55 protein-coding genes (1 of these 55 cut by a window edge) are annotated in these 56,485 nt (G+C 63.9%); 13 read left to right on the forward strand and 42 right to left on the reverse strand.

Translation table 11 applies throughout. From position 1 onward, the window contains the following. Positions 1 to 340 precede the first annotated feature (340 nt). Both tyrS and J7E82_RS11835 read right to left on the reverse strand, forming a co-directional pair. Positions 341 to 1,654 (reverse strand): tyrosine--tRNA ligase, encoded by a 1,314-nt coding sequence (gene tyrS, locus J7E82_RS11830; protein WP_214862808.1) that lies wholly within the window; start codon positions 1,652 to 1,654, stop codon positions 341 to 343. A gap of 71 nt (positions 1,655 to 1,725) precedes the next feature. Beyond that, entirely contained in the window at positions 1,726 to 3,954 is a 2,229-nt protein-coding gene (locus tag J7E82_RS11835) for an AAA family ATPase (protein ID WP_214862809.1), read from the reverse strand. A gap of 159 nt (positions 3,955 to 4,113) precedes the next feature. Between J7E82_RS11835 and J7E82_RS11840 the strand changes: the two genes are divergently transcribed. Next, positions 4,114 to 4,749 carry a GNAT family N-acetyltransferase gene (locus tag J7E82_RS11840; RefSeq protein WP_214862810.1) on the forward strand — a complete coding sequence of 212 codons (636 nt, stop codon included), beginning with the start codon at positions 4,114 to 4,116 and terminating at the stop codon, positions 4,747 to 4,749. 67 nt (positions 4,750 to 4,816) lie between these two features. Here the strand turns inward: J7E82_RS11840 and J7E82_RS11845 are convergent, their stop codons facing one another. Beyond that, positions 4,817 to 5,440 (reverse strand): DNA-3-methyladenine glycosylase, encoded by a 624-nt coding sequence (locus tag J7E82_RS11845; protein ID WP_214862811.1) that lies wholly within the window; start codon positions 5,438 to 5,440, stop codon positions 4,817 to 4,819. A gap of 105 nt (positions 5,441 to 5,545) precedes the next feature. Between J7E82_RS11845 and J7E82_RS11850 the strand changes: the two genes are divergently transcribed. After that, positions 5,546 to 7,132 (forward strand): DNA-3-methyladenine glycosylase 2 family protein, encoded by a 1,587-nt coding sequence (locus J7E82_RS11850; RefSeq protein ID WP_214862812.1) that lies wholly within the window; start codon positions 5,546 to 5,548, stop codon positions 7,130 to 7,132. A gap of 12 nt (positions 7,133 to 7,144) precedes the next feature. On the opposite strand, the gene J7E82_RS11855 is transcribed toward J7E82_RS11850, so the two are convergent. The 9 genes from J7E82_RS11855 to argC form a co-directional block, all read right to left on the reverse strand. After that, complete coding sequence (locus tag J7E82_RS11855; protein ID WP_214862813.1) at positions 7,145 to 7,882, reverse strand: maleylpyruvate isomerase family mycothiol-dependent enzyme; 738 nt, start codon at positions 7,880 to 7,882, stop codon at positions 7,145 to 7,147. 74 nt (positions 7,883 to 7,956) lie between these two features. After that, on the reverse strand, positions 7,957 to 9,381 hold the full coding sequence (argH, locus tag J7E82_RS11860) for an argininosuccinate lyase (protein ID WP_214862814.1): 1,425 nt from the start codon (positions 9,379 to 9,381) through the stop codon (positions 7,957 to 7,959). A gap of 5 nt (positions 9,382 to 9,386) precedes the next feature. Further along, complete coding sequence (locus tag J7E82_RS11865) at positions 9,387 to 10,592, reverse strand: argininosuccinate synthase (RefSeq protein WP_214862815.1); 1,206 nt, start codon at positions 10,590 to 10,592, stop codon at positions 9,387 to 9,389. 96 nt (positions 10,593 to 10,688) lie between these two features. Continuing rightward, on the reverse strand, positions 10,689 to 11,225 hold the full coding sequence (locus J7E82_RS11870) for an arginine repressor (RefSeq protein WP_214862816.1): 537 nt from the start codon (positions 11,223 to 11,225) through the stop codon (positions 10,689 to 10,691). A gap of 2 nt (positions 11,226 to 11,227) precedes the next feature. Continuing rightward, a complete protein-coding gene (gene argF / locus J7E82_RS11875; protein WP_214862817.1) occupies positions 11,228 to 12,223 on the reverse strand; it encodes an ornithine carbamoyltransferase in 996 nt (331 codons plus the stop codon). Continuing rightward, positions 12,220 to 13,509 (reverse strand): acetylornithine transaminase, encoded by a 1,290-nt coding sequence (locus J7E82_RS11880; RefSeq protein WP_214862818.1) that lies wholly within the window; start codon positions 13,507 to 13,509, stop codon positions 12,220 to 12,222. Before J7E82_RS11880 ends, argF begins: the two co-directional genes overlap by 4 nt. Then, the gene (gene argB, locus J7E82_RS11885) at positions 13,506 to 14,474 is read right to left on the reverse strand and encodes an acetylglutamate kinase (protein ID WP_214862819.1); all 969 of its coding nucleotides are present in this window, start codon (positions 14,472 to 14,474) and stop codon (positions 13,506 to 13,508) included. Before argB ends, J7E82_RS11880 begins: the two co-directional genes overlap by 4 nt. Positions 14,475 to 14,504: 30 nt before the next feature. After that, positions 14,505 to 15,671 carry a bifunctional glutamate N-acetyltransferase/amino-acid acetyltransferase ArgJ gene (gene argJ / locus J7E82_RS11890; RefSeq protein WP_214862820.1) on the reverse strand — a complete coding sequence of 389 codons (1,167 nt, stop codon included), beginning with the start codon at positions 15,669 to 15,671 and terminating at the stop codon, positions 14,505 to 14,507. Continuing rightward, positions 15,668 to 16,699: an N-acetyl-gamma-glutamyl-phosphate reductase gene (gene argC / locus J7E82_RS11895; RefSeq protein ID WP_214862821.1), complete on the reverse strand. Its 1,032-nt coding sequence runs from the start codon at positions 16,697 to 16,699 to the stop codon at positions 15,668 to 15,670. The genes argJ and argC overlap by 4 nt, the downstream gene beginning before the upstream one ends. 213 nt (positions 16,700 to 16,912) lie before the next feature. Here argC and J7E82_RS11900 point away from each other — a divergent pair, with 213 nt between their 5' ends. Next, positions 16,913 to 18,001, forward strand: coding sequence for an acyl-CoA desaturase (locus J7E82_RS11900; protein WP_214862822.1), 1,089 nt, complete (start codon positions 16,913 to 16,915; stop codon positions 17,999 to 18,001). A gap of 87 nt (positions 18,002 to 18,088) precedes the next feature. Beyond that, the gene (locus J7E82_RS11905; RefSeq protein ID WP_214862823.1) at positions 18,089 to 19,054 is read left to right on the forward strand and encodes a quinone oxidoreductase; all 966 of its coding nucleotides are present in this window, start codon (positions 18,089 to 18,091) and stop codon (positions 19,052 to 19,054) included. A 71-nt stretch (positions 19,055 to 19,125) separates the two neighbouring features. Here the strand turns inward: J7E82_RS11905 and pheT are convergent, their stop codons facing one another. Then, positions 19,126 to 21,675 carry a phenylalanine--tRNA ligase subunit beta gene (pheT, locus tag J7E82_RS11910; RefSeq protein ID WP_214862824.1) on the reverse strand — a complete coding sequence of 850 codons (2,550 nt, stop codon included), beginning with the start codon at positions 21,673 to 21,675 and terminating at the stop codon, positions 19,126 to 19,128. Positions 21,676 to 21,677: 2 nt separating this feature from the next. Continuing rightward, positions 21,678 to 22,739, reverse strand: a complete 1,062-nt coding sequence (gene pheS, locus J7E82_RS11915) for a phenylalanine--tRNA ligase subunit alpha (protein ID WP_214862825.1) — start codon at positions 22,737 to 22,739, stop codon at positions 21,678 to 21,680. A gap of 154 nt (positions 22,740 to 22,893) precedes the next feature. On the opposite strand from pheS, the gene J7E82_RS11920 reads away from it, so the two are divergent. After that, positions 22,894 to 23,313 carry a DUF4157 domain-containing protein gene (locus tag J7E82_RS11920; RefSeq protein ID WP_214862827.1) on the forward strand — a complete coding sequence of 140 codons (420 nt, stop codon included), beginning with the start codon at positions 22,894 to 22,896 and terminating at the stop codon, positions 23,311 to 23,313. 2 nt (positions 23,314 to 23,315) lie between these two features. Continuing rightward, a complete protein-coding gene (locus J7E82_RS11925) occupies positions 23,316 to 23,951 on the forward strand; it encodes an SIMPL domain-containing protein (protein WP_214862836.1) in 636 nt (211 codons plus the stop codon). A gap of 24 nt (positions 23,952 to 23,975) precedes the next feature. On the opposite strand, the gene pcp is transcribed toward J7E82_RS11925, so the two are convergent. Then, a complete protein-coding gene (gene pcp, locus J7E82_RS11930; protein WP_214862843.1) occupies positions 23,976 to 24,638 on the reverse strand; it encodes a pyroglutamyl-peptidase I in 663 nt (220 codons plus the stop codon). Positions 24,639 to 24,726: 88 nt separating this feature from the next. On the opposite strand from pcp, the gene J7E82_RS11935 reads away from it, so the two are divergent. Continuing rightward, positions 24,727 to 25,833, forward strand: a complete 1,107-nt coding sequence (locus tag J7E82_RS11935; RefSeq protein WP_214862845.1) for an Rv2578c family radical SAM protein — start codon at positions 24,727 to 24,729, stop codon at positions 25,831 to 25,833. A gap of 45 nt (positions 25,834 to 25,878) precedes the next feature. Here the strand turns inward: J7E82_RS11935 and J7E82_RS11940 are convergent, their stop codons facing one another. Continuing rightward, positions 25,879 to 26,346: a (deoxy)nucleoside triphosphate pyrophosphohydrolase gene (locus J7E82_RS11940; protein WP_214862847.1), complete on the reverse strand. Its 468-nt coding sequence runs from the start codon at positions 26,344 to 26,346 to the stop codon at positions 25,879 to 25,881. Between the two features lie 204 nt (positions 26,347 to 26,550). Here J7E82_RS11940 and J7E82_RS11945 point away from each other — a divergent pair, with 204 nt between their 5' ends. Continuing rightward, complete coding sequence (locus J7E82_RS11945) at positions 26,551 to 27,765, forward strand: MFS transporter (protein WP_214862849.1); 1,215 nt, start codon at positions 26,551 to 26,553, stop codon at positions 27,763 to 27,765. 33 nt (positions 27,766 to 27,798) lie between these two features. Here the strand turns inward: J7E82_RS11945 and J7E82_RS11950 are convergent, their stop codons facing one another. Further along, entirely contained in the window at positions 27,799 to 28,716 is a 918-nt protein-coding gene (locus tag J7E82_RS11950) for a cation diffusion facilitator family transporter (protein WP_214862851.1), read from the reverse strand. Between the two features lie 225 nt (positions 28,717 to 28,941). On the opposite strand from J7E82_RS11950, the gene J7E82_RS11955 reads away from it, so the two are divergent. Next, positions 28,942 to 29,208, forward strand: a complete 267-nt coding sequence (locus tag J7E82_RS11955) for a GlsB/YeaQ/YmgE family stress response membrane protein (RefSeq protein ID WP_214862853.1) — start codon at positions 28,942 to 28,944, stop codon at positions 29,206 to 29,208. Positions 29,209 to 29,344: 136 nt separating this feature from the next. Here J7E82_RS11955 and J7E82_RS11960 read toward each other — a convergent pair whose 3' ends face one another. From J7E82_RS11960 to infC, 4 genes are all read right to left on the reverse strand, one after another. After that, entirely contained in the window at positions 29,345 to 30,253 is a 909-nt protein-coding gene (locus J7E82_RS11960; protein ID WP_214862855.1) for an RNA methyltransferase, read from the reverse strand. 66 nt (positions 30,254 to 30,319) lie between these two features. After that, on the reverse strand, positions 30,320 to 30,820 hold the full coding sequence (rplT, locus tag J7E82_RS11965; protein ID WP_214862857.1) for a 50S ribosomal protein L20: 501 nt from the start codon (positions 30,818 to 30,820) through the stop codon (positions 30,320 to 30,322). Between the two features lie 117 nt (positions 30,821 to 30,937). Beyond that, the gene (gene rpmI, locus J7E82_RS11970) at positions 30,938 to 31,132 is read right to left on the reverse strand and encodes a 50S ribosomal protein L35 (protein ID WP_214862859.1); all 195 of its coding nucleotides are present in this window, start codon (positions 31,130 to 31,132) and stop codon (positions 30,938 to 30,940) included. A gap of 117 nt (positions 31,133 to 31,249) precedes the next feature. Next, positions 31,250 to 32,278 carry a translation initiation factor IF-3 gene (gene infC, locus J7E82_RS11975; protein ID WP_251041800.1) on the reverse strand — a complete coding sequence of 343 codons (1,029 nt, stop codon included), beginning with the start codon at positions 32,276 to 32,278 and terminating at the stop codon, positions 31,250 to 31,252. Positions 32,279 to 32,689: 411 nt separating this feature from the next. On the opposite strand from infC, the gene J7E82_RS11980 reads away from it, so the two are divergent. Beyond that, positions 32,690 to 33,067, forward strand: coding sequence for a DUF1844 domain-containing protein (locus tag J7E82_RS11980; protein WP_214862861.1), 378 nt, complete (start codon positions 32,690 to 32,692; stop codon positions 33,065 to 33,067). Positions 33,068 to 33,126: 59 nt separating this feature from the next. Here J7E82_RS11980 and J7E82_RS11985 read toward each other — a convergent pair whose 3' ends face one another. From J7E82_RS11985 to J7E82_RS12020, 8 genes are all read right to left on the reverse strand, one after another. Continuing rightward, positions 33,127 to 34,461, reverse strand: coding sequence for an MFS transporter (locus J7E82_RS11985; protein ID WP_214862863.1), 1,335 nt, complete (start codon positions 34,459 to 34,461; stop codon positions 33,127 to 33,129). A 56-nt stretch (positions 34,462 to 34,517) separates the two neighbouring features. After that, positions 34,518 to 35,411 (reverse strand): SseB family protein, encoded by an 894-nt coding sequence (locus tag J7E82_RS11990; RefSeq protein WP_214862865.1) that lies wholly within the window; start codon positions 35,409 to 35,411, stop codon positions 34,518 to 34,520. Between the two features lie 13 nt (positions 35,412 to 35,424). After that, positions 35,425 to 36,171, reverse strand: a complete 747-nt coding sequence (priA, locus tag J7E82_RS11995; protein WP_214862867.1) for a bifunctional 1-(5-phosphoribosyl)-5-((5-phosphoribosylamino)methylideneamino)imidazole-4-carboxamide isomerase/phosphoribosylanthranilate isomerase PriA — start codon at positions 36,169 to 36,171, stop codon at positions 35,425 to 35,427. A 33-nt stretch (positions 36,172 to 36,204) separates the two neighbouring features. Beyond that, a complete protein-coding gene (locus tag J7E82_RS12000) occupies positions 36,205 to 36,363 on the reverse strand; it encodes a hypothetical protein (protein ID WP_214862869.1) in 159 nt (52 codons plus the stop codon). Continuing rightward, entirely contained in the window at positions 36,364 to 37,110 is a 747-nt protein-coding gene (gene hisH / locus J7E82_RS12005) for an imidazole glycerol phosphate synthase subunit HisH (protein ID WP_214862871.1), read from the reverse strand. It lies immediately after the preceding gene. Beyond that, entirely contained in the window at positions 37,107 to 37,733 is a 627-nt protein-coding gene (gene hisB, locus J7E82_RS12010) for an imidazoleglycerol-phosphate dehydratase HisB (RefSeq protein ID WP_214862873.1), read from the reverse strand. The genes hisH and hisB overlap by 4 nt, the downstream gene beginning before the upstream one ends. A 46-nt stretch (positions 37,734 to 37,779) precedes the next feature. After that, positions 37,780 to 38,898, reverse strand: coding sequence for a histidinol-phosphate transaminase (locus tag J7E82_RS12015; RefSeq protein ID WP_214862875.1), 1,119 nt, complete (start codon positions 38,896 to 38,898; stop codon positions 37,780 to 37,782). A gap of 68 nt (positions 38,899 to 38,966) precedes the next feature. Beyond that, on the reverse strand, positions 38,967 to 39,323 hold the full coding sequence (locus J7E82_RS12020) for a LysM peptidoglycan-binding domain-containing protein (protein ID WP_251041802.1): 357 nt from the start codon (positions 39,321 to 39,323) through the stop codon (positions 38,967 to 38,969). Positions 39,324 to 39,600: 277 nt separating this feature from the next. Here J7E82_RS12020 and lexA point away from each other — a divergent pair, with 277 nt between their 5' ends. Further along, positions 39,601 to 40,350, forward strand: coding sequence for a transcriptional repressor LexA (gene lexA / locus J7E82_RS12025; protein WP_214862885.1), 750 nt, complete (start codon positions 39,601 to 39,603; stop codon positions 40,348 to 40,350). Positions 40,351 to 40,395: 45 nt separating this feature from the next. Here the strand turns inward: lexA and J7E82_RS12030 are convergent, their stop codons facing one another. Then, a complete protein-coding gene (locus J7E82_RS12030; protein ID WP_214862887.1) occupies positions 40,396 to 42,474 on the reverse strand; it encodes an ATP-dependent DNA helicase in 2,079 nt (692 codons plus the stop codon). Next, entirely contained in the window at positions 42,467 to 44,056 is a 1,590-nt protein-coding gene (gene hflX, locus J7E82_RS12035) for a GTPase HflX (protein WP_214862895.1), read from the reverse strand. Before hflX ends, J7E82_RS12030 begins: the two co-directional genes overlap by 8 nt. Before the next feature lie 440 nt (positions 44,057 to 44,496). Here hflX and J7E82_RS12040 point away from each other — a divergent pair, with 440 nt between their 5' ends. Beyond that, positions 44,497 to 45,111 carry a class I SAM-dependent methyltransferase gene (locus J7E82_RS12040; protein WP_214862897.1) on the forward strand — a complete coding sequence of 205 codons (615 nt, stop codon included), beginning with the start codon at positions 44,497 to 44,499 and terminating at the stop codon, positions 45,109 to 45,111. Here J7E82_RS12040 and dapF read toward each other — a convergent pair. The 6 genes from dapF to J7E82_RS12070 all read right to left on the reverse strand — a co-directional run bounded on the left by dapF (position 45,092) and on the right by J7E82_RS12070 (position 50,809). Further along, the gene (gene dapF, locus J7E82_RS12045; RefSeq protein ID WP_214862905.1) at positions 45,092 to 46,060 is read right to left on the reverse strand and encodes a diaminopimelate epimerase; all 969 of its coding nucleotides are present in this window, start codon (positions 46,058 to 46,060) and stop codon (positions 45,092 to 45,094) included. The genes J7E82_RS12040 and dapF overlap by 20 nt on opposite strands. An 82-nt stretch (positions 46,061 to 46,142) precedes the next feature. Further along, entirely contained in the window at positions 46,143 to 47,057 is a 915-nt protein-coding gene (miaA, locus tag J7E82_RS12050; protein ID WP_308113787.1) for a tRNA (adenosine(37)-N6)-dimethylallyltransferase MiaA, read from the reverse strand. Between the two features lie 3 nt (positions 47,058 to 47,060). Beyond that, positions 47,061 to 48,620 (reverse strand): tRNA (N6-isopentenyl adenosine(37)-C2)-methylthiotransferase MiaB, encoded by a 1,560-nt coding sequence (miaB, locus tag J7E82_RS12055; RefSeq protein ID WP_214862907.1) that lies wholly within the window; start codon positions 48,618 to 48,620, stop codon positions 47,061 to 47,063. Beyond that, entirely contained in the window at positions 48,617 to 49,081 is a 465-nt protein-coding gene (locus J7E82_RS12060; protein ID WP_308113792.1) for a regulatory protein RecX, read from the reverse strand. Before J7E82_RS12060 ends, miaB begins: the two co-directional genes overlap by 4 nt. 154 nt (positions 49,082 to 49,235) lie before the next feature. Beyond that, entirely contained in the window at positions 49,236 to 50,285 is a 1,050-nt protein-coding gene (gene recA / locus J7E82_RS12065) for a recombinase RecA (RefSeq protein WP_214862911.1), read from the reverse strand. 290 nt (positions 50,286 to 50,575) lie between these two features. After that, on the reverse strand, positions 50,576 to 50,809 hold the full coding sequence (locus J7E82_RS12070; RefSeq protein WP_214862913.1) for a DUF3046 domain-containing protein: 234 nt from the start codon (positions 50,807 to 50,809) through the stop codon (positions 50,576 to 50,578). A gap of 41 nt (positions 50,810 to 50,850) precedes the next feature. Here J7E82_RS12070 and J7E82_RS12075 point away from each other — a divergent pair, with 41 nt between their 5' ends. Continuing rightward, on the forward strand, positions 50,851 to 51,387 hold the full coding sequence (locus tag J7E82_RS12075; protein ID WP_251041803.1) for a MarR family winged helix-turn-helix transcriptional regulator: 537 nt from the start codon (positions 50,851 to 50,853) through the stop codon (positions 51,385 to 51,387). 127 nt (positions 51,388 to 51,514) lie between these two features. On the opposite strand, the gene J7E82_RS12080 is transcribed toward J7E82_RS12075, so the two are convergent. The 5 genes from J7E82_RS12080 to J7E82_RS12100 form a co-directional block, all read right to left on the reverse strand. Next, the gene (locus J7E82_RS12080) at positions 51,515 to 51,967 is read right to left on the reverse strand and encodes a helix-turn-helix domain-containing protein (RefSeq protein WP_214862917.1); all 453 of its coding nucleotides are present in this window, start codon (positions 51,965 to 51,967) and stop codon (positions 51,515 to 51,517) included. 136 nt (positions 51,968 to 52,103) lie between these two features. Continuing rightward, positions 52,104 to 52,601: a CinA family protein gene (locus J7E82_RS12085; RefSeq protein ID WP_214862919.1), complete on the reverse strand. Its 498-nt coding sequence runs from the start codon at positions 52,599 to 52,601 to the stop codon at positions 52,104 to 52,106. After that, positions 52,598 to 53,191: a CDP-diacylglycerol--glycerol-3-phosphate 3-phosphatidyltransferase gene (gene pgsA, locus J7E82_RS12090; RefSeq protein WP_214862921.1), complete on the reverse strand. Its 594-nt coding sequence runs from the start codon at positions 53,189 to 53,191 to the stop codon at positions 52,598 to 52,600. Before pgsA ends, J7E82_RS12085 begins: the two co-directional genes overlap by 4 nt. Before the next feature lie 9 nt (positions 53,192 to 53,200). Beyond that, complete coding sequence (locus tag J7E82_RS12095; protein ID WP_214862923.1) at positions 53,201 to 56,104, reverse strand: DNA translocase FtsK; 2,904 nt, start codon at positions 56,102 to 56,104, stop codon at positions 53,201 to 53,203. Between the two features lie 151 nt (positions 56,105 to 56,255). Then, positions 56,256 to 56,485 carry the 3' end of a ribonuclease J gene (locus J7E82_RS12100; protein WP_214862925.1) on the reverse strand. The gene runs 1,462 nt beyond the window's last position, so 230 of the gene's 1,692 nt are visible here — the last part of the coding sequence; the start codon falls outside the window, past its right edge — the gene reads right to left on this strand; the stop codon is at positions 56,256 to 56,258.

The following is a 56,485-nucleotide window of genomic DNA, read 5'->3' on the forward strand; positions in this document are numbered from 1 at the left end:
ATTGAGTTCTCAAACAACAGAAGCAATTCGAATACTTACTGAATAAATTGCTTATTCAGCATTTCTTCGCTGCGGTGTTTCAAGCTTATTTCATTCATTTTCACTTTGCAAATCCGGTAAATTCTTCCGAAATTCACAATTGAACCGAATTACTCCAACAAGGCGACAAATAATCCGGATTTCCCGAACTTTTCGTCCTGGCCGGAGTTTCTCGTTTGAAGGGGTTCGTTGCCACTCAGCGGCGGCAACCCAAGAAACACTACACGCTCCCCGATGACCGCGCAAGTCGGTCCTCGGGAAGCGTGTGAAGTGGAGTGTTGGCACCCGGTCAGGGCCTTCGTCAGGACGAAGAAACCTCAACGGTGGCCAGGTGCTTCTTGCCGCGCCGGAGCAGCAGGTACCTGCCATGCAGCAGCTGTGCATGGTCAATTACAACCTCCGGATCCGAGACCTTTACGTTGTTTACGTAAGCCCCACCCTCCCCGATGATGCGTCGGGCAGCAGACTTGCTTTCGGAAAGTCCGGAAGCCACAAGCAGATCTACGATGCCAAGTCCATCCGCGCCTACCTTGGCCGTGGGTAGTTCGGCCGTTGCCGCAGCCAGCGTTCGTTCATCCAGGACTGTGAGATCTCCGTTGCCGAAGACGGCGGCAGATGCCGCAATCACCTTTTCCGTGGCTTCGGTACCATGCACCAGGGCGGTAACTTCGTAGGCGAGCCGGCGCTGGGCTTCCCTGGCGAAGGGACGCTCAGCCACGGACTTGGCGATGTCCTCGATTTCTGCACGGGTAAGGAACGTGAAGACCTTCAGGCGGTCAACGACGTCGGCGTCTGTTGTGTTAAGCCAGAACTGGTAGAACGTGTACGGGCTGCACATCGCTGCGTCCAGCCAGATGGCGTTGCCCTCGCTCTTGCCGAACTTGGTGCCGTCGGAATTGGTGATAAGCGGGGTTCCCAAGGCGTGCACGGACTTGCCCTCGACCTTGCGGATCAGCTCAGTGCCACTAGTGAGGTTGCCCCACTGGTCGGATCCCCCGGTCTGGAGCACGCAGTCGTAAACGCGGTAGAGCTCGAGGTAGTCCATGCCCTGGAGGATCTGGTAGCTGAACTCCGTGTAACTGATGCCTTCGTCGGAATTCAGGCGGGAGGCCACGGCGTCTTTGCGCATCATGGTTCCCACGCGGAAATGCTTACCGATTTCGCGCAGGAAATCGATGGCGCTGAGCGGCGCCGTCCAATCAAGGTTATTGACCATCCGCGCGGCATTGTCGCCCTCGAAGCTGAGGAAGCGCATTACCTGTTCCTGCAGGTAGCCAACCCATTCGGCCACGGTGTCCTTGGTGTTCAAGGTGCGTTCCGCCGTCGGACGGGGATCACCGATCAGTCCGGTGGAGCCGCCGACCAGCCCAAGCGGCTTGTGGCCGGCGAGCTGCAGCCGGCGCATGAGGAGGAGTTGGACCAGGTTACCCAAGTGCAGGGAAGGAGCGGTGGGGTCAAAGCCACAGTAATACGTGATCGGGTCCCCGGCGAGCAGCTTTTCCAGTTCCGTTTCGTCGGTGGAAACATGGATCAGGCCGCGCCATTTGAGCTCCTGCCAGATATTGGCGAAGCCCGGGTCGTTGTGCTGGGACTCAAGGTTATTTACGTGTGACACGGCTTCTAAGTTAGCAGGATTGGCAGGCCCCCATGGCGGCGGACCTGCTGTCCGCCTCCCCGGGGCGTGGATCAGCGTTCAATGCCTGCCGGAACAGGACGTGAAGCGATGAGGCGCAGGCGTTGCGTTGGCCTGGTCATGGCCACGTAAAGGTCACCAACCTTGCCGTGTTCGTGGTTCAGCATTACAGCGGGTTCGAGCACCACGACGCCGTCGAATTCCAGCCCCTTGGCTTCCTGCGGACTGATCACCACGATGTCCTGCGAGTAACTTCCGGCGCCGCTGCCTACTCGGTGGCCATACATACCCCGCAGGGTCGAGGCCGCTTGGGGCAGCAGTTCGCCGTCGGCAATCACGGCCAGCAGTCCGCCGTCGATAGCTTCCAGTTCGTCAGGAACCACCTGCGCGAGCCGCTCGATGATGTCCTCGGCCTCCACCCGGTCGATGACCGGCGACCAGCGGCCCTCGCGGACAGCCTTCGGCGCGGAGACCACAAGGCCGGCACGATTGGCCATCCGGACTGCGGCCTCGGCGATCTGCGACGGCGTCCGATAGTTGACGGTAAGTTCCTCCAGCTGCCAGCGGTCCCCGAAGAGCGGGGACAGCGCACCCTGCCAGGAGTTGGCGCCAGCAGCCGAACTCGTTTGGGCGATGTCCCCCACGATCGTGAACGACTTCAGCGGGCAACGACGGACGAGAAGGCGCCACTGCATGGGCGAAAGCTCCTGGGCCTCATCCACCACGATGTGCCCGAACGCCCAGGTTCGGTCGCTCGTGGCGCGCTCAGCCGCAGTCAGCCGACCTTCCCGCTCCTGGTTCTGTTCGGCAAGCTCTTCCGCCGTCATCAGCACGTCCACGCCGGACGCCTCCATGTTGACCAGCGTCTGGCGGGCATTGGCAAGATCCCTGGCGCGGTCGTGCTCCTGCTGGGCCAGCCCGCGCCCCGCAGCTGCATCCAGCTCGCCAAGCAACTCTGCCGCCTCGTCCAGCAGCGGCACATCGGCCTCGGTCCATGGCGCATCGGCCGGGCGTGCGAGCAAGGCGCGCTGCTCGCGCGTGAGATGCGGGGTGCAGGCCTCAAGGATCGCGGGCTTGCTGAAGAGCTCCGATACGAGTTTCTCCGGCGTCATCGGCATCCAGCAGAGATTCAGCATGATTCGCACGTCACGCGAGGTCCGAACGTCCTCTGCCAGGTAGGAACGGTCGGCGTTGTTGCCGATGTTGGCTTCCTCGACGAGCTCGGTCAGTTGCTCCGTCAGCTCGCGGAGAAGGATCTTGACGAACGTGACGCGCGCCTCGTTGTGTGGCTTCCCGGTGCCTCGTGCCTTTTCGCGGGCGCGGCGGGCCTGGCGTTCCGTCAGCTTCAGCTTGCGGCCGTCCACTTCGAGGATGCGGTCGCCGCCAGGGGTCCGCTGCCGGTTGGCCACTGCATTGGCGACCACCTCGGCCATGTCCAGGCGGCCCTTCAGTGCCGCAACTGCCGGATCCTTTTCCGGCACGGCATGGATTCCGGGCATCAGGCGCCCGAGGCTGGCCATGACCACGCCGGTCTCGCCGAGCGAGGGCAGCACGCGTTCGATGTAGTGCATAAACGATGACGACGGGCCCACGAGCAGCACCCCGGCGGACTTCAGGCGGTCCCGATGGGTGTAGAGCAGGTAGGCGGCACGGTGAAGTGCGACGGCGGTTTTGCCGGTACCGGGACCACCCTGGACCACGAGTGCTCCAGAGATTGACGAGCGGATGATGCGATCCTGCTCGGACTGGATGGTGCCGACGATGTCCGACATCCGGCCGGTGCGCTTGGAGTTCAGGGCGGCGAGGAGGGCGCCCTCCCCCTGAAGTGACTCGCTGCCGGACAGCATTGAGGCGTCAAGGACGTCATCCTCAATGGCCTTGACCTCGCGGCCCTGCAGGATCAGGTGACGACGGCGGCGCACTCCCTGGCGGTCGAAAGCAGTGGCCTGGTAAAAGTGGCCAGCTTCCGGTGCCCGCCAGTCGACCATTAGCCTCTGCAGGTCTGCCGTGGAGAGACCGATGCGGCCGATGTATTGCGCTTCGCCTGAATCAAGGTCAAGCCGACCGAAGACCAGGCGGTCATCGACGGCGTCGAGCTGGGCCAGGCGATCCTCGTACAGTGCCGCAAAAGCGTCACGCTCCGACACATTCTGCATGGTGCCGACCGCGCCGGCACGCCGCACCTGGGCAAGCTGGGCGCGCTTTTCCTCGCGCAATTCGTCCAGGCGTGCGTAAAGTCCAGCAACGTATTCCCGTTCGTGGACCAAATCAGCGTCTTGCATCGAAACGTTCCCCTATCGCAAAAGACAGACCGTCCATTCTACAGCCATTTTGGTTAATCTGTACGAACCCCGGACGGGACTGGCTGTGTAACCCAATGTTCATGTCCGCCTCCCCAACTACCCATTTCCAGCGTCGCATCGTGGTGCTTCAATACTGCAATGCAGCACGATGTTGCCCTTTCAGCACATGGCATACGACTCATTCCCCTGTCCCCGCTTCACGCAGGGATACTCTTCGATTTCGTGGACTCCGGAATGTGGGCGGGGTTGGCAGCGAACCTGCCGCTCAGCGTTGAAGAGCTGGCTTCCCTCTTCGCCGCACGACTTGATGACGCATCAACTATTCCCTTTGCCGTGACGGACCATTTCACAGGCGCATTGCTCGGCACTTCATCGCTGTGCGACTTCGACCTGCGCCAGCAACGCGTCGAAATCGGCGGTACGTTCTATGGCCGCCAGTTCTGGGGCACCCACGTCAACCCGGCCAGCAAGCACTTGCTACTCTCCTATGCTTTCGACGTCCTCGCCGTGCACCGGGTGGCATTCCGCTGCGATGCCACGAATACCCGCAGCGCCGGCGCCATCGCCCGGCTTGGCGCGAGGTACGAGGGAACCCTACGCCGTCATCGCCTCGCACCCGACGGCGGCCGTTCCGATACCGCCGTTTTCTCCATCCTTCGCCATGAATGGCCCGACATCAGGCAGGGGCTGCTGGAGCGTCTCGCGCCGTTTGCCCTTCCCGAGCGCCCCGGCGTCGATTTCGATACAGGGTTGCCGAGCGGACAGGCAGCCTAAAGCAACGCGGGGTCACCTACGGCCCATCCGGGGCGCCCACATGGGCCGTAGGCGACCCCGCGTTGCTTTAAGGGGTGCGGATCCGGGCAGGTCGGTATCGCGAAACCGTGGGATCGCCCGTGAGCCAGTACCGCCAGGGGTAGGCCTCGCTCCCGCCCTCCCCGGCAACGCCCACCCGCGGACCGCTGCTGATGTCGGGAGGATCCCCATGATAGTTCGGAAGCACGAGACCGTAAGGCATCACGAGGGCATCCCGGCCACTGTCCGCCGTCGTGAATCCCATGACAGCGGCGAGCCGGCCGGGACCGCTGGCCAGATCCTTGGCTGCCTTGGAGGACGCACGGCGCGACCGTGCGAGGTCCCGACCCTCCACCACTTCTCCAGCACGCAGCAGGACAGCCGAGGCGGTACCGTCAGGGCCAGTGACGAGGTTGGCGCAATGGTGCATCCCGTAGGTGAAGTAGACGTAGAGGTGTCCGGCGGGCCCGAACATGGGCGCGTTGCGTGCCGTTCGTCCTCGGTAGGCGTGGGAGCCGGGGTCCACTTGGCCAAAGTACGCCTCTACTTCCGTCAACCGGACCGCCACAGTTCCTTCCGGGCTGTGATGACTGAGCACAGCACCGAGGAGCAGCTTGGCGGCGTCTCGGGGATCCACCGCCAGCAACTCCCGAATTCCACGGCCCGACGTCATGCTCAGACCCTAGCAAAGGGCGTGTCCGCAAAGGCGTGTCCGGGATCCCAGCGGCATGTCCGATTTCCGCTAGCAACGGTGGACGTGGCCTGAGACCATGAAGCAATGGACTTTTGGGAGCGCTACCGTGCGATTGATGGGCGTGATCCTCGCTTTGACGGCCAGTTCGTCACGGCGGTGCGTTCCACGGGCATCTACTGCAGGCCTTCCTGTCCTGCCCGCACGCCCAAGGCTTCGAACGTGACCTTCTATGAGACGTCCGCAGCAGCTCATGAGGCGGGCTACCGTGCCTGCAAGAGGTGCCTGCCGGAGGCCGTCCCCGGCACCCCCGCCTGGAACGTCAGGTCCGACGTCGCCGGCCGCGCCATGCGCCTCATCAACGACGGCGTTATCAACCGTGAAGGCGTGGACGGACTCGCCTTGCGGCTCGGTTACTCAACCAGGCACCTCAACCGGATCCTGGGCACCGAACTTGGCGCCGGTCCCTTGGCGCTGGCGCGGGCAAGCCGCGCCCAGACGGCGCGGACGCTGCTGGTCTCGACATCCATGAAGCTTGCCGACGTCGCCTTCGCGGCCGGCTTCAACAGCGTCCGACAGTTCAACGACACCATCACGGAAGTCTTTGCCCTGACGCCGAGTGCACTCAGGGCCACGGCTGCGGCCAGGGCTTCCGCTCCCGCCAAAGTCGCGACGGATCACCACGTCCGGAAAGGTAGCGGCACGTCCCTTCGCCTGAACCTGCCCTATCGCAAACCCTACGATCCCGGCATCTTCAGCTTTCTTGCTGCCCGCGCGATTCCCGGCGTCGAGGCGGCCACAGCCAACAGCTATTCGCGAATGATCCACCTGCCCCGCAGCACTGCAGCCTTCACCGTCTCGTACGGCTCACCTGGAAACGGCTCAGAGGGAATCGGCTCAGACGGAAATGGTTCCGTCGGGAATTTGGCTCTCCGGGTGGATACGCTCGACCTCCGCGACCTGCCCGTGTTGCTGAGCCGCGTGCGTCGCCTCTTCGATCTCGACGCCGATCCAGTTGCCATCGACGACGTCCTGCGCCGGGATCCACGGCTTGAGCAAGCAGTCATGGCTGTTCCGGGGATACGGGTTCCAGGCGCCATCGATCCCCAGGAGTTGCTCGTACGGGCCATGATTGGGCAGCAGATTACGGTTTCAGCCGCACGGACAGCGCTTGGCAGGCTCTGTGCTGCTGGAACTGCCCTCGAGCCGGCACAGGGGGTCCAGGATCAGCAGTCCGGATCCATCGAGCGCCTGTTCCCGACGGCGGCGCAAATCGCCGCATCCGGTGCCGGACTGCTCAACGGGCCGCGGCGCAGGATCGAGTCCCTTTTTGGTGCCGCCCGGGCGATGGCAGCAGGCGGACTGGACTTCGGCTACGGCGACGACCTGCCAGGGCTCAGGTCCAAGCTGTTGCCGCTGCCCGGCGTTGGGCCGTGGACAGTGGGATACGTTGCCATGAGGGTTATCGCCGCCCCGGACATCTTCCTGGATAACGACGCAGCGGTCCGCAACGGCGTGCGGAGGCTCGTGGAGGAATCAGCCGATACTGCCGTAGGGCCGACAGGATCCTCAGAAGCGAGATCACAGGACTTTAGGGAGGTGAGCCCGTGGCGCTCTTACGCCACCATGCACCTCTGGCGGGCCGCCGCGGCGAAGGCTGCCGGAGCAATTTAGCTACCGGAGTAATTAGCTGGCAGTGGGTATCACGGAAGGCCAGGGCAGGAGCTCAGGCAGGTCGACGTCGTCGGCCGCCTCGGATGCGCGAAGGCTTCCGAGACTGGGTGTTCGGCCTGCCAGCCAGGCGGCGATGTCAGTCAGCATGCCGCTGATCACGATCGACTTGGCGCCCGAGCCGATAGACACGGCCGGGAGGCCAAGCGGCTGCAGGACGAATCTGTACTCGTCCGGAACCCGGGCGGCCAGGAACTCAAAGAGATGCTCACAGAAACGCCTGCTCCACGTTTCCGGTCCGCGGCCCATTCCAAGATCTGAAGCATGGATAACCAGTTCCCGCCACAGGGCCAGCCCGCCGTCGAAAACTGCTCCCCCGCGGTAGGCAATGGGCGCCTGCCAGCCGGAGTCGTCCAAGCGGTCGAAGGCAGCAAGGGCACGCGAGGTTGCTTCGCGGATGGCGGACACGTGCTCAGCCGCGCTGTGGCCGGCGGCGAGCTCAATCGCCTTCGTCCGGCCCTCAAAGCCGCCGTCGTACAACTCAACGGTTTCGCCGCGTTGTGCATATTCAAGCTGCCGCGCCATCGCATTGGAGATGCCGACTAGATGCGCCAGGACATGCCCACGGGTCCAGCCGGGGAGTTCCGACGGCATCGTGACGTCCGGCTCGGTGAGCTTGGCAGCCAGGCTCCCCACCGCGACAGCTGCATCCTTGATATCGGCCAGGAGTTGATCGGGCGAGATATGCGTCATGGGGCCATCGTAACGTGCAGCAAGTTGCCGCTTCGCGGCAATGTTCGGGAGGAACACTGCCGCGAAGATCCCCCCTAGCCGGCGTAGGAGCGCACTTCTGCCAGTTCGGCCTGCAGGGCCGTCAGCTGGCGTTCGACGGCGGCCGGAGCCGTACCGCCCTGGGAGTTACGGCTGTTGAGCGAACCCTCCGTGGAAAGCACGCTGCGGACCTCGGGTGTCAGATGCTCCGAGATAGAGGCATATTCCTCATCCGTCAGGTCCCACAGCTCCGCTCCACGCGCCTCGGCCTGCTTCACCGCGGCCCCGGAGAGTTCGTGTGCCTCACGGAACGGAACGCCCTGGCGGACCAGCCATTCGGCGATGTCCGTGGCCAGCGCGAAACCCTGTGGCGCTAGCGATTCCATCCGCTCGATGTTGAACTTCAGGGTGGCGATCATGCCTGACACGGCCGGGAGCAGCAACTCCAGGGTGTCGGCGGCGTCGAACACCGGCTCCTTGTCCTCCTGGAGGTCCCTGTTGTAGGCGAGCGGCAGGCCCTTCAGCGTGGCCAGCAGCCCGGTCAGGTTGCCGATCAGCCGGCCGGCCTTCCCGCGAGCGAGCTCGGCCACGTCCGGGTTTTTCTTCTGCGGCATGATGGACGATCCCGTGGAATACGAATCGTCCAGCGTGACGAAAGAGAACTCCTTCGTGGCCCAGAAGATGACTTCCTCGGAAATGCGGGACAGGTCCACGCCGATCATGGAGCACACCCAGGCGAACTCGGCGAAGACGTCGCGGGAAGCGGTGCCGTCGATCGAGTTGTGTACCGCTGAGTAGAAACCCAGGTCCGCGGCAACCGCTTCAGGGTCCAGTCCCAAGGATGAACCGGCCAGCGCTCCCGAGCCGTAGGGTGACACTCCCGCACGCTTGTCCCAGTCCTGGAGCCGCTGCACATCTCGCAGCAGCGCCCAGGCATGGGCCAGCAGGTGGTGGCTCAGCAGCACCGGCTGGGCATGCTGCAGGTGCGTACGGCCTGGCATGGCAACGCCGTGGTGCACCCTGGCCTGCTCCACGAGGGCGTCGACGGTAGCCAGGACACCGCGGGCAATGATCCGCGCGTGGTCGCGCAGGAACATGCGCCCGAGGGTGGCTACCTGGTCATTGCGGGAACGCCCGGCACGGAGCTTGCCGCCCAATTGGGCACCAGCCCGTTCGATGAGGCCGCGTTCAAGGGAACCGTGCACATCCTCATCGCTCTCGGCTGGCAGGTAGGCGCCGCTGGCGACGTCCTCATCCAGCTTGCTGAGGGCCTTCAGCATTCCGTCGAGCTCAGCGTCATCCAGTAGCCCGGCCTTGTGCAGGACTCGGGCGTGCGCCTTGGACCCGGCGATGTCGTAGCGTGCCAGCCGCCAGTCGAAGTGCGTGGACTTGCTCAGTGCTGCCAGGGCGTCTGCAGGGCCGCCGGCAAAGCGACCGCCCCACAGGGCACCTACATTCGTCCCCGAACTTTGCTCAACCACCGGGGCTACTTTCCCGCAACCCGCAGGTCGCGGCCTGAGGCGACCTTCGAGGACATGCCCCAAAGCTCGATGAAGCCACGGGCCATCGACTGGTCGAACGTGTCGCCGGTGTCGTACGTGGCGAGCTCGAAGTCGTAGAGCGAGGTCTCGGAGCGGCGGCCGTTGACAATGGCCTGGCCACCGTGGAGGACCATGCGGATGTCGCCGGAAACATAGCGCTGGGTGTCCTCGATGAAGGCGTCCAGGGAGCGCTTCAGCGGGGAGAACCACTGGCCGTCGTACACGAGTTCGGACCAGCGCTGGCCGACGGTTGCCTTGAAGCGGGCCTGCTCGCGTTCGATGGTGACGTCCTCGAGGTGCTTGTGCGCGGTGATGAGTGCCATGGCGCCCGGGGCTTCGTAGATCTCGCGGGACTTGATGCCCACGAGGCGGTCCTCGACGACGTCGATGCGGCCGACGCCCTGGGCACCGGCACGGCGGTTCAGTTCCTGGATGACCTGCAGCGGGGTGTGCTTCACGCCGTCGATAGCAACTGGAACGCCGGCTTCGAACGTGATGACGACCTCGTCCGGGGCGGGCGGGAATTCCGGCGTTGCCGTGTAGTCGTAGATGTCCTTGGTGGGGGCGTTCCAGATGTCCTCGAGGTAGCCGGTTTCGACGGCGCGTCCCCAGACGTTCTGGTCGATCGAGTACGGGTTCTTCTTCGTGGTCTCGATCGGCAGTCCCTTTTCCTCGGCGAAGGCGATGGCCTTGTCGCGGGTCAGGGCCAGGTCGCGGACCGGGGCGATGCACTTCAGGTCCGGGCCCAGGGTCTGGATTCCCACCTCGAAGCGGACCTGGTCGTTGCCCTTGCCCGTGCAGCCGTGGGCAACGGTGGTGGCGCCGAATTCACGGGCAGCCTTGACCAGGTGCTTCACGATCACCGGGCGGGAAATGGCGGAAACCAGCGGGTAGTGGCCCTGGTACAGCGCGTTCGCTTTCAGGGTCGGGACGCAGTATTCGTTGGCGAACTCGTCACGGGCGTCGGCAACGTAGGCCTCGACGGCGCCGCAACCCAGGGCGCGCTGGCGAATGGTCTCCAGCGACTCGCCGCCCTGTCCGACGTCGACGGCCACGGCGATAACTTCGGCGCCGGTGGCTTCACCGATCCAGCCGATGGCTACGGAAGTATCAAGGCCACCGGAGTAGGCCAGAACAATGCGCTCAGTCACGAGAGGGCTCCTTTGTTGTTTCTTGGATCTTGTTGATTATCAATGCTTGGCGGGCACTATGCCCCGCACGAGCTGCCTGGGGCGCTGTTCGCTGCCCTAAGCGCCTGCGCCGGCCTCTTCGGCGAATCGGAGGAACCGCGCAGCAAGCTCCGCGCCCCCGTCAGGCTCCCGGGCAACGAGCAACACCGTGTCGTCTCCGGCGATGGTGCCAATAACGCTCGGCATCACCGAATGGTCGATCGCCAGGGCCAGGAAGTTCGCGGCTCCCGGCGGGGTCCTGAGAACGGCGAGGTTCCCGGATGCTTCAGCCGTCACGAGGAGTTCCCCGCACAGCCTGGTCAGCCGGGCGTCAAGGATCTCCTGGGTGACACCACTTTTCGCGGCACGCTCCCCTCCCTCACCCGGCACGGCATAGACCAGGGCGCCGTCCTTGCCCCTCACCCGGACCGCTCCCAGTTCAACCAGGTCGCGGGACAGCGTCGCCTGGGTGACCTGGACGCCGTCGTCCGCGAGCAAGGCAGCCAGTTCCGCCTGCGAACGGACCGATTCACCCGTCAGGATGGCGGTGATCCGGGCCTGGCGGGCTGTCTTGGTGGCCGGGCTCACGCCCGGAGTGGACGGCTGGGCTGACACAGCTACACGCGCTCCGCAACCGGCTGCAGCCCGTCGACTGCGGCGAGTCCGGACTGGTGCATCAGCCAGGCCATGAGTGCCTTCTGGGCGTGGAGGCGGTTCTCGGCCTCGTCCCACACAATGGACTGCGGGCCGTCGATAACGCCGGCCGAAATCTCATAGCCGCGGTACGCGGGCAGGCAATGCAAAACGACGGCGTCGCCCGCGGCCAGGGCCATGGCGGACTCGTCCACGGAGTACTCGCGGAAGAGCTGCAGGCGGGCTTCCTTCTCGGCTTCCTGGCCCATGGAAACCCACGTATCGGTGGCGACGACGTCCGCCCCCTCGAGGGCGGCATTCGCGTCAGTGGTGATCAGGACCGAACCCCCGGTCTCGGCGGCCCGTTCCTCGGCTGCCGCAACGATGTCCCCGGCCGGGAGGTAGCCCTCGGGTCCGGCAATGCGCACATGCATGCCAGCTGTGACACCGGCCAGGAGATAGGAGTTGGCCATGTTGTTGGCGGCGTCACCGAGGTAGCTCATGGTGACGCCCTTGAGCTCGCCCTTGTGTTCCTTGACGGTGAGCAGGTCGGCGAGGAGCTGGCACGGGTGGTAGTCATCGCACAGGGCGTTGATCACGGGGACCCGGGAGTTCTCGGCCATGGCCACGAGCCCCGAATGCGCGGACGTGCGCCACACGATGGTGGAAACCATGCGCTCAAGCACCTTGGCGGTGTCCTCAACGGATTCCTTGTGGCCGATCTGCGCTTCCCCCGGGTTGATGATGAGCGCGTTGCCGCCCATGTCCGCCACCCCGGTGGCGAAGGAAACCCGGGTGCGGGTGGAGGTCTTGTCGAAGATGACGGCCACGGTCTTGCGGCCGCTGCCGTCCGCAGCGAACGGCTGGACGCTGTACGGGGCCGCCTTCATGCGGACGGCCAGCTCCAGGACCTCGGCCTGTTCGGCCGGGGTGAGGTCCGTGTCCTTCAGGAAGTGGCGGATTGTTGCGGAACTGCTCACTGTGCGTCCTTAGCGGTCTGGGCTGTGGCACTTTGAATAATGGCAGGGAGGGCCGCCACGAAACGGTCTGCCTGCTCGGTGGTCAGGATGAGCGGCGGGGCGAGGCGGATGGTTCGGGGTCCAGGGCTGTTGATGATGAATCCGGCGTCGAGCCCGGCAGTAACCATGGCCGGAGCGATCTCGCCCTCAAGGTCGAAGCCGATCAGGAGGCCCTCGCCGCGGACCTCGGTGACGCCGTCGACGTCGGCCAGCCGGTTCCGCAGGTAATCGCCAACGGTGCGGACGTTGTCCAGGATCCCCTGGCTTTCGACGGCGTGCAGGGTTGCCAGTGCCGCAGCCGTGGCCACGGGGTTCCCGCCGAACGTGGTGCCATGCTGCCCGGCGGACAGCATGGCGGACGTCGCCTCGCCGAACGTGATCAGGGCGCCCACAGGGAAACCGCCGCCGAGGCCCTTGGCGAGCGTCACGGCGTCGGGCACAATGCCGGCGTCCTCGCTGGCCAGCCACTTGCCGGTGCGGCCAATGCCCGTCTGCACCTCGTCGAGGATGAGCAGGGCGCCCGCGGCCGTGGTGGCCTCGCGTGCCGCCTTGAGGTAATCGGCGGGCAGCGGCCGGACGCCCGCTTCTCCTTGGATGGGCTCCAAGAAGACTGCCGAGGTGGTGTCGTCGACGGCGGCGCGGAGGGCGTCGATGTCGCCGAACGGAATGTGGACCACACCGCCGGGAAGGGGCTCGAACGGTGTCCGATAGGCCTCCTTGGCCGTCAATGCCAGGGCGCCCATGGTGCGGCCGTGGAAGGCGCCCTCGAGGGCAATGATCTTGGTGCGCGGCTTGCCGCTTGCTCCAGCCGGATTCCGACGGGCGAGCTTGAAGGCCGCCTCATTGGCCTCCGTGCCGGAATTGGCGAAGAACACCTTGGACCCGGCCGGGGCCTTGGCGATGACCAGGAGCCGTTCGGCGAGCGCGATCTGGGTGGGGCTCGTGAAGAAGTTCGAGACGTGTCCCAGGGTGGCCAGCTGGCTGGAAATGACCGACGTCACGAACGGGTGGGCATGGCCCAGCGCGTTAACGGCGATGCCGCCCAGCAGGTCGAGGTATTCCTTGCCGTCGGCATCCCAGACGAGGCAGCCGGCACCGCGCACGAGGACGCGTTGTGGAGTACCGAAGACGCCCATGAGGGACGAAGAGTAGCGGGCCAGCCATTCGGAACCGGCGTGGCCCTGGGTTTCAACGAGCTCGCCAACCGGAGACTGATCGACCGCCGGGGATTTCTCAATCGTGTTCATGCCTTCGCTTCCTCGTCAGGGACGACCTCGTCGGGGACAACCTGGGTGCCGATTCCCGCCGTCGTGAATGTTTCCAGGAGCATCGAGTGTGGCAGCCTGCCGTCCACGATGTGCGCGCGTTCAACGCCCTCATCGATAGCCTTCAGGCATGCCGCCATCTTCGGAATCATGCCCGATTCAAGGTTCGGCAGCATGTCCCGGAGTTCGGAGGCCGTTAGGGAGGAGATGAGCGAGGATTTGTCAGGCCAGTTGGCGTACAACCCCTCGACATCCGTGAGGATCACCAGTTTCGAGGCGCCCAGCGCGGCGGCCAGGGCCGCTGCCGCGGTGTCCGCGTTGACGTTCAACACCTGGCCCGTCGTCTGCGCCCGTTGGGTGCCCGCACCGCCGTCGCCCGCGATTTCCGGGGCCACGGTGGAGATCACCGGAATGCGTCCGGCATCCAGGATGTCAACAATCCCGGCAGGATTGACGCCGACAACCTCGCCGACCAATCCTAGGTCAACCTCTTCGCCATCCACGACTGTCCCTGTTCGAACGGCACGCAGCAGGCCGCCGTCTTCGCCGGACATCCCCACCGCATACGGCCCATGCGAGTTGATGAGCCCGACGAGTTCACGACCCACCTGCCCGGTGAGGACCATGCGGACCACGTCCATGGCCTCGGGGGTGGTCACGCGCAGGCCGCCCTTGAACTCGGATTCAATGCCAAGGCGTCCCAGCATGGAGTTGATCTGCGGACCTCCGCCGTGAACCACCACCGGGTGGATCCCCACATGATGGAGGAACACGATGTCTTCGGCGAAGGCTCGGCGGAGTTCCTCATTGACCATGGCGTTGCCGCCGTACTTGATCACCATGGTGGTCCCGGCAAAGCGCTGGATCCACGGCAGGGCCTCGATGAGGGTGGCCGCCTTGTCCTGGGCGTCGGTCATCGACGTCGTTTCACGCGTCTGGGTGTTCATGCTGCTGTCTCCCGGATAACGGCGAAGTGCCTAGCTCGAGTAGGCGCTGTTCTCATGCACGTAGTCGTGCGTGAGGTCATTGGTCCAGATGGTCGCTTCGGCTTCGCCGGCCTTCAGGTCGATCTCGACGATCACTTCCCGTGGCTTAAGGTCGACCAGGCTGCGGTCCTCGCCAATGCCCCCGTCCCGGCAGATCTGCACGCCATTCATGGAGACCGCAAGCTGATCGGGTTCAAACACGGCATCCGTGGTGCCCACGGCCGACAGCACCCGGCCCCAGTTCGGATCGTTGCCGAAAACAGCTGCCTTGAACAGGTTGGACCGGGCGACAGCGCGGCTGACGACTTCCGCATCCTTCTCGCTTGCGGCGTTGAACGTCCGTATAGCGATGTCGTGGCTGGCACCCTCGGCATCACCAATGAGTTTGCGGGCGAGCTCGGCGCATACATGAGTGACGCCCTCTCCCAGGGCCTCGGCGGACGGTACGGCGCCTGAAGCCCCGGAGGCGAGCAGCACCACAGTATCGTTCGTGGACATGCAACCGTCCGAATCGGTCCGGTCGAAGGTAATCCGGGCGGCGTCGCGGAGGACGACGTCCAGCAGTTCTGCCTCAACTTCGGCATCAGTGGTGAGGACCACCAGCATGGTGGCAAGTCCTGGCGCAAGCATCCCGGCGCCTTTGGCAATGCCCCCCACGGTGAAGACCGTGCCGTCGGCGTCCTCGCCGATGAAGACCGCCTGCTTTGCAACGGTGTCTGTGGTCATGATCGCGGTAGCCGCGGCAAGCCCGCCGTCGTCCGACAGTTCAGCGGCGGCAGCGTCGACGCCAGGGAGGAGTTTGTCCATGGGCATCTGCTCCCCGATGAGCCCGGTGGAACAGACCACGACGTCGGACGCCGAGATTCCGAGGACACTAGCAACCTTCTCCGCCGTAGCATGGGTGTTCTGGAACCCCTGCGGGCCCGTGCAGGCGTTGGCGCCGCCCGAGTTCAGGACGACGGCGTCCACCCGGCCGTCCGAAACGACTTGGCGGGACCAATGAACGGGGGCTGCCGCAACACGGTTGGACGTGAAGACGGCGGCGGCTGCCTTAAGCGGGCCGTCGTTGACAACGAGGGCGAGGTCGGGATTTCCGGAGGCCTTGATTCCTGCTTTGACTCCGGAGGCCCGGAATCCATGGGGGGCGGTGATTGTCACGGGGCTACTCCCTGGAGGTTCAGGCCGGCGGTTTCATCCAGGCCGAGGGCAATGTTCATGGACTGCACGGCGCCGCCGGCGGTTCCCTTGGTGAGGTTATCGAGGGCGCAAGTGATTATGACGCGGCCGGCGTGCTCGTCGAAGGCCAACTGCATGACGGCATGGTTGGAACCCTGAACCGACTTTGTGGTGGGCCATTGGCCTTCGGGAAGAAGGTGGACAAAGGGCTCGTCGTCGTAGGCTTCGGCCCAGGCCCGCCGCAGTTCAGCTGCCGTGACTGCATGGCCTACCTTCGCGGTGGCCGTGGTGAGGATGCCGCGGCCCATAGGAGCAAGCGTCGGAGTGAAAGATACAGTGACAGGCTCGCCGGCCGCACCGGACAATCCCTGCTCGATCTCCGGGGTGTGGCGGTGGAGACCACCCACGCCGTAAGGGCTCATTGAGCCCATGACCTCGGAGCCGATGAGGTTGACCTTTGCAGCCTTGCCGGCACCTGAGGTACCGGAGGCGGAGACGATGACGACGTCGTCCGGCAGCAGGAGGTTCGCGGTAAACCCTGGCGTGAGGGCGAGCAGGGCCGACGTCGGGTAGCAGCCGGGGACAGCGATCCGCTTCGCCCCCTTGAGGGCGTCGCGCTGGCCAGGAAGTTCCGGCAGCCCATAAGGCCAGCTGCCGGCGTGCGGCGAGCCGTAGAACTTCTCCCATGCTGCGGCGTCGGTAAGGCGGTGGTCGGCACCGGCGTCGACAACCAGTGTGCCTTCGGGCAACTGGGCGGCAATCTCTGCTGAGGCGCCGTGCGGGAGTGCCAGGAACACGACGTCGTGGCCGCTGAGGTTCTCCACGGTTGTGTCCTCCAGAATGCGGCTGGACAAACCATGGAGATGCGGCTGCAACTCGCCTAGTCTTGAACCGGCGTTGCTATGAGCTGTGATGGCACCGATGGTGACGTTCGGATGGCTGGCCAGAAGGCGCAGCACTTCACCTCCGGCATAACCGCTGGCACCGGAGACCGCAACAGAAATAGTCATGGCATGAACTATACAGCAACTTTATTCACTCTTGCTGATATTTATGCATGTCATTTTCGATGATTTTCCAGATCCGGGAAGGCAGCCTCTTGCTATCCGGCGGGAAATGTGGGTCAGCCGGCACCCCTTATGCTGGGTAGAGGGTGATCTTGACCGTGCAGTCCGAACGTCGGCTGTAGCGTTGCCCGTTACTTTGTTACGGGGCAACTGAATATGTCATCCACCACCACTGCCGATCTGCTGCCTGCGCCAGTCCGCCAGCCAAACGCCGTCGTCCTCAGCTATTCAGAGCTGCTCAAGGCAGTACGGGCGGAAGGACTCCTGGAACGACGGGTGGGCTTCTATGTCACCGTCTTTTCCGCGCTTGTCACGCTCCTTGCCGGCACCTGGGTGGGTTTCGCCGTCATCGGGGACAGCTGGTTCCAGCTCATCATTGCGGCAGCTTTGGGCGTCATCTGCACCCAGCTGAGCTTCCTGGCCCATGAGGCCGGGCACCGCCAGATCTTCGCGTCGCGCCGGGCGAACGACTGGTCAGCCAGGCTGCTCGCCACTTCCGTAGCCGGCATCAGTTACTCCTGGTGGGAACAGAAGCACGGTGCGCACCACAACCACCCCAACGTGATCTCCAAGGATCCGGACATCAAGACCAACGCCCTGGTATTCCACACTGAAGCTGCTGAAAAGCGCCAGGGCCGGTTCTCTTTCCTCACGCGTAAGCAGGGCTGGTTCTTCTTCCCGCTCCTGATGCTGCTGGGCATCAGCCTCCAGATCGATTCCATCCGCTATGTGTTCGGGCGCTCCAAAGTGGCCCACCGTTGGATCGAGATTCCCATCCTCGTGGTCAGGCTGAGCCTTCTTCCCGCCCTCGCCTTTACTTTCCTGCCCCTCGGCATGGCCTTCGCCTTCATCGGCGTGCAGATCGTCGTGTTCGGCTTCTACATGGGTGCCTCCTTCGCACCCAACCACAAGGGAATGCCGGTACTGCCTGCCGACAGCCGAGTGGACTTCTTCAGCCGCCAAGTCCTGACCTCGCGGAACATCTCCGGCGGCCGCTTCATGGACATCCTGCTGGGCGGGCTCAACCGGCAGGCTGAGCACCACTTGTTCCCGGACATGGCCAGGCCCCAGCTGCATCGGGCAGCCGTCATCGTGCGACGCTACTGCGACAAGCACGGCATTCCCTATACCGAAACCACCCTGCTGGCTTCCTACGGCATTATCGTCCGCTACCTCAACGAAGTTGGCCTCTCCGCAGGTCGCCACTTCGAATGCCCGATGGCCACCGTTACCAGGCGCTACTAAGGCCTGCCTTCCGCTCCCGGTTTGCCCCCAAACCTCCGCTCCATAGGATGGGTGGGGAAGTCGCAACCGCTGCCCCAAAGGAGAGCCATGACGCACGCCATCGTTGCCCACGAGCCAGGAGGCGCCGAAGTCCTCAAGCTTGAGGAAGTCGAAAAGCCCGTTCCGGACCCTGGGCAGCTTCTGGTGAAGGTGGCAGCGGCCGGCGTAAATTTCATCGACACCTATCAGCGGGGCGGGACCTATAAGGTTCCGTTCCCCTTCGTTCCCGGTGCCGAAGCCGCGGGCACCGTTGAAGCCGTGGGCGGGAACGTCGTCGACTTTTCCCCGGGTGATCGAGTGGCGACCGCTGAAGGAAAGCGAAGCTATGCCGGCTACATGCTGGTCGACGCCGAGAAAGCACTCCCCGTGCCGGATGGCGTGGACGACCACACAGCCGCCGCACTCCCCCTCCAAGGCATGACGGCGCATTACCTCATCAATTCCTCCTTCCGGGTCGAGCCAGGCCACTCCGTCCTCACGCATGCTGGCGCCGGCGGCGTCGGGCTCCTCTTGATCCAGCTGCTCAAGGCCAGGGGCGCGCGAGTGATCACCACTGTCTCCTCGGACGAAAAGGAGGCGCTGGCACGCGAAGCCGGGGCCGATGAGGTCCTTCGCTATGAGGGCTTCCCGCACCACGTCCGCCAGCTGACTCACGGAGAAGGCGTCCAGGTGGTGTACGACGGCGTTGGCAGGAACACCTTCGACGGCTCGCTGTCCTGTTTGCGCACCCGGGGATCACTGGTTCTCTTTGGCGCAGCCTCGGGCCCGGTACCACCCTTCGACCCCCAGCGGCTCAATGCCGCAGGCTCGCTGTCCCTGACCCGGCCTAGCTTGGGGCACTTCCTGCTGAACGCCCAGGAACGGCGGTGGCGTTCGACAGAAATTTTCGAAGCGGCCGCCAATGGCAGCCTCAAAGTCCGGATTGGCGCTACTTACCCCCTCGCCGAAGCAGCACAAGCCCACCGCGACCTCGAGGGCAGGCAGACCACAGGCAAGGTACTGCTGCTTCCGTAGCCATCGGCAAAAAGCCTCCGCCACCGCTGCAAGCGCGATGGCGGAGGCTTTTTGGTTTGATCTTGCAGGCGTCAGCGCTGGATAGCTCCAAACCGTTCGGCTGCAAGGGCGACGGCAGCCTCCCGCGCCTGTGACGCCTCGTCCGCCGTCAGGGTGCGGTCAGCGGCGCGGAAGCGAAGTCCGAAGGCCAGGGATTTCTTCCCCTCTTCAATCCCCTTGCCAGCGTAGACGTCGAACAGTGCAACATCCTCGAGCAGCTCGCCGGCACCCTCGCGAAGCGCGTTCAGTACTGCGTCGGCGGGCACGTCCTGCGGGACTACCAGGGCAACGTCCTGCGTCGCTACGGGGAACCCGGAGATGTGCTTCGCAACAATGACATCAGCGGCGGCCCCGAAGACAGCATCCGCGTTGACTTCCACGGCGACCGAGCGCGCGGGCATGTCATGGGCCGCGAGCAGCTTGGGATGGAGCTCGCCTGCGTATCCCACCACTTCCCCGCTCCGCAGCGACAGCCGAGCAGTCCGGCCCGGGTGGAACGCCTGGTGGCTACCCTGGCTGACGACGAGGTCGACGCCGAGGACATCGCCCATAAGCCTGGCAACGTCAAGGGCGTCGGCCCAGTCCCAGGCACGTGGCGTGTGGGCGGCGGCCGCGGGTGAATCGTGCCCAGTCAGGACTGCGGCGACGTGCAGCGGCTGGTCAGGAACGCCGTCGTACAGTGCATCCAGGACCTCATCCGCTGGCTTGACTCCCAGCGGCGGAATGGAGTCCGTGCCAAGCTGGCCATCGGGAAGGAACACTGAGCCTGCCTCGAACAGGGCGAGGTCACGGAAGCCGCGCGAATGGTTGCGCCGCGCCACTTCAATCAGTCCCGGCAGGATGGACGTGCGCAAGTAGCCGTGTTCCTCGCTGATGGGGTTCGCCAGCTTGAGGGCTTCCCGCCCGGCGCCTTCCTCAGCCACTCCGAAGGTGTCGTTGGCGGCCTTGGACACAAACGGGTAGGACAGCACCTCGGTCAGCCCGGCGTCGGCGAGGGCCTGCACGAGGCGGCGCTTCTGCTGCTGGGCACGGGTGAAACCCCGGCCCGGAGGGGCAACGGGAAGGGTGGCCGGAATGTTCTCATAGCCAACCAGCCTGGCGATCTCCTCGGAAAGGTCTTCCTTGGTCTCGAGGTCATGGCGCCAGCTCGGGGCCGTGACGGAATAGGAGCCCGCAACCTCGTTCTTTTGGACAACCGCACCCAGGTCCTCGAGGCAGCCGACGATCTGCTCTTCGCTGAAGTCGATGCCGATCCGGGCTGCCGCGAAACCAGCTGGCAGTTCGATGGTCACAGCATCCGGCGCAGTTCCGACGTCGGTGCCTGCCTCGTCGGCCGTGCCGCCCCCGAATTCAACCAGGAGATCGACCACCCGCTGGGCCGCAATGTTCGCAACCTGCCAGTCGACGCCGCGCTCGAAGCGCTTGGAGGCCTCGGACGGGAGCTTGTGGCGACGGCGGGACCGGGCGATCGAGACTTCGTCGAAGTGTGCCGCTTCAACCAGGATGTTGGTAGTGGCATCCGAAACCTCGGTGTATGCCCCGCCCATGACACCCGCGATACCAATGGCTCCGGAGTCGTCGGTGATCAGGAGGTCTTCGACGTCGAGCGCGCGTTCCTTGCCGTCCAGGGTGGTGATCTTCTCGCCTGCCACCGCACGGCGGACCACGATGTCTCCCGACAGCTTGTCCAGGTCATAGCAGTGGTTGGGCTGGCCGAGCTCCAGCATGACGTAGTTGGAAATGTCCACGGGCAGCGAGATCGACCGAATGCCGGCCAGGCGCAGTCGGGAAGACATCCAGGGAGGCGTCGGCCGTGTGGCATCGACGCCGCGCACGGTGCGGGCTACAAAGCGGTCGCAGCCGGCCCTGCCATAGATCGGGGCATCGTCGTTGAGCTTCACGCCATAGCCGCCGGAGACGCTGGAAGGTGCGTTGACCTTCGACGCCGGGTCCGTGAAGGCGGTACCGGTGGCATGGGCATATTCACGCGCAACACCGCGGATCGAAAACGCGTAGCCGCGGTCGGGTGTGACGTTGATTTCGGCTGCTTGGTCGTACAGGCCAAGCAGCTCCATGGCGTCCGTGCCGATTTCCGGATCCAGGCCGATGCGCGAGAGCACCAGGATGCCGTCGTGGTCGTCGCCGATACCGAGTTCACGCACGGAGGCGATCATGCCTGCGGAGAGGTGGCCATAGGTCTTCCGGGCAGAGATGTGGAAGTCTCCGGGCAGCACCGCGCCAGGGAGCGTCACCACCACCTTGTCGCCCTCGACGAAGTTGTGCGCGCCGCAGATGATTCCCTGCACACCGGAAGGATCAATGCCCTTGCCGGTCAGGGTCTGCTCCTGGCCTTCCGGAACAACGCGGACCTGGCACCAGTTGATGGTCTTGCCGTTGGTCTGCGGTTCCTTGACCAGGCTCAGGACCTGCCCCACCACGATGGGGCCCTTCAAGGTGTCAGTGGGGCGGTGGACCGCTTCTTCTTCAAAACCTACCTTGACGAGCTCCGCCATAACGTCTTCGGCCGTTGCATCTGCCGGTACCTGCGCGAATTCGCGCAACCAGGAAAGGGGGATACGCACTGTTAGATCTCCATCCCGAAGTGCTCGCTGAAACGTACATCGCCTTCGATCATGTCGCGCATGTCGCCGACCTCGTTGCGGAACATGAGCGTGCGCTCGATGCCCATGCCGAAGGCAAAACCTGAATAGATGTCCGGGTCGATGCCCGCCGCCCGAAGAACGTTGGGGTTTACCATGCCGCAGCCGCCCCATTCGATCCAGCGCGGTCCGCCCTTGGCGCCGGGGTGCCAGATGTCCAGTTCGGCGGACGGTTCGGTGAAGGGGAAGTAGTTCGGGCGCAGGCGGATCTGTGCCTCGTCTCCGAACATCTGCCGGGCAAAGTGTTCCAACGTGCCACGCAGATCGGCCATGCTAAGGCTCTTGTCGATGGCCAGGCCCTCGAACTGATGGAACACAGGGGTGTGGGTGGCATCGAGTTCGTCCGTGCGGAAAACCTTGCCCGGGCAAAGGACATAGATGGGCACTTCGCGCTCCAGCATTGAGCGGACCTGCACCGGAGAGGTGTGCGTGCGCATCAGCAGGTGCGCTTCCGGCGGCTCGACAAAGAACGTGTCCTGCATTTCCCGGGCCGGGTGGTCCGGCTTGAAGTTCAGGGCATCGAAGTTGAACCATTCGGATTCGACCTCGGGCCCCTCGGCGATTTCCCAGCCCATGCCGACGAAGATCTCGGCCACACGGTCCTGGAGCGTCGACAGCGGGTGGCGGGCTCCTGCCCGGCGACGGCGGGGCGCGGCCGTGACGTCCACGGTCTCCTCCACCAGGATGCGCGCATCATTCTGTGCCTCAAGCTCCGCCGTACGTACGGCGAGCGCCTGGTTCACGCGGCCCCGTGACGCTCCCATGAGCTTGCCGGCCACGGCCTTTTGCTCCTTGGCGAGGCCGCCGATCTCACGGTTGGCCAGGCTCAGCGGCGACTTCTCACCCGCGTGGGCGAGGCGCACAGCCTTCAATTCATCGAGCGAGGAGGCTGCGGCGATCGCGGCGAGCGCCTGCTCTACGACGGCGGTAACGGCGGCCTCATCCAACGGGTTCGGGATGGCGGCGCCCGGCAAAGTTTCAGTCATCTACTGTTCTTAGCTACGAGTCGGGAGGTCGTTGAGGGCATGATCAGGACTGCGAGCTGAGGCAACCTGAAGATCCGCCCCCAACAAGGACGGTTCATTCCAGTCTAATTGAACCGCTCGCAAGGACTTTAACGGGCCGCGCTAGCATGGGCACATGACACCCGGGCAGAGGATCCGTCAACTGGCCAACCTCATCAACCTGTCAACGCCCCTGGGCGCGCTGATAGCTCGACTAAGCGGCTCCCGGTTGTCCCAGGGCCCGAGGGGGCTGATGATCGCTGCCGGATACTCCTGGCCGCTACCCCATGCTGCAGCCTTCACAATGGGCAACGTGGTGCTTTACCGGGCCGGAAGCGGCAGCGCCGGAGCGGATGCGCGGCTCCTTGCACACGAGGAAAAGCACAGCACCCAGTACGCCTGGTGCCTGGGCCTTCCCTTCCTGGTTCTGTACTTTGCTTGTGCGGGGTGGTCCATCATCCGGACTGGAAATCCCGCGTCCCGGAACTTCTTCGAGCGGCGAGCCGGCCTTCCGGCAGGCGGCTACGGAGGCACACACTATGGAGGCAGGATCTGATCATGACGCGCACCATAACTGTCACAGGCAACGGGTCAGCCCAGGCAGCCCCGGACATGCTCACCGTTTCGTTCGGTGTAGAGACACGCCGTGGGGCTGCGGGCGCCGCTTACGACGACGTCGGAGCGTCGGCGGCGGCCATTTCTGCTGCCCTGCGTGACCATGGCGTGCCCGACGCCGATATTCGCACCAGCGCACTTAACCTGCGGGCCGAACTGCTCTGGCAGGAAGGGCAAGGTCAGCGCGTCACGGGTTACCTGGCATCAACCGTACTCAGCGTGAGCCTGCGGCAGCTCTCTTCGGCGTCGGCGACCATTTCCGCCGCCGTCGAAGCGGGCGGTGACGCGATCAGGCTCAATGGGATGGAACTGGGCTTTGCGGACGCCTCCGCCGTGACCGCGAGGGCCCGGGAAGCAGCCTGGAAGGACGCCGTGGCAAAGGCTACCCAGTTCGCGTCCCTGGCTGAGTCCACCCTTGGGCAAGTCGTCTCAGTAGAACAAAACCCGTCGAGCCCACCCCCCATCCCCATGGGCGGAGGTATGTTGCGCGCCGCGGCCGTGGACAGTGTGACCATAGAGCCAGGCGAGACCTCGGTCGATGCTTCCGTGACCGTGGCCTGGGAACTGCAGACAGCCTGACCGCCCGGACGCCTGCCTGAGGCGCTATTTGCCGGCTTGGCGCCATGGCAGTGCCCCCGCGGACAGCTTTGGCTCAGCCGCATCGGTATGCTCTGCTGTGCGTACGACGACGGCAATCGCCTCCGCCATCTCCCCCAGGGTCATGGACGTTTCCCTGCCGCCAGCGACCACCTGCGTGTCCGGGAACGGGACGTGGACGAAGCCGCCTTTGGTTCCGGGGTTGCCCTGCAGGTGATGCATGAGGGTATAGAACACGTGGTTACAGACGTAGGTACCGGCCGTTTGGGACACTTCGGCCCGGACACCAGCGATCCGAAGCTCGCGCAGGGCGGCCTTGAGGGGAAGAGAAGTGAAATAGGCGGCCGGACCGCCGCTCACCACCTCTTCATCGACGGGCTTGTTGCCGGCGTTGTCCGGAATTACGGCATCGTCGCAATTTATTGCGACTCGTTCCAGGGATATCCTCTCCCGGCCCCCGGCCAGCCCCACGCAGACGATGATGGTCGGCCGCAGGCGATCGACGGCCTGGCACAATACCTCCCCGGCGGTTCCGAAGACGCAAGGCAGTTCAAGGCATTCAACGCTCCCCCTGTCGGCGCGGAGGAGTTCGGCGGCCAACTGTGCGGCGTCCCACGAGGGGTTGGTGTCGTTGCCGCCAAACGGCTCGAAACCCGTCAGCAGAATCATGGGGCAAGGTTAGCAAGTCGGTCTGAATCACCGGCAGCTCAAAGGCACGCCCTTGACATGGATTCGAACATAGATTCGAATGGTAAGTATGAGATGGGACGCACAGGCAGTCAATCATCCCGACGGACCGGACCAACGGGAAAACGGCATAACAGGCGACGGCGGACAGGCTTCCGTGGCGGCCCCAGCCATGGACGCACTGCTGCCTTTGTCTGGCCTCGTGCGTTCCGTCTCTACCCCCGGTTTTGCCGGAATCACTTTCCATGAGGTCACTGCCAAATCGGTGCTCAACAAGGTGCCCGCCGGTTCCCGGATGCCGTTCGAATGGACGGTCAATCCCTACCGCGGCTGCAGCCATGCCTGCGTATATTGCTTCGCGAGAAAGAGCCACAGCTACCTGGAATTCGATTCCGGGAGGGACTTCGATTCGCAGGTTGTGGTCAAGATCAATGCCGTCGAAGTCTTGACGAAGGAACTTGCGAAGCCATCGTGGGGCCATCACCACGTTGCCCTCGGAACCAACACGGACCCGTACCAGCGCGCAGAGGGCAGGTATCAGCTGATGCCGGGGATCATCCGGGCGCTGGCGGATTCAGGAACCCCGCTGTCCATCCTGACGAAGGGAACCCTCCTGGCCCGGGACATTCCCCTGCTAAAGCATGCTGCAACGCAGGTGCCGGTTGGAGTGGGGATCTCGCTCGCCATGACCGACGAGCACCTGTCCGAAACCATCGAGCCCGGTACGCCGGGTCCCCGTGCACGGCTCAAGCTCATCAGCCGGATCCGGGAGTCCGGACTGCCGTGCAATGTCATGGCCATGCCCATTCTTCCGTGGCTGTCGGACAGTGACGAAGCCCTTGATTCCCTCTTCTCCGCCCTATCCGAAGCCGGAGCCACCGGAGTCACCGGCGGCGCCCTGTATTTGAAGCCCGGAACGCGCGAATGGTTCATGAAATGGCTGGCCGCGAATCACCCCGAATTGGTGGACCGCTACAACAGGCTTTACGGGCAGGGGTCCTACGCTCCGAAGGAATACCGCACCTGGCTCGGGGAACGCATCAACCACTTCAAGGGCCGATACGGCTTCACCGGAACCCAGGGCTTCAGCCATCGTAAGTCGGCGTCGACACCGGACGGAAAGGAAGCAAACAACAGGATCACAGGGCCAGCCCCCACTCAACCTGCCCTTTTCTGAGGAGAGCAAAGGAGGGTATCGCAAGAGATCCCTCCCGGAGCCTGCCTAGGGAAAGGTCCTCGACGCCGCGGTGCCCGACGTCGGCAAAGCTGCTACCTTGTCGAGCAACGCCCGCACGATCGGAGCGTCGGCAGGAATCCAAGGCAGTCCGAGGGTCGCGTCGCTGTCAGCCAGTGGAACCCACCTCAGCTCATCGTGGTCTTCCAGTGCACGCGGTTCGCCGTCACTGACCTCCGCAAACCAGACCCTCATGACTGCCCTCTCGTTCAGCGGCCAACCGGCCTCCACCGGCGCCCTGAGCTCATCACCGAGGCGGACGGAGACGCCGAGTTCCTCGCGCAACTCGCGATGCAGGGCCTGTTCGAAGGTCTCCCCGTTTTCTACTTTCCCTCCGGGGAATTCCCACATTCCCGCAAATTGCGGCGGAGCGGTCCGCCTGGCAACCAGCAGCCGGCCGGGGTTTTCGAGGGAGTCGACGAGGGCAGCACCCACAACGTTGATCAGTCGGGTCATCGAAACAGTCTATGGCCACGGCTTTAGGGCATCGCTATGCGGGCATGGCAATAGTCACATTTCCAGCAGATAGTTGCAGACGCCGGTAAAGTTTAATTCGATTCGCCATTTTTGATGTGGCCGGATCCAGCCAAGCCCACTGTGGCACCCTCCCTGCCCAAAGGCGCGCAGCGCCCTACACCAGCACGCCCGAAAAGCAGGCCAATGACCATCAATGTAGCGTCTCCAACAACATCCAAAGCTACCCACCAACACACTGCCCTGGCGATCTTCGCCCTTGCCATGGGTGGCTTCGCCATCGGCGTCACCGAATTCACCATGATGGGACTCCTCAAGGAAATTGAGGCAGGCCTGGGCATCAGCACACCGGAGGCCGGGAACCTTATTTCCGCCTATGCGCTGGGCGTGGTGGTAGGAGCACCGCTGTTTGCCGCCTTCGGGGCCCGCCTCCCGCGCAAAACCCTGGCCATGGGCCTCATGCTGTTCCTGGCGCTGGCCAACCTCACCTCATTCATTGCACCGGACTATGGCACCATGCTGGTCACGCGCTTCGGCTCAGGCCTGCCCCACGGCGCTTTCTTCGGCGTCGCCGCGGTCATTGCGGCTTCCCTCGTCGCGCCAACAAGGCGCGGATGGGCAATCTCGATGGTCATGGCCGGACTTACGGTTTCGAATGTTGTCGGCGTGCCAGCTGCCACCTGGCTGGGGCAGGCCCTGGGCTGGCGGCTGCTTTTCGTAGTAGTCGGCGCAATGGGATTCGCAACGGTGGCGATGATCTGGAAGTCTGTCCCCTTCGAACCCGCACATCCCGATGCGAGCATCCGACGGGAGCTGGGCGCCCTGAAGCGGATCCAGGTGTGGCTCGCCCTCTTGATCGGAATCATCGGCTTCGGCGGCTTCTTCGCCACCTACACGTATATCGCCCACACCATGACCTCGGTGGCAGGCATGCCCCAGGCCATTATCCCCTTGGTGGTGGCACTGTATGGGCTCGGGATGGTGTTCGGAAACATCGTCGGAGGGCGCATCGCCGACAAGTCCGTGATGGGCACCATTTATTGGGTTCTTCCCGGAATTGCCGCTGCCCTCGCCGTGTACGCCATCGCGGCCCAGTGGGCATGGGCCCTTGTGATGGTGTTCGTCGTGGGCGCGATCGGCTCCATGCTCGTTCCGCCGCTCCAGACCCGCCTGCTTGACGCCTCCCCCGACGCGCCGTCGCTTGCGTCCTCCTTGAACCACTCTGCCCTAAACGTGGCCAACGCCCTGGGCGCTTTCCTTGGCGGCGTCGTGATCGCCTGGGGCTGGGGCTACACCGCCCCCGCCCTGGTTGGTGCGGTCCTTGCCCTGCTGGGCCTGGGCATTGCCGCCATCAGCGGCCTCCTGGAACGCCGAAAGCCGCTGTCCGCGAAGCCCCTCTAGGGGCCTGCGGCAGCGGCTTTCGTTTCATCCGGTTCAGACCTGGACTCGCTCCACATCCGGCTCGAGGTAGATGATTCGGGCAATGGGAACGGCGGCACGAACCCGCTCTTCGGCGTCGTCGATCACTTTGGCGATGTCCTCGCCCGTGGCGGCAGCCCCCACGGAGATTTTGGCGGCCACCAGAAGTTCCTCCGGGCCGAGGTGCATCGTCTTGATGTGGATAATCCGGGTTCCATCGGACTGAATGGCTTCCTCGATCCGGGATACGTGCTCCTTCGTGGCGGATTCGCCGAGCAGGAGCGACTTCGTTTCCAGCGCAAGCACAACGGCGATGGCCACGAGAAGGACGCCGATCATGGCGGTTCCCGCTGCGTCCCAGACGCCATCCCCGGTAATGAGAGTCAGGCTGACTCCAAAGAGGGCGAACACGAGCCCAAGGAGCGCGCCAAGGTCCTCTAGAAGAATGACGGGAAGTTCCGGCTGCTTGGCGTTGCGGACGAAGTTGACCCAACTCTCGTTGCCGCGCACATGGTTGGATTCGATGATCGCAGTGCGGAAGGAGAAGATTTCGGCGACGATGGCCCCCACCAGGACAGCCAGCGGAACCCACCAGAAGTCGCCTTCAATGGCATGCGGATGCTGGAACTTGTCCCAGGCCTCATAGAGGGCAAAGAGGCCGCCCACGCTAAACAGGACGATCGAGACGATGAATGCGTAGATGTACCGCTCCCGGCCATAGCCAAAGGGGTGTCGGGAGCTGGCTGAGCGTTGGGCGCGCTTGCCGCCGATCAGGAGAAGTATCTGGTTTCCGGAGTCGGCAACCGAGTGGATTGCTTCCGCGAGCATTGAGGATGAGGCCGTCAGGATGAAAGCGATGAACTTGAGAACGGCAATGGTCAGGTTGGCGGCCAGTGCCGCCACGATCGCCTTGGTACCGCCACTAGCAGCCACGAAAGCTTCACCTCTTCAGGGTTTGGGGATTACGAAGTATGTGCCCGGACTGACGCTAAGAACGCCGGAAGTCCTTCAAGCAATACCGTACCCGGCACCCTGCCTGCGGCGCATCCCGGCGAATCGCCGTAGAAACTAAGCCTACTGACAATGCCACATGTCTGTGTTAGCTTGAAGCTGTGGACGGGGCGGTTTTCCGCCCCACCGATTGCACTAGGAGGAGATATGGGCTTTCTTGCTTGGATCGTTCTCGGCCTGATCGTTGGAGCAATTGTTAAGGCCGTCATGCCCGGTCGCGTAGGCGGCGGATGGGTAACCAGCCTGGTTCTGGGGGTCGTTGGCGCAATCGTCGGCGGATGGATCGGCAGCATGCTGTTCGGCCGGGGTGACCTTGCGTTCTTTGACCTCGGAACATGGATTCTCGCGATTGTCGGCGGCCTCCTGGTCGCAGGCATCTACGGAGCTGTGACCGGTCGCAACAGGACAACCTGATATCGACGCCGTCCTTCCGAACGGCAAACGCTTCGGTCGGCGCGTTTAGCGCGAAGGCCGAAATGAAGAAGGGATCCACCCGTTACGGGCGGATCCCTTCATACATTAACGCCGGTTAACACCGGCCATGGCGGAATTAGCGGCCCGGCACGGTGGAAGGCTGCTGGGACCGTGCACTGGCGTAGAGGCAGACGGTGGCCGCCGTACCGAGGTTGAGGCTTTCAGCCGAGCCATAGACGGGCACAGCCACTCGATGATCAGCCAAGGACAGTTCGGCGTCGGACAATCCCTGGGCCTCATTGCCGAATAACCACAGCGTAGGCATTTCCAAGGCGTATTCGGAGTCCGGCGTCTCCACACCGAGCCTCCGCGCCGCGTTTTCGTCCTGCAGCTTGTCCAGGTTCACCGTGCCATAACCGTCGGCAGCCAGGACGCCCATGCCCCTGGCCCTGCAGCGCTCAACAAGCTGATCGACGTCGGCGCCCAGGACAACCGGCAGATGGAACAGTGATCCCGCCGTCGAGCGGACTGCCTTAGGGTTGTAGATGTCCACGCTGGAGGACGTCAGCACTACGGCGTCCGCGCCCGCGGCATCCGCGGCACGAAGCACGGTCCCGGCGTTCCCGGGATCACGGACCTGGCACAGGACGGCAATCAGCCTGGGGCCGGCGTCGAGCACTGTCTCCAGGGTGACGTCCATAAAGGAGCACACGGCCAGGATGCCCTGCGGGTTGACTGTATCCGCCATCGCCGACAGCACCTCGTCCGTCGCCAGTCGAAGCTTAGTCGCGGCGGCGAGGTCCTCAAGCTCCGGGAGCCTGTCCAGGCATGCCCTGCTCGCGTAAACCTCATGCACGACGGCGGGCTGCCCGGCCGAAATGCGTTCGGCGTTCAGCCGCAGCGCCTCGCGGACCGCCTGCGGCCCCTCTGCCAGGAAACGCCCGCGCTTTAAACGGGCCGGGCGCCCTGCAAGCTTTGCGACATCCCTGACCCGATCGGCTCGGGGGTTGGACATCGGTTCTTGCGGGCGCCCGGTTTCGTTCATATAAGAACTTTAGTGGCTGATGCGACTCGTTCTTGAACGACTACGTGGACACATAGCCGTCAGCTACTACTCAGCAGCCTCAACAGCGACAGGCTTCTTGGCTGCCTTCGCCTTAGGAGCGGGAGTTTCCTCAGCGGCAGGAGACTCAACCTTGGCAGCCTTCGGTGCCTTGGTCGCCGCTACGGCCTGGACGGCAGGAGCAGACGTGTCAGACGGCAGGGAGTCCTTGGCGATCTTGACCAGGGCTGCGAAAGCGTTGGCATCGGAAACGGCCAGCTCGGCGAGCATACGACGGTCAACCTCAACCTCAGCGGCCTTCAGGCCCTGGATCAGGCGGTTGTAGGTCAGGCCGTTGGCGCGGGACGCAGCGTTGATGCGCTGGATCCAGAGGCGACGGAAGTCACCCTTCTTCTTGCGGCGGTCGCCGTAGCTGTACACAAACGAGTGCAGCAGCTGTTCCTTGGCCTTGCGGTACAGGCGCGAACGCTGACCCCGGTAGCCTTTGGCGCGTTCGAGGACAACCCGGCGCTTCTTGTGGGCATTTACCGCCCGCTTCACACGTGCCACGTGCGTACTCCTTCAAAATTCTTATCCCAAGCATCTACTGCCGGCATTCCGGCTGGCCTGAGAAGGCGTTTATGTAGTCGGCCGACGCCGGAAGGCGCCAGCCCATGAGCTTGGAACCTAGAGGCCCAGCATCTTCTTGATGACCTTGGCGTCGCCCTTGAAGACGATCTTGTCGCCGGCGAGGCGACGGGTCAGGATGGAGGACTTGTGCTCCAGGTAGTGGCGGCGGTTAGCCTGCTGGCGCTTCAGCTTGCCGGTGCCGGTCAGCTTAAAGCGCTTCTTGGCACCGCTGTGGGTCTTCATCTTCGGCATGGGAACCGATCTCCTTACGTGTCCGCAGACGTAGTCTGCAGTTCCTTCGCGCAGCCGCCCGTGGGGCGGCATGCTGGTTGCTTGCCGGGCGGAGGACTCCCCCGCCGCGGCGCTGAACTAGTTGGTCTTCCTTGCGGCAGGCTTCGGTACAGCCTTCGGCGCGGCCGGCCGTGCTACGGGCTTCGGCGCTGCGGGCTTGGCCACGGGCTTCGGTGCCGATGGAACAGGAGGCTTGGGAGCCGCCGGCTTTGCCGCCGCCTCCGCTTCCTCGGCCACCGGCGCCTTTTCGACGGCGGGGGCAACAGCTGCCTTCTCGGCAACCGGCGCCTCTTCGGCAGCCAGCGACTCTTCAGCAACCGGAGCTTCCTGGACCGGAGCCTCTTCAGCCACGGTTTCCTCAGCTACGGCTTCCTCAGCCGGAGCCGAAGCTTCCTCCGTGGCAACCGGGGTTTCAACGGCTACTGCTTCCGCCGCCTCTTCAGAGGGCGTCTCTTCCGAGGGCGTCTCTTCCGAGGGCGTCTCTTCCGAGGGAGCAAGGAAATCTGCCGGCAGCAGGTCGCCCAGGGACTGGGTCAGGGGAGCCTGGTCGCCGGAAACATCAATGCGGCCGGCTGCCTTGGCCTCGTTCTGCGCCTTGGCTTCTGCACGCTGGGCTGCCCGCCGTGCCTCTGCCTTAGCTTCAGCCTTGTTCTTGAGAGGCCCAATGACCATCACCATGTTGCGGCCGTCGATGCGCGGGCTGGATTCCACGACACCGACTTCCGAGACGTCGTCCGCGAAACGCTGAAGCAAGCGGATGCCCATCTCAGGGCGCTGCTGCTCACGACCGCGGAACTGGATCATGGCCTTGACCTTGTCACCGGCACCCAGGAAGCGCAGCGCGTGCCCGCGCTTCGTTTCGTAGTCGTGGGTGTCGATCTTCAGGCGGAAGCGGATTTCCTTCAAAACCGTGTTGGTCTGGTTCTTCCGGGCTTCACGCGCCTTGACCGCGGCTTCGTACTTGTACTTACCGAAGTCCATGAGCTTGCACACCGGAGGCTTGGCCTGCGGCGCAACTTCAACGAGATCCAGATCAGCCTCGGCAGCCAGTCGCAGGGCGTCCTCTATACGGACGATTCCTACCTGTTCGCCGGCAGGGCCGACCAACCGTACCTCGGGGACGCGGATACGCTCATTGATTCTTGGCTCGCTAATGTCAAAGCTCCTGTGGTTGTGGTGAGTATTCCACCGACAAATAGAGAAGGCCCCCAATTGCCGGTGCAATCGAAGGCCTCGAAGATCGGGGCACCGGCCTCAAAGGAGGCGGTGCGCACTACATCCGGGCATGGGGCCCGGCTACAGTGTCCGACCAGGTACCCGGCAACTTCTCATCCCCGAAGGGAAACGGCTGACGCGGGTGGGAGAGAACTCCGCTTGCAAACTGAAAATCAATTCTACAGAAACGAACCCGCTATCCGCACATTTGCGGCAATGGGTTTCGACCCTGCAGTTTTGAACAGTGCATTTTTGAACACTGCAAATAACGACTTCCAGTCGGTCTGTGACAAGCTTACCAGTATGAGCACTTCAGACAGCAATTCACACGCCCCCGAGCCTGCCACCGGCGTCTCGCAGGAAATCCGCGACATCGCCGAAGTTCCCGCAGTGGAGGTCATTACCACCGGGGCCGTCCACCTCATGAGCGCCGCCGCGGTCAAGGTCGGCCTGGCCACCGAGGAGAACGCCGAAGAGCTCAAGGACCTGGACGAGGCCCGCAAACTCATCACGGCGCTGGCCGGCTTGGTCACAGCTGCCGCTCCAGAGATCGGTTCCCAGCACGCCGGACCGTTGCGCGATGGCCTGCGCTCCCTCCAACTGGCGTTCCGCGAAGCCTCCCTCATCCCGGATGAGCCCGGCAAGGGACCGGGAGAGAAATTCACGGGTCCCGTCAACTAAGGGACTTCAGTCAACCATTCCCTAAGGATTCGCCACGGCGGCTGGCAGACCAATCCGGGTCAGCCGGCCGCTTTGCGGTGGCGTTGCAGGGCGAGGCCTGCGAGGCAGAGCGCGACGCCGGCCGAACCCACCGTGACAAAGCCGGACCACGCTCCGATGCCATCGATAAAGATCCCGGCAAGCGGCGCCCCAAGGGCCACCCCGGCAGTGAGGGCGGAACCGTACCAACCCATGGCTTCGCCCCGCCTGGCCTCGTCGACCAGCTCGGCTACCTTTTCGGAGGCGGCTGAAAGCACCGGGGCGCACAGCAAGCCGGGCAGGAGCGAGAGGAAGGCCAGCGTCCAGGTGTCGGTGGCGAAGCCCATCGGAATGGTCAGGGCGGCCATGCCAAGCAGGAGGAGGATGGGTGAGACGGGGCGATGCATCGCGCCATAGGCGAGACCTCCCACCACCGATGCCGCACACCAGAAGAAGAAGACGATTCCGATATCGGACTGGTGTCCCCCGCGCTCGAGCAGGGCGACAATCCCGACATCGGTTCCGCTCAGGACCATTCCAGTGCCAGTGGCTACGGCAAACACAGCGGCAACTGCTGCCGAGAACCATGTGAAGCTCCGGGACAGTCTGTCGAGGAGACCGGCAGGCCGAGAAGTGCCGCCTGACCTTCCGTTGGAGGCAGCAGGTCCAAGTTCTGCAGCCGCTTCCTGGAGATGCGCCGGAGCCGACGCCACCAGCGCGGCTTCGGCGGCATCCAGGTCGACGGCGTCTAGATCGCTGGCGTCCAGATCGGCGGCATCGCCGGGACGTCCGGCAGTGGTACGGGTGGGCGGATTGAACCAGATCAGAAAGAGCCCTGCCAGTGAGGTGGAGACGCCGACGACGGTCAATCCCGCCGCCGAAAAACCTGCGGTAGCCACGATGGCGCCGATCGCAGGGCCGATCATGAAGACGAGTTCAGTCATGATGGAGTCCAGGGCGAAGGCCGTGCGACGCTGCTCCTCATCCACCATGACGCCCAGCGACTGTCGGATGACGCTGAAGATGGGCAGGGTCAAAAGGCCGCCGATAAACACGAGCGGCAGGATCCACTGGTAGCTGACGTGCGGCACGATCGCCCAAATGACCAGTTCGGAGACCACTGACGGAATCAGGGCCCTGCGCAGGCCTGCGATATCCACGCGACGTCCGCGCCATGGTGCTCCCAGGGCGATGCCAATGGTCATGACGGCTGCTGCCGTGCCGGCTGCGGCGTACCCCTGATCCAGCGTCAGGACGATATGCAGCGTGAGCAGCACGCCCGCCGCGGAGTGTGGGATGCGCGCGATCATGCCCACAAGGAGCAGGCGGCGCACGGGCCCGATGGCCAGCAGCTCCCGATACAGTGCGAAGTTCACGAGGTGCGTCCTTCTATGTCACCAGGGCGGTACGAAGGACTTCCCCCAACCGCCAGCTATCCCGCAGCGCGTCTCAGCTTGACCTCGAGTGAGTCAACGCGGTCGACGAACAGTTCATTCCCCGACCAGGCCTCATTGAGTCCCGCGACAAGGGCTTGCACCGCAGCCGCATCCAGGCCGTCTTCAAGATAGAGCACGACGCGCAGTTCGGGTCCCGCACCCCCGCCTTGGACGACGTTGCCGCTGGCGGTCCGCGAAGCGACGCCCCCACCGACTTGCGTTTCCAGGCTCCGGACGGCCGGAAACCCTGCGGCCAAGGAACTGAGAGCGGACTCCAGTTCATCATCCAGGTACGACGGCGTCCAGTCGCGTTGCTGGGCAAGGGCCCAAACGGCAGGGCGACGCACCACGAATGCCAGCTCGGATCCCGGATCGACTACCAGCAGCTGTGCATCTTCGGAGACCGCGGACAAGGCGGCACGGGCGGCGTAGACAGCTATGGGACGTGCCTCGGCATGCCACGCCTCCAGTGCCTGGACGGAGGTGAATACAGGCATGGCCTTGCGCCCGTCGGGGGCGTTGAGGGTCACGAGCGCCATGTCGGCCTGCTTGTCGGCATGCAAGCCGGCCACGCCATCGGTTTCTTCTGTGAGGCTCGCAACCACAGGTACGAACACACGTGCCGTGGCAAGTGACGCCACGACGGCCCGTTCGTCCCCGGAACCGGCGACTAGTCCATTGAGGGCCGCGACGTACCGGACGTCAGCTGTGCCGTCGTCGTCCTCGAAGTTGTGGATCCTGGCGTCGTCACCGCTCAAGCTACGGCCGGCCCAAGGCTGCCCTGCCGAGTCTGTTGGTCCCCCGGCCCCCGCCAGGGCGGCAGCGATGTGTCCCGGAAGGTCGCGTTTCTGCGGAGCCTTCGGCTCTTCGGAGGAGTTGTCCTGGGGCATGACCGTTATCCGATCAGCGCCTGCCGGCTACGTCCAGGGCTTCCGGCAGCGTAAAGGCGCCGGCATATAGCGCCTTGCCCACGATTGCCCCTTCGACGCCGGCGGGAACCAGTTCACGCAGCACCCGCAGGTCTTCGAGGCTGGAAATACCGCCGGAGGCGATGACGGGTTGGCCGGTCTTCTCCACCATTTGCCGGAGCAGCTCCAAGTTCGGGCCCTGAAGAGTGCCGTCCTTGGTGACGTCGGTGATTACATAGCGGGCACAGCCAGCGTCTTCAAGGCGCGCGAGCACCTCCCAGAGGTCACCGCCTTCCTTCGTCCACCCACGGCCTGCAAGGGTGGTCCCGCGGACATCGAGGCCGACGGCGATCTTGTCGCCAAAGCGTTCGATGGCCCGACGGGTCCATTCCGGATTCTCCAGAGCGGCCGTGCCCAGGTTCACGCGTTCGACGCCGAGGCCGAGCGCGCGTTCCAGGGACTCGTCGTCGCGCAGCCCTCCGGAGAGTTCAACCTTGACCTTGAGCTGGGCTACTACGTCGCTGATGAGTTCGGCATTGTTGCCCCGCCCGAAGGCGGCATCGAGGTCCACCATATGCACCCACTCGGCGCCGGCTTCCTGCCAGTTAAGGGCCGCTTCCAGCGGGGTGCCGTAACTGGTTTCCGAGCCTGCCTCTCCCTGAAGAAGGCGGACGGCCTGTCCGTCCACGATGTCGACGGCGGGCAGGAGTTCCAGGACGGGCAACTCGGAGGCAGTGGTCATTGGGGTCCTCACTGATGGTGGATGGGGCCGGCGTCAGTTGCCGGGAATGGTAAGAAGATAGGCGGCCAGCAGCGCCATTCCTGCCAGCACGTAAAAGGAAACGGAGATCCAGGCAGGCTGTTTCTGCTGACGGAAGGATAGGCCCCCTCCCACAAGCAGACCGGCCAGTCCCATCAGGATGACAGACCACATTCAGGCGGACTCTCTGGCCTGCGGCTCGGCTGCGGGGGTGTGGTGCAGGCCCTGGACCCAGTTGCGCAGGAGCCGCGCGCCGGCATCCCCCGACTTTTCCGGGTGGAACTGGGTGGCGCAAAGCGGTCCGTTTTCGACGGCGGCAATGAAAGGTGCGCCGTGTTCGGACCAGGTGACCAGCGGCGGGGCCATCCGTGGCTGAATGACGTCAAAGTCCCACTTCTGCACGCCATAGGAGTGGACGAAGTAAAAGCGTTCGTCTTCGACGCCGGCGAAAAGTTGCGAGCCTTCGGGCACCTTGACGTTGTTCCAGCCCATGTGGGGAACTACCGGCGCGGGGAGGAGTTCCACCTTCCCCGGCCATTCACCCATACCTTCGGCCTCAGTGCCGTGTTCAACGCCGGCCTCGAACAGGACCTGCAGTCCAACGCAGATAGCCAGTACGGGACGGCCACCTGCCACCCGGCGACCGATCATTCGAATGGCATCGACGGCCTTGAGCTCGCGCATCACAGTTTCGAAGGCGCCCACCCCGGGAACCACCAGCCCGTCGGCATTGAGCACATCTTCGGGTTTGGCGCTCAGTATCACTTCGGCCCCGGCACGCTCAAGGGCGCGCACGGCCGAACGTACGTTGCCGGAACCATAGTCCAGGACTGTGACAGTCGGCTTGCCCTGAGGCGATGCCGGCCGGACAGAAGCCGAAGGATCAAGAATCGCGCCGTCCTTGAGAATCTGGCCGCTCACAGCGCCCCCTTGGTAGACGGAATGCCCTCAACGCGCGGGTCGGGCTCGACGGCGGCACGCAAGGCACGCGCGAACGCCTTGAACTGGGCCTCGACGATGTGGTGAGGGTCCCTGCCGGCGATGACATTCATGTGCAGGCAAATGCCGGCGTGCAGGGTGATGGCCTCGAAGACATGACGGGTCAGCGAACCGGTGAAATGTCCGCCGATAAGGTGATACTCCTGCCCGGCGGGCTCGCCGCCGTGGACCAGGTACGGGCGGCCGGAAACGTCGACAACGGCGTGGGCCAGCGCTTCATCCAGAGGAACGGTGGCCTCACCGAAGCGCCGGATGCCTGCCTTGTCCCCCAGGGCCGTGCGCAGCACTTCACCGAAGGTGATGGCGACGTCCTCGACGGTGTGGTGGACGTCAATGTGGGTATCACCGCTCGCCTTGACGGTCATATCAATGAGTGAGTGCTTGCAGAGTGCCGTCAGCATGTGGTCGTAGAACGGGACTGACGTGCTGATATCGGAGACTCCGGTGCCGTCGAGGTTGATCTCGACCAGGACCGATGACTCACTGGTGGCACGCTCCATGCGCGCCGTACGGACGGCTGCCGTCGTGGCACGGGTTACGCTCATTGATTCTTGTCCTTATGTGGAAGGATGAGTGGTTTTGACTTCCAGTTTAGGCCGACAGCGGTGACTGCCCGGCCAGCAGCGCTTCCAGGGCCTCCAGGAACACTGTGGTTTCCGTCTCAGTTCCGGCCGTTACCCGCAGGTGGCCGGGGATGCCGACGTCGCGGATGAGTACCCCGGCTTCGAGGAGTCCCTGCCAGACACGGTGTGGATCCTCGAGCCCGCCAAAGAAGACATAGTTCGAATCCGAGGCGGCCGGGGTGAGCCCCATCCGGGTAAGTTCAGCGACGATGCGGTCTCGCTGGATCTTGATGTCCTCGACGTCCGCCATGAGGGCCTCACGGTGGTGCAGGGCAGCGAGTGCCGTTGCCTGGGTGACCGCCGACAGGTGGTACGGCAACCGAACAAGGCGAATGGCATCGGTGACTTCGGGGGCAGCCGCCATGTAGCCGAGCCGCGCTCCCGCCAAGGCGAAGGCCTTGCTCATGGTTCGCGAAACAATAAGGCGCTCCCGCCCTGGAAGCAAAGTCAGTGCACTGGGAGTGCCGTCGTGAACGAACTCGTGGTACGCCTCGTCGACGATCACGATTGCCTGGCTGACCTCTCCTGCCTCGTAGACAGCCTCCACAACGTCAAGGCCCAAGCCGGTACCTGTGGGATTGTTCGGCGAGCACAGGAAGACAATGTTGGGCGCCAGGTCCCGCACCTGCCCGGCAGCTGATTCCGCACTCAGGTTGTAGTCATCTGCGCGCACGCCCCGCACATATTCCGTGTCCGTTCCGCTGGCAAGCAGCGGGTACATGGAGTACGTAGGAGGGAATCCCAGCGCTTTTCGGCCAGGTCCCCCGAATGCCTGCAGGATTTGCTGGAGGACTTCATTAGAGCCATTGGCGGCCCAGAGGTTTTCGGGACCAAGTCCGTGGCCCAGGTATTCGGCCAGTGCTTCGCGGAGCTCGGTGAACTCGCGGTCCGGGTACCGGTTCAGGCCAGTGGCCGCTTTAGCTACGGCCTCCGTAATCGCCGACTGCACATCGTCGGGGACGCCGTGGGTGTTCTCGTTCACGTTAAGCAGGATGGGCACGTCCAGTTGCGGCGCACCATAGGGACTGAGTCCGCGGAGGTTTGCCCGAAGGGGAAGTTTGTTTAGTCGCTCAAGCTGCTCACTCACCATGACAGTTTAAGTGCCTTGGGTAGCGGCTTGAAATGTGACGACCGACCGACTCCCCAAGCTGCCTCTCAAGTGGTCGGAACGAAGAGCTGCTGCCCCGGCACTACGCGCCCGCCGCTGAGGTTGTTCAGCTCCACGATCTCCGCGATAACATCGCGGGGATCCCGGTCAGGAGCAGTGGCGGCAGCAATTCCCCACAGGGACTCACCGGGCTGGACGGTCACCGAAACCGCCGGGGTGCGTTCAAGATCCTGGATTGAGTCGGCCGCTTTCGCCGGGGCGTTGAGGAAGCCCGAAAGACTCAGGACAAGGACAGCCAAAAGCATCAGTGGGATGCAAGAGAACACTAGCCGTCCACGACGCGTCAGCCGAAGCCGACCGGGCCGTATCGGAGCATTTAGTATCCGAACAACACCTTCGAACATAATCCCACCCTCCATTGATCAGTTCGAACGTGTATTCGAACTACGTCTCTCCTTTTTTAGCACTTATCAACGAATGATGTCGAGACTCGCTCGAACAAATGTTTGATAAACGCCAGCGCCTGGCCTACGTTGGAGTGAAGGAAACAAGCACCATTTCAGTGGAACAGCAGGGTCTGACATTTTGAGTACGTCCGGAACTTCAGCAATCCGGGCAATTCACTTCAGGCGGTGCGGAGAAGGCAGTGCCCGGTCGGGCGGAGAGAGGGCGTTGGCGAACATGGCAGCGAAAGCCAGCAGCAGTAGCGGATCCCAGCGGGGCTCCGGTACTGCGAAGACCCCCAAAAGCCTTACCGTCCGCCAGAAGAAGATCCTGGAAACGATCCAGCGCTCCGTCAACGACAACGGTTATCCCCCGTCGATGAGGGAAATCGGGGACACCGTTGGCCTCGCAAGCCTTTCCAGCGTCACGCACCAGCTGTCCCAACTTGAGAAGCTGGGCTACCTGCGCCGCGATCCCAAGCGTCCGCGGGCCATGGAGATCCTCATGCCGCTGACGCTGGACGAACGCAGCATGGAGATTCCCGGCATGGAATCTCCCGGAAAGCTCCGTAGTACCGGCGGATTGGCGGTGACCGAGCTGGCCAGTTCAAGCGACACTGCCATGGTTCCCCTGGTTGGGCGGATTGCCGCTGGTGGGCCGATCCTGGCGGATCAGGCCGTGGAGGACGTTGTGCCCCTGCCGCGCCAGCTTGTGGGCCATGGCGAGCTTTTTATGCTGAAGATCGCTGGCGACTCCATGATCGATGCCGCGATTTGCGACGGCGACTGGGTTGTGGTGCGTCGCCAAAACGATGCCGTCAACGGGGACATCGTGGCTGCCCTCCTGGAGGACGAAGCTACCGTCAAGACCTTCCGCCAGCGCGACGGCCACACTTGGCTGCTGCCGCAGAACACGCAGTACGAACCTATCCTCGGCGACCAGGCGACAATCATGGGCAAGGTCGTCTCCGTCCTGCGATCCCTGTAGTCGCTGCGTTCCCTATAGCTGCTGCGTTCCCTTCAGCCCCTACTCTCAGTTCGAGTCCTGCCCGGCGGCCAGCCGCTCCAACGCGGACCGGACAATACCGCCGTCGGTGGTGGCCCAAAACGGCGGCAGCGCGGCCCGGAGGAAGCCGCCGTATCGTTCAGTGGAGAGCCGCGAGTCGAGCACCGCAACAACACCCTTGTCAGCCGTGGAGCGGATCAAACGACCGGCCCCCTGCGCAAGCCGAATGGCCGCATGGGTTGCTGACACAGTCATGAATCCATTGCCGCCGGACTGGGCAACAGCCCGAGAGCGGGCCGTCATGAGGGGGTCGTCGGGACGCGGGAAAGGTATCCGGTCGATCACTACAAGCCTGCAGGAGCCTCCCGGAACGTCCACGCCCTGCCACAGGGACATCGTCCCGAAAAGGCAGGTATTTGGTTCCTCGGCAAACTGACGGACCAGCGCGGCCATGGTGGACTCGCCCTGGCAGAGGATCCCTACGTCCAGGCGCTGCCTCATCTCCTCGGCGGCTTCCTCTGCTGCACGGCGGGAGGAAAACAGGCACAACGCCCCGCCATGTGAGGCGCGAATCAGGGATTCCAGCTCATTGAGCGCCTCCGGCGAGGTGCCGCGGCCAGGCTTCGGCAGGTGCCTGGCGACGTACAGCATGCCTTGCTTCCGATAGTCGAAGGGTGAACCGACGTCGACTCCGGTCCAGCTCGGTGCCCCCTCCCCGAGCAGCCCAAGGCCACCCGCTGCGGGCTCAAAGGCTGCACCGATAGCGAGGGTGGCGGACGTCAGCACCACGGTGTGGCCAGCGAAGAGCCCCTCCCTCAGCCTGGCCGCAACGCTGAGGGGTGCGACGTTCACCAGTACTGGCGCAGATTCTTCCGGCTGGGAGTAACCCTGCTGAGGATCGAAAGTACTGGCTCGCGAGAACCACACAACTTCCTGCTTCTCGCGGGAAGCGAGAAGCCGTTCACATAGCTCCAGGATCAGGAGGAGTCGCGAACGCGCCAACTGCCTCCCGCCGTCGGCCGCGTTTGAGGAGTCACCCTTCGAATCGGATAGGGCGGCGCGACAGGCGTCCCTTAACTGATCCACGCAATCAAGCTGTTCGTCGTTGAGTCCGTTCGGAAGCAGCCCGCCGGGCGCGCCGGCAAGCGCAAGTTCCAGGTTCGCCGCCGCCGCGTTCAGCGCATCAACGCTGATTGCCGTGTGCTTCCGCGCGCTGGAGGCCGCGGCATGGACCATGGCCACCGAGAGCTGGCCGGAGACGGCTCCCGTCACACGGTCCTGGAGCTCATGCGCTTCATCAACCACCACGACGTCATACTCCGGCAGGACGGCGAGCCCCTCAAACGCGCTGACGGCCAGCATGGCATGGTTGGTGACCACGACGTCGGCTTCCGCCGCATGTTGCCGGGCCCGCTCGCTGAAGCATTCCTCGGCCAGGGGACATTTCTGTGCACCGAGGCATTCCATTGACGTTACGGATACCTGCCGCCAGGCCCGATCGGTCACCCCCGGCATCAACTCGTCGCGGTCGCCCGTGTCGGTTTTCTCTGCCCACTCGCGGAGCCTGAGGACTTCCTTCCCAAGCTGGGATGAAGCTCCGCCCAGCGCCGCCGCGACGTGCGGCACACTGGTGTCCTCGCCCAGCGAGAACAACTGCCCCTCCGACGGTTCCTCGCTGGGAAAGCCTCCCTGCAGCTTGTGCAGGCACACGTAATTTGCCCGTCCCTTGACCAGGGCGACATCAACGGGCCTGTCCAGCGCCGGATTGATCGTCTCCAGCAGGCGCGGGAGGTCACGGCCCACAATCTGGGTCTGCAGGGCCAACGTGGCTGTCGAGACGAGAGTGGGTTTGTCGCTGTTCATCGAATGCGCGATCAGTGGAATCAGGTACGCCAGCGACTTTCCCGTGCCTGTTCCTGCCTGGACCAGCAGGTGGTTCCCGCTCTCAATGGCGCGAACCACCTGCTTGGTCATTTCGTGCTGTCCAACCCGGCTTTGGCCACCCATGCCGGCGACCGCTTTATCCAGGAGTTCGAGGGCGAACTTCTCCCCAGTTGTTTCGTCGCGGTCTCCGGCCCGCGCTCCAGGCGTCGCAGGCTCAGGCATTACGGATGAACGGCCCCAGTTCCGCTGCAAGACCTTCACGGACCTTGGCCACGACGCGTGTGCCGTGCTCCACATGCTCCAGGTTCAGGATTTCCGAATCCGAGTCATGCAGCTTGCTGATCAGGTCGCCGCGGTTGTAGGGAACCAGGACGTCAACGCGCACACCTGGCCGGGGAATGGCCTGACTGATGGCTTCCAGAAGTTCCGGTATGCCCTGGCCGGTGCGCGTGGAGACGACGGCGTGGCGCGGCTCCTTTTGCTTCAGCCGTTCCAGCACGAAGGGGTCGGCCACGTCGACCTTGTTCAGGACGATGATTTCCGGAATCTTCCGTGCATCAACTTCGCTGAAAACCGTTCGGACGGCTGCAATTTGGCCTTCCGGGTCCGGGTGTGACGCGTCGACTACGTGCAGGATGAGGTCTGCGTCTGCTACTTCCTCCAAGGTGGAGCGGAAGGCCTCCACGAGCTGTGTAGGCAGGGAGCGCACGAAGCCCACAGTGTCAGAGAGGGTATAGGCAATGCCATCAGGCGTCTCTGCTTTCCTCACGGTGGGATCGAGGGTGGCAAACAGTGCGTTTTCCACCAGGACGCCGGCGTCGGTCAGGCGATTGAGCAAAGAGGACTTGCCAGCGTTGGTGTAGCCGGCAATGGCGACTGAGGGAACCTCATTCCGACGGCGGTTGGCCCGCTTGGTATCACGGGCGGGCTTCATCCCGGCGATCTCCCGCCGGAGTTTGGCCATTCGCGTCCGAATGCGGCGGCGGTCCAGTTCGATCTTGGTTTCACCGGGACCGCGTGAACCCATGCCGGCGCCAGCTCCACCCACCTGGCCACCGGCCTGGCGGGACATGGACTCGCCCCAGCCGCGCAGCCTCGGGAGCAGGTATTCAAGCTGTGCCAGCTCAACCTGTGCCTTGCCCTCACGGCTCTTGGCGTGCTGCGCGAAGATGTCTAGGATCAGGGTGGTGCGGTCGACGACCTTGACCTTGACGATGTCCTCAAGCCCACGGCGCTGGGAAGGGGAAAGCTCGGTATCGACAACCACCGTGTCCGCCCCGGTGGAAAGTACGATGTCCTTGAGCTCCTGGGCCTTGCCGGAGCCAAGGAAGGTTCCGGGGTCTGGCTTAATGCGGCGCTGAACGATCCCGTCCAGAACCTCCGAGCCCGCAGTCTCGGCGAGGGCGGCCAGCTCACGAAGCGAATTTTCTGCGTCGGCCAGGGTTCCCTCGGTCCAGAGCCCGGCGAGGACCACACGCTCCAGGCGGAGTTGCCGATATTCGACTTCGGTAACGTCCTCAAGTTCGGTGGACAATCCAGCTACGCGGCGGAGGGCTCGACGTTCCTCGAGGTCCTGCTGCTCGCCGTCGTAGTCGCCGTGCTCCTCATCCAGGCTGGAAATTGCCTGGGCCCTGCCGAAAACACCCCTGGCTGCGCCGCCATTGGTGTCGTCGTCGCTGACGGCGCTACCATTTCCGGTCGGGGCCGTATCCTTCGAGAGAATCCGGTCGATGACAGCTTGGATCTCCTCGGGAGTGAGGTCCTGAGTCTCCGACTCAGCCCCGTTTTTCTTCTGAATGGTCATGGTCTCCTTCGAATGTTCAGCATATCCAGAATAGTGCCGATCGGTGCTTTGGGGTGAGGGATTCGCGCTGGGCTTAGCTTGATTGGTCAAAACCAGTCCTCCTGAAATGGGGGTTGCCCGGGGCAGGCCGTGGCTGCAGTCGGCCATAGCCGACGGGAACCGCGGGGCACCGGGAAAAGCGGGATGAAAGTCCTCGTGAGCAGTTCCGGAGTGCAGGGTCGCACCCGGAGGTCATAGCGGCGGAAAGGCTGCTTTGGCGGATTCGGACTGGACAGCCAAGGGAAGGCCCGGGTCCGGGGGTTTCAGCCAAAGGGCCTGCATCGCAGGCTTCTGCTACTCAAAGATCAAGAACATGCCTACAACCATAACATCGAGTGTCAACCGCCAGGTTCAGGCACGCGGTTTCACAAGCTGCGCGCGGCCAACTACGCTGGCAAATTATGGAGTCCGCACACTATTTCAGCGCACAGCCCGCCGGGCCCTTCAACCGCAAGCCGCTGACTGTTGATTTAGCTGGGGCCCAGCGACACCTTCGGACTTCTTCAGGCATTTTCAGCCCCGACGGAATCGACAAGGGTACGGCTGTGCTGCTTGCCGAGGTGCCGCCACCATCTCCGCAGGGCAACCTTCTGGATATCGGGTGCGGCTGGGGTCCCGTGGCGCTGACTATGGCCCTCATGGCCCCGCATGCCCACGTCTATGCGGTGGACGTCAATGAGCGTTGCATCACCCTGACCAACGAGAACGCTGCACTCCTGGGTCTTGGCAACGTGAGGGCGAGCCGGCCGGAGGAAGTGGATCCCGAGCTGCGCTTCGACACCATCTGGTCCAATCCGCCCATTCGCATCGGGAAGGACGAACTTCATTCGCTGCTGCTCACCTGGCTTCCCCGGCTGGCTCAGGGAGGAACTGCTCGGCTGGTTGTGCAAAAGAACCTCGGCTCGGATTCGCTTCAGCGCTGGCTGGCCGCCGAACTCGATGACACGTTTACCGTCTCGCGGGAAAGCACGTCCAAGTCCTTCCGGATCCTGAAGGTCAGGAAAGCGTCCCGCTAGCAACCATGACGGCGGGTCCGCTGAGTTCGACGTGTTCGTGACCGTCCACGCCAGGGAAGAACTTGACGCCCACAACGCCGCCGGGCACATGGACATTCCAGGCATCCGGTGCGCCCGCTCCAGCCCAATGGCGGATGGCGACGGCGGCCGCACAGGCGCCGGTTCCACAGGACTGCGTCTCCCCTACGCCCCGTTCATGGACACGCATGGTGATGGTTCCCACGCCGTCGTGGACCAGCGGTTCGGCAGGGACCACGAACTCGACGTTAGTGCCGTTGGCGGGCTTGGGGTCCACGGTGGGCGCTTTGAAGAGCTGGGTCGCCGCAAGCTCCGACAACTCGGCCAGCGCGACTACAGTGTGGGGATTTCCCATGCTGACAGAGATGGCAGGGCGGGCAACTTCGAGTCCGTCCGCACGCACCAGCGAATCCATGGCCTTGCTGGCAGCTTCTCCAGGGAAGATGAACTTCCACGGGCCCATGTCCACCGCGTAGCCGCCCGGGGTTCGGACGATCTTCTTGATGCCGCCGCGCGTGCCGATGGTGAGCGATTCGCCTTCACCCAGAGTTGCCAGTCCCTGTTCGATCAGGAACTGCACAAAGACGCGGACTCCGTTGCCGCACATTTCCGAGAGGGAGCCATCGCCGTTGCGATAGTCCATGAACCATTCGGCGGCAGGGTCGGCGTCGAGCAGTGCCTGGCCTTCGGGCAGGTAGCGGGAGGGCACGGCCCTGATGAGTCCGTCGCCGCCAATCCCCCGATGGCGGTCGCATAGCGCCGCGACCTGTTCCGGGGTAATAGCGTGCCGGTCCTCGGGATCGGCGATCAGCACGAAGTCATTGCCCGTTCCATGCCCCTTGGAGAAACGCAGTCCGCTCAGGGCGGAAAGGGGACCCGTCAGGTCCGCAGGTGCGGCCTGGGGGGAAGGAGCAGCGAGCGTTTCGTCCATGGATCTAGGCTACCGTCACGGCCACGAGGGCAGGAAATTCGGTTGCTGCCTTGCATCCAGCAGGATCCAGGCTCCCTTGGAACTAGCAGAGCGCGGCGGCCTTCTCAACGAGCTCAGGGTCCTGCCAGTCAAGCCAGTGGATGCGGGGGTCAGCCCTAAACCAGGTGAGCTGGCGACGCGCAAACTGCCGGGTAGCCACGATGGTTTCCTCCGCCGCCTGCGCCACCCCGATATCGCCGTCGAGCACTTTCAGGAACTGTGCGTAACCCAAAGCCCTGGATGCGGTCTTGCCCTTTCTGAGTCCTTGTTCGTCAAGGCGGCGGACTTCTTCCAGGAGGCCGGCGTCGACCATCCGATGGACCCTTTCGGCAAGGCGTTCCTTGAGCTGGGTGCGGTCCACGTCCAGGCCTATTTGGACGGCAGGCTGGAAGTACTCCCTTTTAGGCATGTAGGAACTGAAGGGCCGTCCCGTCAGCTCGAACACTTCCAGTGCCCGAATGACGCGACGGGCATCCGCAACCCTGGCAGCGGACTCGGGATCCACTGAATGCAGCCGCTCCCGCAGCACGCCAAGTCCAACGGTGGCGCAGGCCTCTTCAAGCCGTTTGCGCAGGACGGGATCGGTGCCGGGGAACTCAAGGACGTCAAGGGCCGCCCGAACATAGAGCCCGGAGCCGCCCACCATGATGGCGCGCTTGCCGCGACTGTGGATCTCCTCGATCACCGCCCGGCACTCGGACTGGAAGTCCGAGACACTGGCTTCCTCGGTCACATCCATCATGTCCAGCAGATGATGCGGAACTCCCCTGCGCTCGGCGAGGGTCACTTTTGCTGTTCCGATGTCCATCCCCCGATAGAACTGCATGGCGTCGGCGTTGATGACTTCACCATCAAGTTCCAGTGCCAGCCGCACTCCGAGGTCCGATTTTCCGGAACCGGTGGGCCCGACGACGGCGATCACCGGAGGCTGGATCCGGGCAGCCTCATCAGGGTTCACGGCCTAGCCGCGGCGGACGGGGAGGGAAGGCATGCCAAGGGAGACGCTCTTCTTCCCGGAAGCCTGTCCCGGAACTCCCTGGCCCGGCGCCGGGACGCCACAGGAATCAGCCTGGGCGCGGTCCCAGGCGTCCCCGGCACGTGAGCGGCGCAGGGCGTAATCGTCGGAGGTCGCGGGGTCTGCCACGAGGTGGAAAGCTCCGGCTTCCGTGATGGTTACGGTTACGAAGTCTCCGGGGCGCGGAGCATCGGCGCCTTCCGGAACCGAGAAGTGGACCAGGCGCTGATCCTGGGAGCGGCCGGAGAGGCGATGCGTCTCTTCGGCCTTGCGTCCGGACTGGGCAGTGACAAGTACTTCCACACGCCGGCCCAGCTGTTTCCTGTTTTCTTCGGCAGCGATACGGTCCTGCAGTGCAGTCAGCCTCTCGAAGCGCTCCTGAACAACGGCCTTGGGCAGCTGCTCCGGGAGTTCTGCAGCGGGTGTGCCGGGACGCTTGGAGTACTGGAAGGTAAAGGCGGTGGCGAAGCGGGATTTTTCCACGACATCGAGGGTTGCCTGGAAGTCCTCCTCCGTCTCTCCGGGGAAGCCTACGATGATGTCGGTCGAAATCGCTGCGTGTGGAATCTTCTCGCGGACCTTGTCCAGGATGCCTAGGAACTTAGTGGAGCGATAAGACCGCCTCATGTCCCGCAGCACCTTGTCCGAGCCCGACTGCAGCGGCATATGCAACTGGGGCATGACATTGGGGGTTTCGGCCATTGCCTCGATGACGTCGTCCGTGAAGGCGGCCGGGTGGGGGCTGGTGAAGCGTACCCGTTCCAGCTCGCGGATTTCGCCGCAGTCGCGCAGAAGTTTGGAGAATGCCTGCCGATCGCCGAACTCCACTCCGTAGGAGTTCACGTTCTGCCCCAACAACGTCACCTCAACGGCGCCGTCGTCCACCAGCGCCTGGATTTCGGCCAGGATGTCGCCGGGGCGGCGGTCCTTTTCCTTGCCCCTTAGGGACGGCACGATGCAGAACGTGCAGGTGTTATTGCACCCGACGGAAATGGAAACCCAGCCCGAGTACACGGAATCGCGCTTGGTGGGCAGGGTGGATGGAAAGACGTCCAGGGATTCCAGGATCTCGAGCTGCGCCTCACTGTTGTGCCGCGCCCGTTCAAGCAGGGCCGGCAGCGCTCCAACGTTGTGGGTGCCGAACACTGCATCCACCCACGGAGCCTTCTGCAGGATAGTGTCCCGGTCCTTCTGTGCCAGGCAGCCTCCCACTGCGATCTGCATCCGCGGGTTTGCCGCCTTGACCGGCGCCAGCTGTCCAAGGTTTCCGTAGAGTTTGTTGTCCGCGTTCTCCCGCACCGCGCACGTGTTGAACACCACGACGTCGGCCTGGCCGCCGTCAGCGGGCACGTAGCCGGCGGCTTCGAGGAGGCCGGCCATGCGCTCGGAGTCATGGACGTTCATCTGGCAGCCGAAAGTGCGCACCTGGTACGTACGCGGCTGCACCGACTGGGGCTCGGTGGATTCGACGGAGCCGGTGGAGGGGGAAGGAATGGTCAAACTCACTCGTTAAGGGTACCGGCTTCGCCCAACACTTCACCGACGATCCTGAAGGCCATGGAAGATGAATAGCCCTTGCGCGCCAGCATGGCGGCGAGGCGGCGCGCCTGCTTCTCCCGTTCCGCCCTGTCGGAGAGGTCCGTTCCGGGCCGAAGGCGACGCAGCACGAGTTCCCGTGCCGCGTCTTCCTCCTGATCATCGGAGACCTGCTGCAGCGCGGCCTCGGCGAGTTCAGTGTCAATACCCTTGTCTGACAGTTCCCGTCGCAGGGCGCCGCGTGCCAGCTTACGGGTCTGCACACGGCTCCGGACCCACATCTCGGCGAAGTCGGCGTCGTCAATCAGCTTGACGTCTTCGAACCGGTCCAGCACAGCCTCGGCAACATTGGCCGGGACATTCCGCTCCGCCAGCTTCCGGGCCAGCTGATGGCGGCTCTTGGGCGAATTGGTCAGTTGCCGCAGCACAATGGCCCGTGCCGCGGACTCCGGGTCCGGTTCAGGATCCTGTTCGAGGTTCGGGGAAACGCCTGGGGCGACAGCCGAAGCGGGGTCCGGGCCGTCCGAGCGAGTCTCCTCCTCCGTCCAGCGCCCCCGGTCGCCGCGTCTTCCGTAAGTCCTGGTCCTAGCCGTCAACGGCCTTCAGTTTCGGTGTGGCCTCATTCTCGGCAGCCGGCTTGGCTCCGACGCCCAGCTTCTCCTTGATGAGGCGTTCCAGCTCCTGAGCCAGCTCCGGGTTGTCCCGCAGGAAGCGCCGAGAGTTCTCCATGCCCTGGCCGAGCTGATCGCCGTCATAAGTGAACCAGGAGCCGGACTTCTTGATGATGCCGTGCTCCACGCCCATGTCGATAATGCCGCCCTCGCGGGAGATGCCCTGGCCGTAGATGATGTCGAACTCAGCCACCTTGAAAGGCGGAGCCATCTTGTTCTTGACGATCTTCGCCTTGGTTCGGTTGCCGACCGAGTCGGCCCCTTCCTTGAGGGTCTGGATCCGGCGGACGTCGATGCGGACGGAGGCATAGAACTTCAGCGCCTTACCGCCGGTGGTGGTTTCAGGGGAACCGAAGAAGACACCGATCTTTTCACGCAGCTGGTTAATAAAAATCGCGGTGGTTTTGGTCTGGCTCAAGCGGCCGGTGATCTTACGAAGGGCCTGGCTCATGAGCCGGGCCTGCAGACCCACATGGCTGTCACCCATTTCGCCCTCGATTTCCGCGCGCGGCACGAGGGCTGCCACGGAGTCGATGACGATGATGTCCAGTGAGCCGGAACCAACCAGCATGTCCATGATCTCGAGCGCCTGCTCACCGGTGTCCGGCTGCGAGACCAGCAGGGCGTCCGTGTCCACGCCAAGCTTTGCGGCATAGTCCGGGTCCAGGGCGTGTTCGGCGTCAATGAAAGCCGCAATTCCGCCATTGCGCTGGGCGTTGGCAACTGCGTGCAGGGCGACTGTGGTCTTACCGGATGATTCGGGTCCATAGATCTCTACGACTCGTCCGCGAGGGAGTCCCCCAATGCCCAGCGCCACGTCTAGCGCGATGGATCCGGTGGGAATAACCTCGATGGGCGCGCGGGTGTCATCCCCCAGGCGCATGATGGAGCCCTTGCCGAACTGCTTGTCGATTTGGGCAAGCGCTGCTTCCAGCGCCTTCTCACGGTCCGGATTTGCCGCCATGGTTCACACCTCTGATGCTTTCTCGCTGTGGAGCGGCCTGATGGGCCGCTTCCTGTCATTCCTGACGCTACTGCCGTCCTGCGACAATTTTCGCGGACATCTGGCGCTATGTGGATAAACAGTGCGCGTGGATGGCTCCGGAACCGTCCGTCAGGATCAATTTTCCTCTGCTAGGAGCATAGCCTCATCCGAACAAGTATTCGAACAGCATGCCGGGCGTGTCAGGAAAACTTGGGCGCGCTGCAGGAACGGCGTCTGGAACAGCCCAAGGAAGCTTCTCAGGCGCCCACTCAGGCGCGTCTGTTCTCAGCGGGCTTGATGTCGCGGCCAAGCCGCCTGGACTCCGGGACGTCCTGCACATCGCAGATGGCCAGCCAGACGTCGCGCGGATTGACGCCGGCGGCGAGGGCCTCGTCGGCCGTCCGCCCTCTGACTCCGGCGAGCACGAGTGAGCTACTGAGGACGCGGGAATATCCCGTCCCGAACTCATCGTCCATGAGCCGCCAGAAGTCACTGATTCGCATCAATAGAGTCTCTCACGACACGGAACTCTAGAATGGTTGCCATGAGCAATACTCCTGGCGAAGCGCAGGAACCTGCGGGCGCGGGCGACAGCGTGGACGGTGCACTGCAGTTGGTCGAACACCAGCTCAGTATTTTTTGGCGGAGGGCAAGGGCTGTGTCCCACCAGCTCTCGCGGCAGGTCCATCCCGACATGGAGCCTGCCGCCTATGGCCTGTTGACCATCATCCGTAAGGAAGGACCCATCAGGCTCACCGACCTGGCCACGTGCATTGGCGTGGGCAAGCCCTCCGTCAGCCGCCAGATCGCCTTCCTCGAAAGCATCGGGCTGGTCTACAAAGAAGCGGACCCCCTGGACGGGCGCGCCCAGTCGATCCGGCTGACGCCCCAAGGCGAGGAAAAGATGCACCAAGTCCAGGACGCGAGGCGCCAGGTCTTCCGTGAACGCCTCGGTGAATGGCCGCTCGAGGAGATCCAGACGCTGGCCGAGTACATGGCCAAGCTCAACGCCGCATACGAGAGCGTGGGATTGGCGCGGGAGCAATTTAGCGGCAAGGACCACTTCAGCAAGGACGACTGACTCGCAGTAGTTGTCGTTAAAGCGGGTTTTTGCGACAACAACTGCGGGTCAGTTGGGAGACTTTCCATCGAGCAAAAGCAGGAGCCCCCGGGTAACCGAGGGCTCCTGCTGTTTGAGGTATGGGGGACTATCGGGCGGCGGAGAGCATTCCGGTGGTCAGGTCGTCGCCCAGGTCGGCGGCGATGACGCGATCGAGATCGCGACCGTAGCGTTGTGCGAATTCCTGCGGAACGGTGTCCGGGACGGCCACGCCTTCAGCCACTGCCACGCGGTCGCTGACCTCGCGGAGCATGCTTGAAAGGGGAACGTCAAGGGCTGAGCAGATCGAAGACAGCAACTCCGAGGAAGCTTCCTTCTGGCCGCGCTCCACTTCACTCAGGTAGCCGAGCGAAACGCGGGCACTGTGCGAAACTTCACGAAGGGTACGGCCCTGACGCTGGCGGACATCGCGCAGAACATCACCAATCTCGTGACGTAATACAACCATTTTGCGCTCCCTCTGTTCGCTCTTTGCCTGATCGGCCAAGCCCACATCCTTCCAGCGGACAACGCCGTTAACGGATACGGGCTGCTTTACCATCTGTATCGCCTTGCTCCCTTTCAGTCCGGTCCACTAAGGGGTGAACCGATTGGTTCTCTACATCCTAGGCGCCTCGATCGATCCGAAGCGACACAATGTAACAACTATTAGGCATCGGTTTTTGTTCCCTGCAACTTTACGCGCGGTAGGAAAGGCTGTCGAGGGCCTCGAGGAGGCGCTGCAGGGCGGCCTCGCATGACTGTTGCCGGACCTGCGCACGGTCTCCTCGAAAGGTGTAGGCAAACGACGTCGCACCCCTGGGCGTGGCTATCCCGACATAGACCGTTCCCACGGGCTTCCCGTCATGCGGCTCAGGACCGGCGACGCCAGTCGTGGCAACACCGACGTCGGCCCGGCAGGCGTTGCGGGCCCCTGCCGCCATCGCCTCAGCAACACCCGCGTGGACCGAGCCCACAGTGTCCAGGAGGGACTGCGGCACTCCAAGAACGTCGGCCTTGACGAAATTCTGGTAGGCCACAACGCCGCCCTGCAGCATTCCCGAGGCTCCGGGTGTGTCCGCAAGCGATGCCGCAACCAGTCCTGCCGTGAGGGACTCGGCCGTCGCGACGGTTAGTCCCCGTTCGATGGCGAGGGCTACGACGGCGGCGGCGGCCTCAGGGATGCCCTGGCTCATTTCCGCCTGCCCGCCGCCCGGAGCCGAAGCGCCTGGATGACGTACTGCACGCCCGTCCAGACCGTGATGACCGCGGCAGCAACCATGACCCAGAAGGCCACGACCGACAGCCATGGCGCAAACGACATCAGCGGCAGCAGGAAGAAGAAGATCGCCACCGTTTGCACCAGCGTCTTGATCTTGCCGCCGCGGGAGGCCGGGATCACTCCGTAGCGGATGACGAAGAAGCGCAGGGCCGTGATGCCCCACTCCCGCACGAGGATGACGATGGTGATCCACCACGGCAGCTCCCCCATCGCGGAGAGGACTACCAGGGCCGAGCCGATCAGCAGTTTGTCCGCGATGGGATCGGCAATCTTGCCGAAGTCCGTGATGAGTCCTCGCGCCCGGGCGATGTCGCCGTCGAGCTTGTCTGTGTAGATCGCGACGGCGAACGTGGCAACGGCCGCCCAGCGCCAGCCGCCATGGGTACCCGCGTCCTCGAGGAGGAACCAGATAAAGAACGGCACAAGGGCGATGCGGAGCATCGTCAGGATGTTGGGAAGGTTCCAGACGGTGGATCCGGCTTTGCCGGCGTTGGTGCTAGTCACTAGCTAAGATTACCGGCCTGTGAGCGACCAGGCGTCTTCGCCGTCGTCGTCCTCGCCCGAGGAACCGTCGGCGCCGTCGTAGTAGTCCACCGCCTGGGTCCGCGCTTCCAGGTCATTCGCCACGAGGTCCTCGGCGTAACCGCCGACGGCGACATTCGCGTTGGCGTTATCGCTGAGGGCAGCGGTGTGGGCGTCGGGGGACGACGGCGATTCCTGGCCTTTCATGGCGGCGAGGACTGTGGCGAGGTCGTCCGGTTTGACGAGCACATCGCGGGCCTTGGAGCCTTCGGACGGTCCAACCACGCCTCGGGACTCGAGGAGGTCCATGAGCCTCCCGGCCTTCGCAAAGCCGACGCGGAGCTTTCGCTGCAGCATCGACGTCGAGCCGAACTGCGTGGTGACCACGAGTTCGGTGGCTTGCAGCAGGACCTCGAGGTCGTCTCCGATGTCGTCGTCGATCTGCTTCTTGGGCGCATCGGCGGCGACGTCTTCCCGGTAAACGGCCTGCAGCTGACCCTTGACGTGCTCCACCACCTTGTGGATTTCCGATTCCGTGACCCAGGCGCCCTGCACGCGCATGGCCTTGGAAGCACCCATCGGCAGGAAGAGCGCATCACCCTGGCCGATGAGCTTCTCGGCGCCGGGCTGGTCCAACACCACTCGGGAGTCCGTTACAGAGGAGGTGGCGAAGGCCATTCGCGAGGGCACATTCGCCTTGATCAGGCCGGTGACGACGTCAACGGACGGCCGCTGCGTCGCCAGGACGAGGTGGATGCCGGCGGCACGGGCCAACTGGGTGATACGCACAATCGAATCTTCGACGTCCCGCGGCGCAACCATCATGAGGTCCGCGAGCTCGTCCACGATCACCAGCAGGTAGGGGTAGGGCTTGATGACGCGCTTGGAGTCCGGCGGCGGCTGGACCTTTCCGGCGCGGACGGCTTTGTTGAAATCGTCGACGTGCTTGTAGCCGTAGTTGGCGAGGTCGTCGTAGCGGGCATCCATTTCCCGGACCACCCACTGAAGCGCCTCGGCGGCCTTCTTGGGATTGGTGATGATGGGCGTTATCAGGTGGGGAACGCCCTCATATGCGGTCAATTCCACGCGTTTGGGGTCCACCATGACCATGCGGACCTCATCGGGAGTGGCCCTCATGAGGATGGAGGTGATCATGGAGTTCACGAAGCTGGACTTACCCGCACCGGTGGCACCGGCCACCAGCAGGTGAGGCATCTTCGCGAGGTTCGCGACGACGTACCCGCCTTCAACGTCCTTTCCGACGCCCATCACCATGGGGTGGTCCGTGCGGCGCGCGTTCTGGCTGCGAAGGACGTCGCCCAGGGACACCGTTTCACGGTCCGTGTTGGGGATTTCGATGCCAATGGCGGACTTCCCCGGAATGGGGCTGAGGATCCTGACGTCGCTTGAGGCAACGGCGTAGGAGATGTTCTTGGACAGCGCCGTGACGCGTTCCACCTTGGTGCCCGGTGAGAGCTCGATCTCGTAGCGGGTGACGGTGGGGCCGCGGCTGAAGCCGGTCACGGCGGCGTCGACATTGAACTGCTGGAGCGTGTCCGTCAGGGCGGCGACGACGGCGTCGTTGGCTTCCGTGCGTTCCTTCGGGATGGATCCGGGGGTCAGGTAGTCCGACGCCGGGAGGGTGTAGGTGACGTCGCCGGCGAGGGACAGCTGCTCCGTCCGCTGTGGGATGGGAGTGGGCGGCGGCGCCGGGGCGACCGGCGTCGACGGCACTGGCGGGACTGCCCCGGCCGGCGACGCGATGCCCGCGGCAGCCATGCCGGACGTGACCAGCGGAATAGCCTCGGTGGCGTTGTCCGCGCCGGCCGCGGAACTCGCAGTGGCCAGCCCTTGGGCGGCTTTGATCTTCTCGACGGCGATTTCCGCCTGGGTGGGACGGCGCACGCCCGGAGGCACGGCGGGACCGGCCTTGCCGGCGGCGCTGTCGTCGTCGTCCACGATTGCGTGCTCGAAGGCCTCGTCGCCCACGTAACCCTCGAGGCCGGGGTCGACATCTTCGTCCTTGCCGAAGAGGCGCATGCGCTTCTTCTTCCTGGGCTTCTCCGGCGCATTGTTCTCATAGAGGTAGCTGCGGTCGTGTCCGTCGTCGCCCGAACGCTCATCCATAAGGTCGATGCCCATGAGGTGCTCATACGCCCCGCGAATCCTTCGCGGAATGGCGCCGAAGGGGGTAGCCGTGACGATGAGAAGCGAGACGAAGGCCAGGGCGCTGTAGGCGATGAGCGGCACCGCCGGGTGGAGCGCGGCCAGGGGCGCAGAGGCCAGGAACCCCAGCATTCCGCCCGCCTGGCGGAGGCCGGCAAAACCATCGGCGACGGTAGGTTCTCCCCCGATGACGTGGGCGAGGCCGCAGCCTGCGAAGGTCATGATCAGGAAGCCGATGCCCACGCGGTTGTTCCCTCGGCCGTCGTGCGGTTGCCGGAACAGGCGGAAGGCGCAGACAAAGAGCATGAGCGGGAGTAGGAGGGCCATCCAGCCGAACGTGCCGTTGACGATTCCGTACACGATGTCCGGGAACCAGCCTTTGAATCCCCACCATGCAAAGGTGGCGATGAAGACGCCTAGGGCCAGGTTGAACAGTGCGGCTCCGTCGCGGCGGTCCGCGGGATCAAGGTCACTGACGTCATGGCCGATCCGCCGGACTCCTGCGCCGACCAGATGTCCTATGGCCTGCCAGGCGCCGCTGAGGATTCGAAGAGGCCAGGGTTGCGGAGCATCAACAGCAGGTAGTTGCCGGGTGCGGGCGGTGCCGCGTCGTGCGTTGGAGGCGGTGCCGCGTGCCTTGGAGGCCGCCGTGCCCGAGGCCCGGCCCCTGGAGCCACCCGTCTTGCCGCTGGAATTCCCTCTAGGCGCGGAGGAAGTACGTGTCGCCATAGCTGCCACGCTACCCGACGCCGGCCGGATAGCCGCGGATTTGCAGGCTCACAGATGTCATGTTGTCCCTCACAGGGAACTGCCCGATGAAAGCGGAACGCCGGCCCGATTCCAGAGAATCGGGCCGGCGTTGGACTGGAGCCGGGGCTTGTCAGGCTTCCAGGACGACCGGGATGATCATCGGACGGCGCCGCAGCTTGCGGTTGACCCAGGTCCCGATAATGCGTCGCACTACTTGCTGCAGTTGATGGTTGGTGTGGTCGGTGTGGTTGAGCACGGCATCTTCCAGGGCGCTGTTGATCTTCGGGATGATCTCATCGAACACGGAATCATCTTCCGCGACCCCGCGCGCATGGATCTCGGGACCGGAGACGATCTTGC

This window comes from Arthrobacter sp. ISL-30 (assembly GCF_018613855.1).
Taxonomy (GTDB): domain Bacteria; phylum Actinomycetota; class Actinomycetes; order Actinomycetales; family Micrococcaceae; genus Arthrobacter.

Bases quoted from the DNA above. Each gene is read 5' to 3' on its own strand.
- J7E82_RS11835 (WP_214862809.1), bottom strand. From the start codon at position 3,954: ATGCAAGACGCTGATTTGGTCCACGAACGGGAATACGTTGCTGGACTT.
- J7E82_RS11840 (WP_214862810.1), top strand. From the start codon at position 4,114: ATGCAGCACGATGTTGCCCTTTCAGCACATGGCATACGACTCATTCCC.
- J7E82_RS11845 (WP_214862811.1), bottom strand. From the start codon at position 5,440: ATGACGTCGGGCCGTGGAATTCGGGAGTTGCTGGCGGTGGATCCCCGA.
- J7E82_RS11850 (WP_214862812.1), top strand. From the start codon at position 5,546: ATGGACTTTTGGGAGCGCTACCGTGCGATTGATGGGCGTGATCCTCGC.
- J7E82_RS11855 (WP_214862813.1), bottom strand. From the start codon at position 7,882: ATGACGCATATCTCGCCCGATCAACTCCTGGCCGATATCAAGGATGCA.
- J7E82_RS11880 (WP_214862818.1), bottom strand. From the start codon at position 13,509: ATGAACACGATTGAGAAATCCCCGGCGGTCGATCAGTCTCCGGTTGGC.
- argB (WP_214862819.1), bottom strand. From the start codon at position 14,474: ATGAACACCCAGACGCGTGAAACGACGTCGATGACCGACGCCCAGGAC.
- argC (WP_214862821.1), bottom strand. From the start codon at position 16,699: ATGACTATTTCTGTTGCGGTCTCCGGTGCCAGCGGTTATGCCGGAGGT.
- J7E82_RS11900 (WP_214862822.1), top strand. From the start codon at position 16,913: ATGTCATCCACCACCACTGCCGATCTGCTGCCTGCGCCAGTCCGCCAG.
- J7E82_RS11905 (WP_214862823.1), top strand. From the start codon at position 18,089: ATGACGCACGCCATCGTTGCCCACGAGCCAGGAGGCGCCGAAGTCCTC.
- pheS (WP_214862825.1), bottom strand. From the start codon at position 22,739: ATGACTGAAACTTTGCCGGGCGCCGCCATCCCGAACCCGTTGGATGAG.
- J7E82_RS11920 (WP_214862827.1), top strand. From the start codon at position 22,894: ATGACACCCGGGCAGAGGATCCGTCAACTGGCCAACCTCATCAACCTG.
- J7E82_RS11925 (WP_214862836.1), top strand. From the start codon at position 23,316: ATGACGCGCACCATAACTGTCACAGGCAACGGGTCAGCCCAGGCAGCC.
- pcp (WP_214862843.1), bottom strand. From the start codon at position 24,638: ATGATTCTGCTGACGGGTTTCGAGCCGTTTGGCGGCAACGACACCAAC.
- J7E82_RS11935 (WP_214862845.1), top strand. From the start codon at position 24,727: ATGAGATGGGACGCACAGGCAGTCAATCATCCCGACGGACCGGACCAA.
- J7E82_RS11940 (WP_214862847.1), bottom strand. From the start codon at position 26,346: ATGACCCGACTGATCAACGTTGTGGGTGCTGCCCTCGTCGACTCCCTC.
- J7E82_RS11945 (WP_214862849.1), top strand. From the start codon at position 26,551: ATGACCATCAATGTAGCGTCTCCAACAACATCCAAAGCTACCCACCAA.
- J7E82_RS11955 (WP_214862853.1), top strand. From the start codon at position 28,942: ATGGGCTTTCTTGCTTGGATCGTTCTCGGCCTGATCGTTGGAGCAATT.
- J7E82_RS11960 (WP_214862855.1), bottom strand. From the start codon at position 30,253: ATGAACGAAACCGGGCGCCCGCAAGAACCGATGTCCAACCCCCGAGCC.
- rpmI (WP_214862859.1), bottom strand. From the start codon at position 31,132: ATGCCGAAGATGAAGACCCACAGCGGTGCCAAGAAGCGCTTTAAGCTG.
- J7E82_RS11980 (WP_214862861.1), top strand. From the start codon at position 32,690: ATGAGCACTTCAGACAGCAATTCACACGCCCCCGAGCCTGCCACCGGC.
- J7E82_RS11990 (WP_214862865.1), bottom strand. From the start codon at position 35,411: ATGCCCCAGGACAACTCCTCCGAAGAGCCGAAGGCTCCGCAGAAACGC.
- priA (WP_214862867.1), bottom strand. From the start codon at position 36,171: ATGACCACTGCCTCCGAGTTGCCCGTCCTGGAACTCCTGCCCGCCGTC.
- J7E82_RS12000 (WP_214862869.1), bottom strand. From the start codon at position 36,363: ATGTGGTCTGTCATCCTGATGGGACTGGCCGGTCTGCTTGTGGGAGGG.
- hisB (WP_214862873.1), bottom strand. From the start codon at position 37,733: ATGAGCGTAACCCGTGCCACGACGGCAGCCGTCCGTACGGCGCGCATG.
- J7E82_RS12020 (WP_251041802.1), bottom strand. From the start codon at position 39,323: ATGTTCGAAGGTGTTGTTCGGATACTAAATGCTCCGATACGGCCCGGT.
- lexA (WP_214862885.1), top strand. From the start codon at position 39,601: ATGGCAGCGAAAGCCAGCAGCAGTAGCGGATCCCAGCGGGGCTCCGGT.
- J7E82_RS12030 (WP_214862887.1), bottom strand. From the start codon at position 42,474: ATGCCTGAGCCTGCGACGCCTGGAGCGCGGGCCGGAGACCGCGACGAA.
- hflX (WP_214862895.1), bottom strand. From the start codon at position 44,056: ATGACCATTCAGAAGAAAAACGGGGCTGAGTCGGAGACTCAGGACCTC.
- J7E82_RS12040 (WP_214862897.1), top strand. From the start codon at position 44,497: ATGGAGTCCGCACACTATTTCAGCGCACAGCCCGCCGGGCCCTTCAAC.
- dapF (WP_214862905.1), bottom strand. From the start codon at position 46,060: ATGGACGAAACGCTCGCTGCTCCTTCCCCCCAGGCCGCACCTGCGGAC.
- recA (WP_214862911.1), bottom strand. From the start codon at position 50,285: ATGGCGGCAAATCCGGACCGTGAGAAGGCGCTGGAAGCAGCGCTTGCC.
- J7E82_RS12070 (WP_214862913.1), bottom strand. From the start codon at position 50,809: ATGCGAATCAGTGACTTCTGGCGGCTCATGGACGATGAGTTCGGGACG.
- J7E82_RS12075 (WP_251041803.1), top strand. From the start codon at position 50,851: ATGAGCAATACTCCTGGCGAAGCGCAGGAACCTGCGGGCGCGGGCGAC.
- J7E82_RS12080 (WP_214862917.1), bottom strand. From the start codon at position 51,967: ATGGTAAAGCAGCCCGTATCCGTTAACGGCGTTGTCCGCTGGAAGGAT.
- J7E82_RS12085 (WP_214862919.1), bottom strand. From the start codon at position 52,601: ATGAGCCAGGGCATCCCTGAGGCCGCCGCCGCCGTCGTAGCCCTCGCC.
- J7E82_RS12095 (WP_214862923.1), bottom strand. From the start codon at position 56,104: ATGGCGACACGTACTTCCTCCGCGCCTAGAGGGAATTCCAGCGGCAAG.